A 57671-nucleotide genomic window follows, 5' to 3' on the forward strand; every position below is an offset into this window, starting at 1 on the left:
GCACATCGCTAAGAATCTCTTTCTTATCTATCTGTGAAGGTGTGTTTTTGGCGAAATTCATTAGATCAGATAGGGCGATGTGCGTCTACTCATTGTTTTGAAAGGAAATTATGAGGGGATTCGTAAGACCCACGCGTTAGCGTAAGCAGAGAATATAATGAGCACTTTTGTCCTTATCCTGACCCTGGTTTCGGCAGCGATGCACGCTGGCTGGAACACCTACAGCAAGTCTCAGCAGAGTCAAAGCCAGCCACCTGGCTTCAGCTATTTTTTCCTTGCTAACTTAACCGTGATGTTAGTTTTACTGCCTGTGGCACTGTATGTGGGATATGTTCCCGGTCAGTCGATACTGCTTTACTGTGGCCTGACCGGCTTATTTAACCTGCTTTATCTTTATGGTCTGTGCAGAGCTTATGAGAAAGGGGATGTCAGCATGGCATACCCTCTGGCAAGGGCATTGCCGGTGGTTATGGTTGCTGTTTTCTCGCTGGCAATGGGAGAAGAGCTGGCGGTACTAAGCTGGGTTGGTGGTGGACTGATTGTGTTTGGCAGCCTGATGATTACTCAGAAGAGCTTTTCTGGCTGGCGTATTGCTCAGTATTTCACGCCAGCCTGTTTGTTTGCAGTTGTCGCTGCAGTCGGCACTGCGGGGTATTCGATAGTTGACAGCGTTGCCATGAGCCTGCTCAGGGGGGAGGTGCCGCCTGAGACGTCCGGTTTGTGGCTTGCTCTTTGGTATGTCTGGATGCAGGCATGCAGTTCATTGCTTCTGTCTTTGCCTGGCCTGATGAACAGGGAGTTCCGCCGGGCGGTGATGGGTACAGCCAGACGTTATGGGATGCGTGTAGTCACTACAGGAATGATGATGGCCGCAACCTATATGTTGATTTTGTTTGCATACAGTCTGGATGCAAAGGTGAGTTATGTTGTTGCTTTGCGTCAGTTAAGTATTCCAATTGGGGTAATTCTGGGGGTGGTTATTTTGAGGGAGCCCCGTTTTATCCCTAAGTTACTGGGAACCGGTATTGTCTTTTTTGGCCTGGTTGTGGTGGGATTTTCCTAATAATGTCTATAATGTATACAAACACTTAGGAGAGTTTTTGTTTTTCAGGGTAATTCCCGGATCTTTACTTAATAATGCTTTATAAAGAGGGTATGGCTGTATGTCAGAAGTTGCTTCTGTCTTCTGGATGTATAGAGCAGTATTGATAAGTGTTAGCTTTGATAATGAGCAGTGAGCGTTATGAAGTCATTTAAATGGGATACCAACTTTGAAACCGGCCTGGCTGATGTTGATGAACAGCACCAGTATCTGGTGGGTTTTATTAACAAATATGGGGCGCTTATTGCAGATAATTCCATAGGTGTTCAGGATATGAGGCAGGCACTGGGTGAGCTGTCTGATTACGCTGAATATCATTTCCAGGAAGAAGAAGCGCTGATGAAAAGCTATGCGTTGGATGCCCGTCATATTGTTCCGCACTTTCAGTTACATCGTAACTTTATGAATGACATCCGTTCCATGCTCGCTTTGCTGGATCTTGAAAACAGTCACTCTTCTGAACAGTTGCTGGAGTTTTTAATCCATTGGCTTGCTTACCATATTCTTGGTTCTGATCAAAACATGGCCCGTCAGATTGAAGCGATTGAGAAAGGCAGGAGCCCTGAACAGGCCTATGAGGATGAAGAGCGCGAAAGAGACAAGGCAACCGAGCCCCTGCTGATCGCGTTAAACGGTCTGTTTGAACAGGTATCTGCCCGCAATAAACTGCTGGTGGCGCTCAATCATTCGCTGGAAGAAAAAGTGGCAGCACGTACGCAGGAACTGTCAGATGCCAATACCCGTCTTGAAGAGCTTTCACTGACAGATTCTCTTACTCAGTTGCCGAACCGGCGCTGCGCTATCAGGCACATGCAGGAGCAGTGGCGCATGAGTAAGCCGCTGGTTTGTATCATGATTGATGCGGATGAGTTTAAGCAGATCAATGACACTTATGGCCATGATGCAGGAGATAATGTGTTACGGGAGCTGGCGGTAACACTCAAGCATGCGTTTCGTAATGACGATATTGTTTGTCGTCTTGGTGGTGATGAGTTTCTGACAATTTGTCCTGATACAACGCTCAGTGGTGGCCTTTATATTGCGGAAGTGATCCATCAAAAAGTACAGAACCTGAAAGTAGAAACCGGCTCCGGGTTCTGGAAAGGCAGCATCAGTGTGGGCGTGGCGGTAAAAACGGAAGATATGACTGGCTATGAAGACCTGATCAAGGCTGCGGATCGCTCCGTTTATCAGGCCAAAATGGAAGGCCGTAACCGGATTGCCTGCCTGCAGAGCGAAGAAGAAATCTATAATTAATTCACTTTTCCCCAAAATGTGGGTAATACGTCCGTTTTTACCCACTTATCTTCCTGTTTCACGCCCTGTGCGCCTCTCTTTTAACCAATAAACTCCTTACGGCACAATTCGATTTGGCTTTAGTGGCTGGTTTGATTACTATGTACAGCTATTCGAAAAAATACCGAAAATCCCTTCTGGGAACCTGAAAGGGAACCCTTACGGACACTACCAAAAGGTAGATGAGGAAACGATGCAACATCTAGAAGAGATCATTGCTAACGCGGGCGCGGCGATTGACGCTGCAGACTCGCTTGTCGCACTTGATGAAGTGCGTGTTCAGTACCTGGGCAAAAAAGGTGAGCTGACCGCTCAGCTTCAGAGCCTGGGTAAACTTCCGCCGGAAGAGCGCCGCAGCGCCGGCCAGGAAATCAACAAAGCCAAAGGTGTGGTTCAGCAGGCCATCGCTGCGCGTAAAGACGCGCTGCAACGTGCAGAGCTGGAAGCCAAGCTGGCTGCAGAAACCATCGACGTAACCCTGCCGGGCCGTCGCATTGAAAACGGTGGTCTGCACCCGGTAACCCGTACCGTTGAGCGTATTGAGCAGTTCTTTGGTGAGCTGGGCTTTAACGTTGAGTCTGGTCCGGAAATCGAAGATGCATTCCACAACTTTGATGCACTGAACATCGCAGAAGATCACCCTGCGCGTACTGATCACGATACCTTCTTCTTTAACCCGGATCTGATGTTGCGTACTCACACCTCTGGTGTGCAGATCCGTACTATGGAAAACGGCAAACCACCGTTCCGCTTTATCGCTCCGGGCCGTGTTTACCGTAATGACTACGACCAGACTCATACCCCAATGTTCCACCAGGTGGAAGGTATGCTGGTAGATGAGAAAGTAAACTTCGCTCAGCTGAAAGGCATCCTGCATGACTTCCTGTGTAACTTCTTTGAAGAAGAAGTGGAAGTGCGTTTCCGTCCGTCTTACTTCCCGTTCACCGAGCCTTCAGCTGAAGTTGATGTTAAAGGCAAAAACGGTAAGTGGCTGGAAGTACTGGGCTGTGGCATGGTTCACCCGAACGTACTGCGCAGCGTAGGTATCGACCCTGAGAAATACTCTGGTTTTGCATTCGGTATGGGCGTTGAGCGTCTGACCATGCTGCGTTACGGCGTAAACGACCTGCGTGCGTTCTTCGAGAACGATCTGCGCTTCCTGAAACAGTTCAAGTAATCCAGAGGTTTAAACACGATGAAATTCAGCGAATCATGGCTTCGTGAGTGGGTTAATCCTGCGATTACCACTGACGAACTAACACACCAAATCACTATGGCTGGCCTGGAAGTGGATGACGTACTTCCTGTAGCCGGCAGCTTCAACGGCGTTAAAGTTGGTCAGGTTGTCGAGTGCGGCCAGCACCCGGATGCAGACAAACTGCGCGTGACCAAAGTAGATGTCGGCGAAGAAGAATTGCTTGATATCGTCTGTGGCGCGCCAAACTGCCGCCAGGGCCTGAAAGTCGCAGTAGCAACCGTTGGTGCGGTTCTGCCAGGTGATTTTAAAATCAAGAAAGCAAAACTGCGTGGCCAGCCATCACACGGCATGCTGTGTTCATTCACAGAGCTGGGCATCGACGTAGAATCTGACGGCATCATGGAGCTGGCAGAAGACGCAGTAATCGGTACCGATTTCCGTGACTTCCTGGGCCTGGATGACGTAACTGTAGACGTTGACCTGACGGCTAACCGCGCTGACTGTTTCAGCATCCGCGGTATGGCGCGTGAAGTAGGCGTTCTGAACCGTGCTGACGTAACCGAGCCTGCTGTTGAAGCGGTTGCTGCGTCAATCGAAGACACCGTATCTATCGACGTTAAAGCACCTGCAGCGTGTCCGCGTTACCTTGGCCGTGTGGTTAAGAACGTAAACGTGAAAGCAGAAACTCCGCTGTGGATGCAGGAAAAACTGCGTCGTTGTGGTATCCGCTCTATCGATCCGGTAGTTGATATCACTAACTTCGTACTGCTTGAGCAGGGCCAGCCAATGCACGCATTTGACCTTGCAAAGGTTGAAGGTGGCATCGTAGTTCGTATGGCAGAGCAGGGCGAGAAGCTGACTCTGCTGGACGGCACCGAAGCTGAGCTGAACGCAGATACCCTGGTTGTGGCTGATCACAACAAAGCACTGGCTATCGCAGGTATCTTCGGTGGCGAAGAGTCTGGCGTAACCGCTGAGACTCAAGACGTGCTGCTGGAGTGTGCCTTCTTCGCACCGGATCATATCCGCGGCCGCGCACGCAGCTACGGTCTGCACACTGATTCTTCAATGCGTTTTGAGCGCGGTGTGGATTACGCACTGCAGCACAGCGCTATGGAGCGTGCAACACAGCTGCTGGTTGAGATCTGTGGTGGTGAAGTTGCCCCTGTCGTTGCTTCAGAATCTGATGCAGACCAGCCAAAAGCAAACACAGTAGCACTGCGCCGCACCAAGCTGGACGATCTGCTGGGTCACCACATCGCATCTGACGACGTGGTTGAGATCCTGGAGCGTCTGGGTATGAGCGTGGAAACCACTGAAGCTGGCTGGAGTGCGAAAGCACCGACCTGGCGTTTCGATATCGCTATCGAGCAGGACCTGATCGAAGAAGTTGGCCGTATCTACGGTTACAACAACATTCCTAACCAGTCTCCTGCGGCAGCGCTGAAGATGCACGACCACGTCGAAGCGAAACAGCCGATGAAGCGCGTTCGTGATCTGCTGGTTGACCGCGGTTACCACGAAGCGATCACTTACAGCTTCGTTGAGCCAGAGCAGCAGAAGCTGATCGTACCGGATGTTGAGCCACTGATCCTGCCAAACCCGATTTCAGCGGATATGTCAGCGATGCGTCTTGGTCTGATCCAGGGCCTGCTGAACACCGTTGTTCACAACCAGAAGCGTCAGCAGCCACGCGTTCGTCTGTTCGAACAGGGCCTGCGCTTTATTCCTTGCGAATCTGCTGAAAACGGCATGCGTCAGGAAACGATGCTGGCTGGTGTTATCGCTGGTGCACGCAGCGAGGAGCACTGGGACATCGAAACCAACACCGTTGATTTCTTTGACCTGAAAGGTGATCTGGAAGCGGTACTTGAGCTGACTGCGAACGAAAAAGCATACGGCTTTGCAGCGACTAAGCATCCGGCACTGCATCCTGGCCAGGCAGCAGCTATCGTTGTTGACGGCAAAGAAGTGGGCGTTATTGGTACCGTTCACCCTGAGCTTGAGCGCAAGTTTGGCCTGAACGGCCGCACTATCGTATTCGAAATCGAATGGTCTGCGATCAACACCCGTGTGATCCCTGAAGCGGTTGCTCTGTCTAAGTTCCCTGCGAACCGTCGTGACATCGCGGTTGTTGCAGATGAAGCAGTTGCTTCTGGCGACATCGTTGATGCATGTCTGGAAGCGGGCGGCGAGTTCCTGACTGACGCTAAACTGTTTGACGTTTACGTGGGTAAAGGCGTTGAAGAAGGTAAGAAGAGCCTGGCAATTGCCCTGACTCTGCAGTCTCTTGAGCGTACTCTGGAAGATGCTGACATCGCTGGCGCGGTAGACGCTATCGTTGCGCACGTTTCTGAGAAGTTTGGCGCGACCCTGCGTGACTAATCAGAGATTCTGATTAATGAAACGGGCTCCGGTTGGAGCCCGTTTTTTTTTGCCTGTCATTCGCGAGGATGGATTGGTGGTCCGGTTTACTGAAGATAAATGGGCTTAATTGATGCGTTGGCCGGGCTGGTGATCAGCTTGGCGACCAGCTCATTTTGCCGGGTAGTGTTGGTTTTCTTCATCGCCCGCTTGATATAGGTTCTCACCGTTTCGTAGGAGAGAAAGTGAAGCTCGGCGATTTCGGCCGGTGAACGGCCCTGGGCCAGTTCAAGGCAGACTACGCCCTCTTTTTCTGTCAGGCCGAACAGCTTACACAGGGTAGGGAGGTCAATATCCAGGATGCTTTCCGGGTTGTAAACAAAGACCGCCGCCCCTTTCTGCTCACAGCCAACAAGCGGTGCAATGGTATATGAGTAGCGGCTTTCATCCTGCGATGGTGATACAACTTCGGCGTTACCATGTTCGATACAGGAGGTAATGGCTTCATTCAGTTTGCGGTTGATGCGTGGATTACTGATGTGCAGATGGCCATTGACGTGGTGTAACTCACGACTTTTTTCGAACAGGGACTGTGCCTGCTGGTTCAGGTGGCATACCTTGCCGTAATCATCGAGAAGAATAACAGGAAGCTGGATCTGATCGAACAGCAGTTCACAGAGCATTTTCTGTTTGTCCTGGTTCTGCTTAATATGGAACAGCTGCATCGCGTGCTGAATATGGGGCAGAAGCTGACGGATCAGTTTGCACTCATCCGGAGAAAAGGCGCCCTGATTACGGCTTCGGTGGAAATAGAGTTGGCTGCTCCAGACTCCATCATTGGAAAGCACCGTACCGATGGCGTAGTAAATATCCAAATCGGCATTCAGTTCACTGAAAAACTCCGGGTGCTTGGCCAGCATCTTATTGGCTTCGTCATCACCCATCACAACCAGCTCACCCACATCGGTAAAGCGCAACTGCTTCATCAGTGGATCCCTTTCAACATTGCTGTCGAGAAACAGGTTGGCAGAGTCGATATCCAGCCCTTCAATCCATATCAGATTGGCTTTCTGGTGCTGCTCATCGAGCATCACAATGCCACCGGAAAGCAGCTTCAGCTGAGTTACCAGATTATGTAAGAAACCACTGAATCCCCGTTTGTCTACCAGGGAAGAATAGAGAGCCTGGATCAGGCGGTCGAGTTCACTCATCCGTATGATACTCCTTTCGCTGATATAGTACTAATTTAGCATTTTGGCTTATACAGGAGTCTGATATGTCGGGCACCGTTGATCCAGGTCATGCTCCGTTTATGGGGCAAACTGAAAACTGGTGCAGACATCACGATATGTGCATCGCATTTTCAGGGCATTTCAGAGAGGTGTACCCATATGGGGATGGAGGGTTATTCGCACAGCTTATAGAACTGCTAACAGACGAAGTAGAAGTGCTGGCATATATTATAAGGAGCAAGCCATGCGACTAACCCCCCTCTCAATGGCGATAGGTGCCATTATACTCCCTCTTGCTGGCTGCGGCGGCGGAAGCAGCGACTCGTCCGCTCCCTCACCGGTTGTTCAGACAACGTATCAGGTCAAGGCTATTGATGGCTATTTGCGTAACGCCATCGTCTGGTTCGATGAGAACAAAAACTTTGTATACGACAACAATGAAGTCATGGTCCGCAGTGGCACTGGTGGTGTGGCGGAATTTGATATCAGCCAGCTGCCAGCGGACTACCTGACCATTCCGGTGGTCGTTCAGGCCATTGCCGGTCAAACCATTGATGAAGAGATCGGTAAGCCGGTTTCATCAGGTTACATGATGTCTGCTCCGGCGGGAGAAAGTGCGGTTACGCCACTTTCAAGCCTGGTGGATATTCAGCTGCGAAACGGTAAAACCCTCGATGAAGCCAAACAGCAACTGGCTGCGCAACTGGGCATCGAAGAAGAGCAGCTTCTTGGTGACTATGTGGAAGCCAAACAGGATGCGGTGCTGGCAAAAGCCGCTGCGTTGGTTGAAATGGAACTGCTGCCAAAAACCTCAGCCGAGTTTGACGGTATTGCCGGCAATGATGACGGCAGTGCAAACGCAGGGCTTGATGCATTTGAGCAGGCAATCGCAGCCGAAGAAGCCACGCTGAAAGCGCTGACCGAAGACCAGAGAATTGTTAAAAACGAAAATGGTGAGAACACCACGGTTGATGTGAAAGCTGACAGTGACGGTGATGGTGTCCCGGACGCGTTGGATGCGTTCAAAGATGATGCGACAGAGTGGCTGGACACAGATAAAGACGGTACCGGCGACAACGCGGACCTGGATGATGATGGAGATGGTGTAAACGATGATGTGGACCTATTCCCTTATGACAAGACAGAGACGCTGGATACTGATGGCGACAAGATAGGTAATAATGCTGACCCGGATGATGATGGTGATGGTTACCTAGATGCTGATGATGATCTGCCTCTCGATAACACCGAGTGGCTGGATACCGATGACGACAAGACAGGCAACAATGCTGACGATGACGATGATGGTGACGGTCATCTGGATGGCGATGATAAGTTCCCGCTTGATGAAACTGAATGGGCTGACTTTGACGGCGATAAGATTGGTGATAATGCCGACCCGGACGACGACAATGACGGGTATGAAGATTCAGATGATGCGTTCCCGGAAGATCCAACGGAATGGTCTGATACTGACAAGGACGGTAAAGGAAACAATATTGATACCGATGATGACGGAGATGGTTACCCGGATATCGAAGATACCGAGCCACTTGTCCCATTGGTTCAGCCTGACAATTTACAGGCCTGCCTGGACAGTCTGCCAGATGCAGATTATACAGACACTGCTGGTGATACCATTACCTATCAGACTCAGCGTTCTGTCGCATGGGTGAATGATGGGGCGTTGACCGCTTACAATGAAGCGTTTACCTACCTTGGTGCGAACTATTCCTGGATGCAGACGATTGCCGATAAGCAACTGACAGAAGCACCGGCCTGGCTTGCTTCGGCTCAGGGCAACCTTGAAGCAACCAAATGGTATCAGTACAACCTGGATGGTGTGCTTCAGGCGAATGAAATGAGCTATGAGTGGCAGGATAATTATCTTGGTAACGAAGGGGTGAATCCCGACGGAAGTTACGCGGGCTGGGGTGCAATGCGTCATACCATTCCTGAAATTCTGAGCCGTGAAAAGCTTCTTAAAGGTCAACCTGAAACTTATTTTGCCGATAATGTCGCTCTCAAGCTAGTGTATGGTGCGTACCCAGGTAGCTCGTTTGATCTTTTGCCACTGACACAGCTGAAAGCGATACGTGAGTATCAGGGTAAGGATATTGTAAGAGTCCCTGCCGGGCTGTTTGATGCCTGTAAGGTGACTGAGCAGGTTTTCGTCAAACAGGAAGATGGCAACTGGAGTGAGGTGCCGGACGTAAACACAGCTTGGCACATTAACCGTGGCTTCATCAAACAGGCACAGGTTAATCCATCCTGGGCTCCAATTTATAACCGTCAGGCTACCAAAGTACCGTCACTGACCATTGATGAAAACGATGTTGCGGCAGAGAAGCAAAAAATACTTGCTCTGTTTACATCGGTCACAGATCTGTTTGCCGGTCAGGTGCCAACGGTTGAACAGCTGGGTCCGTTCTTTGCTGATTCCTTCATTTTTGAGGGGCTGAACAAGACTCAGATGCTGGATAGCATAGTGCAAAACACCGCAGCGGGTACGACCTTCATCAATGCTACTGTGCTGGCTTACCACCACGACAATGGCGTGGCAAAAGTCAGCTTTGAGATAGATTTGTCTGATGCACCAGACAATCTGCTCAGAACCTGGTATGCGGTTAAAAATGCAGAAGGTGTCTGGCAGCTAAATGGGCAGGTAGCACCAGACTACCCACTCTGAATCTCCATAAAACAACAATAACCTTCGCTTGCTTTTTTTGAGGGCTCTCCGGGGCCCTCTTTTTTTGTGACCCCGCATCCGCTTCCTATCTCATATCTGAGCTAATCTGTTATTTATTAATGAATTCTTAATCTGGTTATCTTGTGTGCGTATTATGGCGGGGGATAATGGTTCTGGGTTCTGGGTTCTGGGTTCTGGGTTCTGGGTTCTGGGTTCTGGGTTCTGGGTTCTGGGTTCTGGGTTCTCGGTTCTCGGTTCTGGGTTCTCGGTTCTCGGTTCTCGGTTTCGTCATTGCTTCAACAGAGAGGCTCCAATGCTAAAAAAACTATTACTCACCCTCACGCTCGTCGCCCCCTTGTCCTGGGCCAACATGAGCGCAACAGAAATAGTCGAACGCTCTGATGAGCAGATGCGGGGAGACTCCAGTTACAGCGTTGCGACGATGAACATTATCCGCCCGGACTGGAACCGCTCTATGAGCATGAAAAGCTGGACCAAAGGTCAGGATCTCTCAATGGTGCTGGTGACGGCTCCGGCCAAAGACAAGGGCACTGCGTCACTCAAGCGCTACCACGAAATGTGGAACTGGATCCCGGGTATTGAGCGGGTGATCAAGATTGCGCCTTCTATGCTGGGGCAGTCATGGATGGGTTCGGATTTCACCAATGATGACCTGATTAACCAGTCCTCTATCGTGGTCGATTACCAGCACACCCTGCTGGGAGAAGAAGAGTTCGACGGCGAGGTGACCTATGTGATTGATGCCATCGCCAAACCGGACGCTCCGGTGGTGTGGAGCAAAGTAAAGCTGTGGATCTCGAAGACACACTATCTGCAGCGCAAGGCTGAGTTTTATGATGAGTTTGATGAACTGGTGAACACGCTCAGTACTTACGATCTTAAAGAGCTGGGCGGGCGAATGCTGGCGACCCGGATGGAGATGGTTCCGGCGGACAAGCCTGGCAACAAAACCGAATTTATTACTCATCAGGCACAATTTGATTTTGAAATTGGGGATGAGTTTTTCTCTCAGGCTCAGATGAAAGCCCTGCGCGATTAAGGAGCGCCTATGCTGCTCAAACTGGCCTGGCGCAATTTGTGGCGCCAGAAACGCCGAACCCTGCTTACTTCTGCCGCACTGGCGCTCGCGCTGGTGCTCTCTCTTGCGATGCGTTCACTCCAGGAGGGCACCTATTCAGCCAATATCGAAAACAGTGCCCGTTTCTATACCGGGCTGATTCAGCTTCAGCATCCCGAGTTTGGAGAGAGTCTGAGTATTGATGATCTGCTGCCCGGAAAACGTGGCTTTATTGAAGCCGCACGGAGCATTCCTGCAATTGAAACCGCGATTCCCCGTATTGAGTCCTTTGCCCTGGCAGCTGCAGGTGATAAGTCCAAAGGGGTAATGGTACTGGGTATTGACCCGGATATGGAAAATGCCTATTCGGGCCTGAGTGACAAAGTCATTGCCGGGAGCTATCTGGCTCCGGGAGATAACCAGGTGCTGGTTGGGGAAAGTCTGGCCCGCTTTATGAAGCTGGAGGTTGGTGATGAACTGGTTCTGTATGGACAGGGTTATCGTGGCCAGACGGCAGCCGGACTCTATCTGGTCAAAGGTATTGTGAGTTTTCCCATGCCTCAGCTGGAAAGCCAGCTTGTTTACCTGCCAATAAAAGCTGCCCAGACCATGTATTCAACCGGCGACCAGGTTACAAGCTGGGTGTTGCACACCCGCAAACTGGATCTGCTGGATAGTGCGATGGGAGCGCTTAACTCGCTCTATTCCGGTGAAGTGAACGTACGTGACTGGCAGGATCTGTCACCGGAAACGGCGCAGCAAATTCAAATGGACAGAGTGGGCGGGATCTTCCTTATGTACATCCTCTATGGTGTGGTCGGTTTTGGCCTGTTTGCCACCATTCTGATGATGACTTTAGAGCGCCGGCGTGAGTTTGGTGTCATGCTGGCGACAGGTATGCTGCGCACCCGCCTTCTGGCGCTGGTGACCATAGAATCGGTATTGATTGCTGCGCTGGGAATGGTCCTTGGTGTGGTGGTTGTGACACCGTTGCTGATTTACTTCCTGCACAACCCGATAGAGCTGACCGGTGATACCGCCAAAATGATGATTGAAGCGGGTTTTGAGCCGGTGATGCCCGTGGTGCTTGACCCGCGGCTTTATCTTAATCAGATGCTTATTGTCAGTGCCATGCTGCTGGTTTGTCTGATTTACCCTATGTTGCGTATCTATCGTCTCAACCTGGTCAGTGCGCTTAAAGGAGGTGACGATGCTGATTAAACTTGCGTGGCGAAATCTGTGGCGTAACCGGCTGCGTACCGGAATTATGCTCGGTGCCATTGTGTTTGGTCTGATGGGCGTGGTCAGCATGATCGCCTTTATGACCGGGTTGATGGACAGCATGCTTAAAAACGCCATTGCGTGGCAGACCAGTCATATTCAGGTGCACAACCGGCTCTATATCGATAATCCGGATATCAAGGATTTGATTGCCGACCCGGATGCGCTGATCAAACAGCTCGAGGCGGATTCCAACGTCTCCGCATACTCCGCCCGGTTTCTTGCCAATGGCATGATAGCTTCTGCCCGCAGCACCCGGGGTATCCGGATCAACGGAATTGATATCGAACAGGAAGCCAGGGTGACGCCATTGGCTGAGAACATTACCCAGGGGGAGTGGTTGACTGAGCAGGGCCGTAACCCGGTACTTGTCTCTGAGAAAACTGCGCAGCGGCTTAAGCTGAGAGTGGGCTCAAAAGTCGTGCTGACTTTTTCAGATATGGAAGGGGAAGTGGCCGGGGCTGCGTTTCGGGTCCGGGGGCTGTTTAAAACCCCTTCAACTTCGTTTGATGACGGCAATGTTTACGTGCGTAAAGGTGATTTGATCAAGCTTGCCGGGGTCAGTGGTATTCACGAGCTGGCGATTGTGGTTAATGATGAGAACCAACTCGGCCAGACGCAGGCCGCTCTCAGCCAGTACACAGATCCACAGAACCTGGTACGGGACTGGAAAACCGTTCAGCCGATGCTGGCCTCAATGACCGGCTCGATGAAAACCAGTAACGCCATCATGCTGGGTATTTTTATGGTTGCGATGGGATTCGGTATCGTCAATATCATGCTGATGTCGGTGTTTGAGCGCACCCGTGAGTTTGGCGTGCTGATGGCGGTGGGCATGCAAAAACACAGGATCTTTACCCTGATCCTGCTCGAATCCGGCCTGCTTGGGGTATGTGGCGGCATACTGGGTATCGCAGCCTGTATCGCACTGGTGGCTATATTTCAGCATACCGGGATCTCACTGGGCGCACTGGCCGAAGGGCTGGGCACCTATGGAATTGATACGGTTCTTTATCCTTATGTTGAAGCCTCAGACTACCAGATGATTTTTGTCACTATCATTCTGGCCAGTACCCTGGCGGCACTTTATCCGGCTGCGCAGATTTTAAAACATCGTCCGGCAGAGGCGATGGCGGAGAAACACTGATTATGACCATTCATATCAAAGCATTGAGCAAAGTCTATAACCCGGACTCCGATTTTCCGGTCCACGCGGTACGCGATCTGGACCTGACTATAGAGCAGGGCGAGTTTGTGGCCATCATGGGGCCGTCTGGTTCAGGTAAAACTACGCTGCTGAACATGCTGGGCGGGATAGATAAGCCAACCGGAGGTGAAGTGCATATAGATGGCACCGACATCTGTGAACTCACCGAGAAACAGCTGATTGCTTTTCGCCGTGACCATATCGGTTTTATCTTCCAGGACTACAGCCTGCTGCCGGTGCTGACAGCGCTGGAAAACGTGGAATTTGTCATGCAGCTGCAGGGGCATAAGGAGTCAGAGTGTCGCAGGCGGGCAACCGATCTGCTGGTGCAGGTTGGCCTGAGCGCACAGCAGCACAAGATTCCGGGCAAGCTTTCTGGTGGTCAGCAGCAGAGGGTGGCAGTGGCAAGGGCGCTTGCACCTCGTCCGCAGTTTGTGATGGCCGATGAGCCCACCGCTAACCTGGATGCTAAAAGCACCGCAGAGTTGCTGGATATTATGCAGCAGCTGAATGAGAAGGAGGGGACGACTTTTATTTTCTCCACTCATGACCCAAGGGTGATAACCCGCGCGCGCCGGGTGATCGTGTTTGAAGATGGCCAGCTCAAAGAAGACCGTATCCAGGCACCGGAAATGGACGCGCTGGTATGAAGCGGATTTTTTGCTGTCTGCTGGGTCCGTCAATCTGCGTGGCTCAGGTTCCGGGGCTGACACCGGAGAAAAACTATGACCTCGGCGGCTATGTGAAATACATGGCCACGGCCAACCTGCCGGATGAGATGACCAACAGTGTTGATCACCTTATTCACCAGCGCTTTAATTTTGAATACCGCTTCAATCCGGAGTTTCGGGTGAATTTAGGTATGCGAAACCGCCTGTTGTGGGGCGATACGGTGGATACTCCCGGTTATGGCTCGTTGGTCGGTCATGACTTTGGCTACTGGGATATGACCACTAACTGGTATGACGATAATGGCGTCGTGGGTACGACTACTTTTGACCGGGCTTACCTGCAATGGAAGCATCAGGACTGGCAGCTCCGCGCAGGACGCTCCCGGGTCAACTGGGCCATGACGACTATCTGGAATCCTAACGACATTTTTAATTCGTACTCTGTCTATGACTTTGATTACGAAGAGCGCAGCGGTACAGACAGCATCAGCGTGGCGAAAAAGCTGGGATTTGCCAGCAGCGCTGAGCTCGTGTTCAGCCCCTCAGAGGACAGTGAGCTGAACAGTTACGCCGGACGTTATCTCTTCAACCAGCAGGGCTGGGATATGCAGCTTATGCTGGGTAAATCGGGACTGGATCGGGTAGTGGGGGCCGGTATTGCAGGAGATATCAAAGGAGCCGGCCTGCGCGCAGAAGTCAGCTTCTTTGATCCGACGCGTGAGAAATGGCAGGGCAATGAACTGAAACGCAGCACCGTTGCCAGCGTTGAAGCCGATTACAGTTTCGGTGGCAGGCGCAACTGGTTGGGCCGCGTTGCGTATCTCCATATTACAGAACCGGAACAGATGGACTCTGCGCTGGTGTTCGTCAATATGCCCATGACCGCAAGAACGCTCAGCTTTACCAATCACACCTTCTATGCCGACCTCGGCTTTGACATCAGCCCCCTGTGGCGGCTGACGGGCTCAGTAATCAGCTATCAGGATAACTCCTGGTATTTCTCGGCTAATACCAGTTACTCTCTAAGTGACAACCTCCAGCTAAATGGTGTGCTGCAGCGTTTTGACGGGGGTGGTGACAGCCTGTTTGGGAAGACGCCCGCAACGCTGATTTTTGCCCAAATCAAGTGGAGCTTCTGAACCGGTTTCAGCAGATCTGCCGTGTTCAGAGCGAGATGGACAGCACCGGCCGAGCCTGGCCAGACGAAACGCTAACTTATTGATATGCAATGCATGGATATGAATGCCAATTGCTGTGCGGTAAATCAGCGATTTTCTCTTCAACGTCATGATAAATATAAGAAAAAGATCAAAAATTCGCAGAAAATTTACTTTGGATTATTATGTTGCTCCATGCCTTGTATGTGGTTATATATGCTAAATTAGTGGAGTTGTTTAGCCATTACTTATGATAAACCTCTCTGGTAATGATTAAATTGTCAGCATTGTCAAATGTGCCCTGCGGATAATTTGCGAAAAAAATTAGCCAAAATCATGAGCTTGGCTTACACTTTTGATCATAAAGTCAATGAAGATGTAATTTGGCTTTTGACATTGCTTTGGCGCTGCTGATAAAGCAGCAAGGTTTAACACAGCTTTGAGGGAAGTTTTATGGCGCTCACTAAAGCCGATTTGGCCGAGAACCTGTTTGAGAAGCTTGGGTACAGTAAACGGGATGCCAAGGAAACGGTAGAAGCCTTTTTCGAAGAAGTTCGTAAGGCTCTCGAAAGCGGCGAGCAGGTAAAACTGTCTGGTTTCGGTAACTTTGATCTTCGTGATAAGAACGAAAGACCGGGCCGTAACCCGAAAACGGGTGAAGACATTCCAATCACCGCTCGACGCGTTGTGACATTCCGTCCCGGGCAAAAGTTGAAAGCCCGCGTAGAGAATATCGAGACCGACAAGTAAGCCTGTAAAAAAGACCACCTGTGTGGTCTTTTTTGTTTTTCAGACACCACACTATCTGGCCGGAAACCCGGAGCCGGAGTGTGGTGTTTTTGCTTGTGGGTAAGTTTGGCTAACACTCACAGACAGCCAGAGGTATCAGTGGATACAAAAAAGCCGCCACGTCATAAGACAAGGCGGCTTTTCTTATTAGCGGGATTATGCCGCTGTAGCCTGCGGGGAAATATAGGGTTGCCACGCAGTGTGATACAGGTTTTTTGCTTTAGAACGAAGCTGGCTGATACGGGTAGTTTCCAGTTCGCTCATTGGCCTTGCCTGGGCAATCGCATTACGTTCAATTTTCTGGATCTCTTCGTAAATCGCGTGCTCCGGGCCACTTTTCACATCTGCAATCGCACGCAGGTGAAGCTGAACTTCTGCCAGTACTTTTGTTTTTGGCAACTCGACAACCAGGTTCAGGTCACGGTAGCCGGACTCGGTTGGATTTTTAAAACGGTTTTTGGTTTTTACGATGGTGGTGGTTTTGGCCAGCGCTTCATACGCGGTCATCAGGCCTTCCACATCGTCTGCGATAAGAGTCGCACGCGCCAGGTCAGTGATTTGACTTGCGTCGCCGTCCAGTTCAAGTGCGACTTTCTGCTTTGCACGCTGCTCAGATTTTACGCCGGAGAAAAAGGCGTGGGTATCACTCAGCAGGGCAGTGCTTTTACACAGGGATTCCAGTTCGGCCTGTGCCTGGTGAGCTTTGGAATACAGCACGGTGAAATCGTCGTGAGGCTGTTTAGGATCGTTGTTGAAGGATTCAATCGCGTAAAGACCACTCAGGCTGTGGCGAAACGCACGGGAACTGATTTGGTTTTGGCTGCTTGATGAAGTACGGCTCTCGACAAGTCCTGCTACGGCCGGAACTGCGGCGGCCGCCAGTGGGGCACGGCTGAGCAGTAAAAGCATCAGGGCTGTCGTTCTGAGAAACAGGTTCATTCACACTCCTTAAAAGGCCCGGTCAAACGGTGAAATAAAAGGATTACTCAAGCCATTCAAGTGCGTACAACAACTATATGGGGTCTGAGAATCCAAATACAAGGCCGGATACGTGATTAAGACCCCACTTTTATCTCAATAATTCACTCACTTAATTTCAATTGACCCAATCTTTACATTTCGGACGCTCAGCTAACAAAGTAAAGTACATTCTTTACTAATTGGTGCGTTTTCACTAAGCTGAGCTAAACAGCTGATAAAAGGACAAAACCGATGCAAAACCACGAGCTCTGGCATCACAAATGGGCATCTAACCAGATTGGTTTTCATTTAGAAGACGTTAACCCGCTCTTGATAAAGTACTGGGATAAACTCGCACCTGCGCGGGAAGAGGGGGTGCTGGTGCCATTGTGTGGCAAAAGCGAAGATCTGGTTTGGCTGGCGCAGCGCCATAATGAAGTTCAGGGCGCTGAGCTGAGTGACATTGCGGTGCGGGCCTTTTTTGCTGAGCATTTTTACACTCCGCTGGTGGTGCCGGTCGACAGTAACCACTCTCTGTATCAGTTTGATGAGTTATCGATTTACACCGGCGATTTCTTTACTGCACCATTGCAGCCAATGGAACTGGTTTATGACCGCGCTGCCCTGATCGCTCTGCCGGAAACCGTGAGAGCAGAGTATGCTGCACGTCTGCGCTCGTTGCTCAAGCCGGGTGGCCGCCTGTTATTGGTGACACTGGATTACGATCAGCAGGAAATGGCAGGCCCTCCGTTCAGTGTACCAGCTCAGGAAGTACATCAGCTGTTTGAGGGGATGAAAATCACCCATCTGGAGCGTGATGATGCCGATGAGACTCACCCGAGGATCAAAAAAGGATTGTCGCGCTTTGCTGAAGAGGTCTGGCTGATTGAGGCCTGACTGAAGCGCCGCGGAAATGAAAACGCTCCACCGAAAGGGGAGCGTTTCTTTTTATTTATTTGCGATTACCTTTGACGTGATCAGCGGTTAGTAAATCACTTTCACTTTACCGGCGCTTTCTACCGCATCTTCAATGGCCGTTTCCATTGACTGGCGGCGGGTCAGGGCAACACCCAGACGGCGGCGGCCATCAATATCCGGTTTACCAAACAGGCGCAGTTGCGTCTGTGGTTTTGCCAGTGCATCGCTCATGCCTTCAAAGCGGATATTGTCTGAGGTACCCTGACCCAGGATAACGGCAGAGGCAGAAGGGCCGTACTGCGTGATTTGGCCTACAGGCATACCGGTGAAGGCGCACACGTGCAGAGCGAACTCAGACAGTTCCTGAGAGATAAGGGTCACCAGACCGGTATCGTGCGGGCGGGGGGAGACTTCGTTGAAGATCACCTGGTTGCCTTTAACAAACAGTTCAACGCCGAAAATACCGTAACCACCCAGTGCATTCACGACTTTACCGGCGATGTGCTCAGCCAGTTCAAGTGCTTTAGGTGTCATCAGCTGTGGCTGCCATGATTCACGGTAGTCGCCATCTTCCTGGCGGTGGCCGATTGGCGCGCAGAAGTGAGTACCATCAACGGCGCGTACTGTCAGCAGGGTGATTTCATAATCGAAGTCGACAAAACCTTCCACAATCACGCGGCCGGCACCGGTACGTCCGCCATCCTGAGCGTAGTCCCATGCTTTTTGAATATCGTCAGCAGACTTAATCACGCTCTGGCCTTTACCTGATGAACTCATCACCGGCTTAACCACGCAAGGCGCACCTACGAACTCAACCGCTGCTGCAAACTCCTCGAAAGTATCGGCAAAGCGGTAGCGCGAAGTTGGCAGCTCCAGCTCTTCAGCGGCCAGGCGGCGGATACCCTCACGGTTCATGGTCAGTTTGGTCGCGTTTGCGGTCGGGACAACATTCAGGCCCTGAGCTTCCAGCTCAACCAGCTTATCAGTCGCGATCGCTTCAATCTCTGGTACCACGTAGTGTGGTTTTTCTTTGGCAATCAGCTCTGCCAGTGCATCACCGTCAAGCATATCAATCGCATAGCTGCGATGGGCAACGTGCATTGCCGGCGCGTTCAGATAACGGTCAACAGCGATAACCTCAAGACCAAGACGCTGACACTCAATAGCCACCTCTTTACCCAGCTCACCAGAGCCAAGCAGCATCACACGGGTAGCATCATTTGCAGTAGCAGTACCAAACATATTTAAAAACCTTTTATGTAGTTGAGCTGCGGCGGATCATACCGTTTTTTTGGAAAGACGCAAACGTTTGCCTTTAATTTGTTCAAACATGAAAAAAAGTGGAGAAAGAGGAGGCGCGGATAACAAAAAGGCCCCTGAAAAGGGGCCCTCTTAAACTCACATCACAACAGATTACAAAGAAACGTATTCCACAGTCACATCCGGATTAATCGCTTCCATCGTGCCCTGGGTGTCGATCAGGTGGCTCATTTTGCTGCTGCTGGTCTCTGCCAGTGCAACCGCTTCGATATCTTCAAATGCCTGACCTGCGATGCGCGCCTGAACCAGTGCTACCTGAAGTGGTGGCAGGCTCGGGTTAAATGCCGCATTTTCAGCGTATGCGCCTTTGAAGATGGTGCCGTCTTTCATGCGAAGGGCAACGCCGCTTGGGTTTTTGGTGTAAGGAGAGTGGCTGATGTTCAGCGCTTCTACTGCCTTGCTGACCAGTTCATTGCCGCCTTCATACTGGTTCTGAAGATCTTTTTTGCTCATCAGGCCTTCGGTGATACCAAGATCTGCCGGGCCGAATGAGTCTGGCAGGTACTCCTGCAGGCTCTTTTCATCGCGTTCAGGCAACTGGATCATCAGTTCTTTGGCGGTGGTCAGTTCATTCATGAACTGGCGGCAGTGGCCACAAGGGCTGAAGTTAACGGTAACGTCTTTCAGGCCCTGTTCGCCTTTCATCCAGGCGTGGCTGATTGCAGACTGCTCTGCGTGCACTGTCTGGCCAAGCTGAACGCCTTCAAGCTCTACGTTGGCACCGAAGTAGATGCGGCCAGAAAGGCCACGCGCCAGTGCGCCGACATAGAAATCAGACAGCGGGACATAAGCGTAACCAGCGGCAACAGGAAGCAGCGCAACGCGCAGCTCTTCATCACACAGACCGGAGATCTCCAGCAGTTCACTGAACTGTTCAGGTGAGATGGTAGAGTCAAAACTGTCAGCGGTGATGATCTCACGCAGCTTTGCTGCTACAGCTTCAGGCATTTCTTGCAGGGCCAGCTCGATTTTGTTGTTCATTATGAATCCTTGTAATCATTGCCCTGCGATTATTGACTGTTCTGCAGGGTTTTTCCTCTATTCTAGGAATATTGCGCATTCGGACAGTGATCATGATCACGAATTTGAATGTAACGAAATTGCATTTTGCATTACAGGAGAGATCTCACACATGTAATTGATTACATGCGGAGAAAGTGTGAAGTGTGTCGTGTCCGGCGTCCCTGCCGGAATGATCAGCCGTTGATCATCACATTGAGTACTTCTGCCAGCATATAGGCCAGCGGGGCAAGAATGGAGGTGATAACACCGCAGATTACCAGAGCGAGAGAGCTGAACGCTGCATCGCGCGGGTTCTTCTCGATACAGGTTGCTGTGCCCAGGGCGTGAGAAATGGTACCCATAGTCAGGCCACGTGCCAGTGGGTGTTTAATCCCAATCAGGTTGTAAATCGGGTAGGCCAGTACGGCGCCAAATACCCCGACCAGTACCACCAGTATCGCGGCGATTGCCGGCTCACCGCCAAGGTGGCTGGCGACTTCCATCGCGATCGGGGTTGTTACTGATTTACCCATCAGGCCGGCGACCAGGGTCATGTCCGTTCCCAGGGATACCGCAATAACGGCAGACGTAACCATAGACATAATACTGCCGACACCACAGGCCAGCAGGATCACCCGCCACTTGGCGCGGATTTCCGGCAGTTGCTCATAGAGCGGGTAGGCCAGCGCTACAACCGCAGGCTGCAGCAGGTAACTCAGGCTGTCGCTCTGAGCGTAGTAGGTGTCAAAGTCGACCCCGGTTATCAGCAGCAAACAGATGATTGCAGAAACCGCAATAATCAGCGGGTTGGCAAGCGGGTTATTCAGCTTTTGGGAAACAAAGCGGGCTGCAAAAAAAACAGCAACAGTAATAAGCAGCCACATTATTGTTTATCTCCTTCAAGCAGTTTATCCAGACCTTTTGCCAGGATGACCAGCACAATCGCACTGCCGCCAATGGCACTGGCCAGAATAGGCAGGGCGTTATCAAGCAGCAGCTGATAATGGTTCATCAGCCCAACACTGATCGGTACGAACAGCAGGATCATATAGCGGATAAACAGCGAAGCAGTGGGTTTAACCCACTCAACAGGGGCAAGGCCAGAGGCCAGCAAAGCAAACAAAATAAGCATCCCGAGAATACTACCGGGAACAGAAATCGCCAGTGCACTCTGGATCGCGATACCTGCGTACAGGCAGCCCATAATAATGGCCAGAGACACGGCGTAGCCAGCGAGGCGTTTTAGCATAGTTGTACCTTAAGATACGAGTTTTTCTACATAACGATAGACAGATTTTAAAATCGCGATTTTCCTTTCGTCTCCCTCGTGCTCATGCACCAGGTTTTCCAGATTCAGCATATAGTCCGGCAGGCGGGACTCAAAATAGTCACGGCAGTGCGCCGCCCAGCGCAGCTCTTCTTCTGCGCTCAGCGTCCACGGGAAGTGGCGCGCACGGTAGCGGAACAGCAGTGGCTTAATACGTTCATCCGCAAAGCTGATATCCAGCACGGAAAGCTGCTCCGGGCTGGACTGGCGGATAATATCCATCGCCGCCTTATCAGATGGAGAGAAGAAGCCATTGTAGAGCTGAGTATCCACATCTGGGTTCACTTCAAACTCACGTTCATTGGTATAAAGCGCAACCAGTTTTTCACGGATCTCCGGGTGTTGCTTGATCAGTGCAAGATTGCGCAGACACTGTTCACGGTCAATCCCCAGGTTCGCCGCGTTTTCAGCGGTCAGGGTTTTGGCCGGAGCCAGAATCGGACACTTATTGAGATGTACCAGTTTGACCGGAACCGGCAGTTCGTCTTCGCCCAGTTCATCACGGCGGGTATACAGACGTTCACGCAGGCTGTCAGCATCCAGCTCCAGCAGCGGGGCAGGGTCCTGTGCCAGGTTAACCATTACTACCGCATTCTGATTGGTCGGGTGCCAGGCCAGTGGAACCATCCAGCTTGTGTAGCCACACTCAGAGCCCAGCATGCCGGAAACATGCACCAGTGGCGTCATGTTCACAATATCAACCAGCTCGTTGAGTTTACGCTTGGTGCGCATGCTGTACAGGTAGTCGAACATTTTCGGCTGCGCCTGCTTAACCTTTTTCGCCAGTTCGATGGTAGCGATTACGTCCGCCATCGCATCGTGCGCGTTCTCGTGTTCGATGCCGTTAGCTACAGACAGGTGTTCCAGTTTAAAGCTCGGGAAGCCATCTTCACGTTCTGGCCACTCAATCCCTTCCGGGCGCAGCGCATGTACCGCGCGCATCACATCCAGCAGATCCCAGCGCGAGTTGCCGTTCTGCCAGCTCCAGGCGTATGGGTCAAAGAAATTGCGGTAAAGGGTGTAGCGGGTGACTTCGTCATCGAAGCGGATGCTGTTGTAACCAAGGCTGGTGGTATTTGGCACTGAGAGCGCATCGTGGATCTGGCGGATAAACTCAGGCTCAGGCAGCCCTTTGCTTACCGCGGTCTGCGGCGTAATTCCGGTGATCAGCGCCGCTTCCGGAGCGGGAAGGTAATCCCCCGGAGGCTGACAATAGATAACCAGCGGCTCACCAATAATATTGAGGTCCATATCGGTACGCACCCCGGCAAACTGACTTGGCCGGTCTTTCGCAGGGCTGGTTCCCCAGGTCTCATAATCAAAGAAGAAATAGGTAGGCTGATGGTCGTGTGGCATCGAAGGCACCGGATAGCAAAGAACGAAGCCAATATTAGACCACTGCTCGGGTGGCATATCAATGAGGGAAGAGGGTTTTATTGGGCGAATGGATTGGGTTGGCGGGAAATTGGGCAGGGCAGGTGCAGTTCTTTGGCTGCTGTTCAGAATGCCTTGATTTAGCTCTGCTCCAACTCTGTGCGCAAAGCAGTTTCCTCCCCTTAAGGCCCAGCCTGATTGTATGCTCCGGATTATCGGCCAGGGTGAGGTCTGGGGGACTAATGCACATAAACTATAAGAAACACGCATTACATAACTAACATTTAGAAAAGCGAAGGTTATTTATAAATGATTCGATTCAGCTCTCATTTTGGGGCATTTCACGAATAGAGTTTAACGATATACTAATTCCACATTGGCTAGTGTATTGATGAATATTAATGACAAAGAAGACATCAGTATTTCATATAAAACCCCACGATTTTTTCAAAGTCTATAATTCCCTTCCGCCCACGTTCACTAACGATGAATTTATAAACAAGGCTAAGGAACTCCTCTCGCTCGAACCGGGCCGCCAGCAGGTACAGGGTTACCTGCAGACTCTTGGCTTCAGGTCTGCTGGCACCAGGGAAGAGCTGCACAGGAAAGCCGCCGTTCTGTGCCGGAACTCAGAGCGCTGTTTCTTAAGGAGAAAGTCCAGGCGAGCTAAGATCGAATAGGTTCTTCTGGAGCCTACATGCCTGCAAACGCTGCCACACCCCGCGAAATGAAAAATTATTGAGGCATATGGCTACCACTACAGTGTGTCTGGTTGCTTAATGCATAACTTCTGAATATGGATCACGTTATTCGTAATAGTGGTGTTGATATGATCCAGCCAACAAAGTTTTACGGGTTTGTTGTAAATGCCTACCTTAGGAGCAGCAGTGACAGGTTTAAATACAATATATCGAGAACGTAGGAAATTTATGATTTTGGGTTTGACTGGTCGAACAGGCTCAGGTTGTACAGCATTATCAAATCTTCTTACTAAAGAGTCATTTTGCGACTTCAATCCACCTAGGCCGAAGACAAGTGTGTTTGAAAATGATGAAGAGCGGAAATACAGAGTAGTATACGATTATTTGAAACACCATTGGATAAAGTTTTATCATATTCGAATGAGTGATATTTTGACTACTTTTATTCTAGATCTTTCATTTGAAGAGTTTGATGATTTATATAAAAAGGTTCTACAGATTGAAATCGGTTTAAATGATCCTAAGTTAGATGATAAGTTGCGAGAACAATACAATGAATGTAGGCTATTACGGAATAAAGTTAGAGCTTACGCAGAAAGTCACCAAGAAAACTTATATAGCAAAGAAACCTACGGCTTTTATTTTGAACAAGTTCCGAAATTAACAAGTAAGCTTAAAAGGTTACTTAATAAGATTGAAAGTGGCTCATATACTAAGTTGTATCAACTTGCAGGTAATAATGTAAGAAAATCCGGTTGTGCGAATGATGAAAAGTACAACCAAGACAAGGTGTACATGTTTGCTCAAAGGGCAAATAAACTAATAAAAATACTCAGGCATAAGTCAAAAACAAATCCTGATGAAAATGTTTGCGTCGTTCTTGATGCGATAAGAAATCCATACGAGGCTTTTTTCTTTAGAGAAAGATATTCTGCATTCTATTTGCTATCAGTATCAACAGAATATCAAACACGAGTTAATCGACTTCTAAGTTCTCCTGGTGTGTCAAAGGAAGAAGTCAATAAAGTCGATAAAAGAGAAAACCCAAGTTCACTTAGTGGTGAAGATAGGTTCTGGTCTTTGGACATAAAGAGGTGTATCGAGATAGCAGATATACACCTATATAATCCTGATGATGATGGAAAGCTTAAGCCTTTAAAAGTACAATTAGTAAAGTACCTCGCGTTAATTATGCAGCCAGGCATCATCACCCCATCTCAAGATGAAAGGTGCATGCACATCGCGTTTAACGCGAAGCTAAATTCTGGTTGTTTATCAAGGCAGGTTGGTGCTGTAGTGACAGATTCTGATTTTTCGATTAAAGCTGTTGGTTGGAATAATGTCGCCCAAGGGCAAACCCCATGTAACTTGAGACGTGTTGAGGACCTTTTGGCTAATGAAGATGAAGCTGCATTTAGCTTGTTTGAAAAAACGAACTCTGTTTTTTTGAAAAAACTAGGGAATATATATTCTATCGGAGTTGTTATAAATTCTGACTTTGTGGGGAAACCAATACCCTACTGTTTTAAAGATGTTAAAAACTCTATAGATGGTGAAAAAAATCAAGTGCACACTAGGGCATTGCACGCAGAAGAGAATGCTTTTCTTCAAATATCAAAATACGGTGGAGTATCTATAAAGGGTGGGCGGCTTTACTCGACTGCTAGCCCTTGTGAGCTATGTTCAAAAAAAGCATATCAGTTGGGTATTGATACGGTCGTTTTTATAGATCCTTACCCTGGAATTGCAAATGACCATATTTTAGATTGTGGTGTGAAAGTTCCTAACTTACAGTTGTTTTATGGAGCAATAGGGCGTGCATATCAACAGATATTTGAGCCGATAATTCCATACAAAGATGAATTGGAAATAGGATTGGGATTGAATATTCCAAATAACAAGAAGATTTTGATTAAAGAAAATGATGAGCTGAGGGAAAGAAATAAAGCATTGGAAGAAGAGATAGTAAAGCTTAGGTCGCAGTTCACAAGTAAGGAAGTTGAAAGTGAAAAAGGGGATTAGAATAGCTTGATATTATTTTAATAAGGCGCCATTCGGCGCCTTTCTCATATCACCGATATCCAATCCGACTCTGCAACAACTCCGCCAACCTCTGATTGGCCGTCTGCGCAATATCCGCCAAATCACTCACAGAAAATAAGCCAGGTTCCTGCAGCAGTTCCGGGATCTGCGAGCGCTCAAACACCATTGCATCATCACCAACCGGCATACATGATACAACGCGGCCGTTTTCGAGAGTCATAAGGAGTCGGGTGGTTACGCGCTGTGGCGTAGGGGTGGGTAGGGTGTTGTTGTTCCAGTATTGCCAGAGGACGTCAGCAGTCTAAAATAACAGTCCCTTTACTCCGAGTTCTCCGATAGTTCATGACCCGGCGAAATATGCGCACAATTCCGCCCCGTTCGCTTGGCCTCATACATCGCCTGGTCGGCTCTCTTGGTGAAGCTGAAACTGCTTTCATTTTTGTCGGTCAGAATCGCTATTCCGATACTTAATCCAAGGTTTCGCTGGTGTCCGAAAAGGTCAAATGGTGGCTCAAAACAGCTTAATATCCGCTCCGCGATATGGGTTAAGTCGTCTGTATTGCCGGGCTTTGGTAATAGTGCGGCAAACTCATCTCCCCCAATGCGGGCGACAATATCGCAATCTCTTAAGTGGTTTTTTAAGCGCAGTGCGGTTTCTTTCAGTGCTTCGTCACCGGCATCATGGCCAAGGTCATCATTGACCGTTTTGAAATGGTCCAAATCGAAGTACATCAGCGCCAGACCGCTTTCATCTCTTTTGGCGCGTGCCAGTTCCTGCTCCATTTTCTCACTGAACAGACGGCGGTTGCATAACCCGGTAAGGTGATCGTGAAAGGCCAGGCGCTGAACTTTATCCTGGTAATGACGCCGGTGAATTAGCGATCGCCCTAAAAGAAAGACAGCAAACCCCACCAGAGAGGAGACACTGATGAAGAGCACGATCATTAAGTGTTTGGTAGCGGTCAGCCGGGACTCAATCTCACTGTCTGGCAACAGGCTGATGAGTTTCCAGGCCGGGCTTTGCGTTGAAGCGGAACTGCGAAAGTCATCAGGGAGCCGGGTACCTGAGGGGATCCGGATAGTTTGAAAGCTGATAGTTTGGTTTTGTGTTTCAATATTCCCCTGTTCCTGTTGTTGTATCCTGCTCCAAATGTCAGGGTTCCGGGCAGAGAAAGAGTGGTTACTTTTCTCACTAAACATAAATGCCCAGTTGTCTGGCCCACCGCCAAACAACCAGTATCCCTGAGAGTTGACGAGCATGACTTTACCGGCCGTATCGGAACTGAAGTCCCGTAACTGATTGAGCAGAAAGTCCCCGTGAAGGTTGATAATGGCAATACCTTTTTTCTCACCTTCCGGTGAAAACACCTGAGTGGCGAGCCGGATCACAGGTTTAAAGGGGATTTCGACCGCGCCTTTTTCAACATTAAGATCTAATGGTGAGACAAATACGTCTCCCGGGCTAAGTTCATTAGTACGCCGGAAGTAGTAACGCTGGCTTTTGTCCTGCAGTTCGTCATTCTTGCGGATTTTAATCGCATTCACTTTTCGCTCTACGCGAACTTCCTCATAACCTGTTTTGTTCAGGATACGTATCTGCTCGAAGTATGGTTTGAATTCAATAATATTAGAGTAGTGTTGCTGAAGGCGCGTGAGCTGGCCTTTGTTACCACTCATAAATTCTTTCAGGTCAGGGTGGTTGGCAATAGTGAGCAGATCCCGTGAGGAGCTTTGAACCTGGGCCAGAACAGAGTGTTTGGTCTGCTTTAACTCACTGAGGTTATGCGTTATCAGTTGCTGCTTCTGCCTGGCAGAAATCTGAGAGTAGGTGGTAAGCAGTACCATTAGAAACAGAATCGTAAAGCATGAAAAACCAAGCAAACTGCTGATGAAAATTGGCTCGAAGGAGTCAGGGGGATTGTCGGTATCTTCGGTTGCTACTGATGGTTTCAGTATAAAGAAGTAGATCAGTCCGGAAGACAGTATGCTCAGTGCCAGGGTATCAGCCACGGCTAACTGCCAAAAAGAGAGTTTCACAGGCAGAAGATCAGCCAGCAACATAATGACTGCCTCAACGCTGAACACAATGATCCCGATTTCCAGCGCAATCCACTCGGAGCGGTGGCTGTGCTTTAACACGATATTGTGGTGTTTAAACTGGTAACTGACAACGGCAATGGCGACGAGAGAGAGCAAACTGGCATCGAAGAAAGCGGGGAGCCATGAGCTGTGATGGGACACAAAAAACAGGTCCAGCATCACCATAACGATAATCTCAGCGATGGCCAGGGACAGAAACAGGGTGATAAGTGGCTTATTTAATATCTTCATCATTACTCAGTACGAACTAAATACAGGTAAGGTGATAATCGTCACCAATGAAAATTTGCCAGCAGACCAGATAATTATGTTTTTCTTTAACTATAGGTGAAATCCTGCCGACAGCACTGAAGCCGGGTCGGGTCTGCTGCTGATGCCGGGTTTCTTTTGTATGGCGGTGACAGGACAGAGTCTGAACGGGCAGAAATCCAAACTGTTTCAGCGCCGGTTCCTGCCTATACTTCAAAAAGCACTTCTAAATAACCCGACAGTTACTAATGAGAAAACTTCTCTTTTACTCCCATGACAGCTACGGCCTCGGTAATATCCGGCGCATGGTGGCGATTGCAGAGTATCTGGCAGAGCAGGACCCGGATGTGTATATCCTGCTTATCACCGGCTCGCCAATGCTGCATGCGTTCCGTACTCACCCGCAAATTGATTTCGTCAAACTGCCGTGTCTGTTTCGTTCTCAGGACGGGCAGTACAGCGCCAGGCTGCAGTGTTTTGAGCCGGAGTCCCTGCTGGGTTTGAGAGAAGCACTGATTAAAAGCGTGGTGGAATCATTTGAGCCGGATCTGTTTCTGGTTGATAAGAAACCTGCCGGCCTTGGCGGAGAGCTGCACGCAGCGCTTGCTCACATACGTGAGACTCAATCTCAGGTGAAGAGCGTATTGTTGCTGCGCGACATTTTAGACAGCCCGGAGGTTACCCGGGGCATCTGGCAGAAAAACGGCTATTTTGACCTGATAGAGCGCCACTTTGACCAGGTGATAGTGGTGGGCGAGAGAGCTGTGTTTGACCTGCCGGATGAGTATGGCTTCCCGGCTGACATTGAACAAAAAACCGTATTTTGTGGGTACCTTGAGCGAACCGGTGGCAGAGTGAATCCGGCCCGGATGCATACGGACCTGGCACCTGGCGGAGAAAAAGTAGTCGTGGTTGCGGCTGGTGGCGGTGATGATGGCAGGCAGGTGCTGGAGACCTGGCTTAGGGGCCTGTATCAGGTGCCCTGGCACGACCAGGTACAGACGGTGATGTTTTACGGTCCAGAGATGCGGGAAACTGACTATACTGAGCTAAAGGCGTTGGCGTCAGGGATGGAGAAGGTTCAGTTAAGCGAGTTTTCAGATGACTTTATGAGTTATCTTTCCGCGGCTGATCTGGTGGTGTCGATGGGCGGGTACAACACGGTGTGTGAGATTTTATCACTGAATAAGCCCGCCATTTTGATCCCAAGGATAAAGCCGGTCGTGGAGCAACTGCTCCGTGCCCGGTGTCTGTGTCAGTCGGGGTGTATGGATTACATTCACCCGGCGGAGCTGTCTGCAGAGACTCTGATGACCAAAGCCGAAGATCAGTTGTTTAGCAGGACCGGGGCAGAGAGCCCGGCAACGGCCAGGCCAGCATTGACCGGAATGGCGTGTCTGCGTAAGCAACTGCTTAAATAATAAAATGATTTGATTTCAATTTTCAGGCGGACATACAAACGAGACATAACTCGGGGAGAGGTTATGCGTGTCGCCTATGTAGTAAAAAGATACCCACGTTATTCAGAGACGTTCATCGTTAACGAGATCCTGGCTCATGAGCGGGCGGGGCTCGATATCCAAATCTATGCTCTTCTGCCTCCGCAGGACAGCCACTTTCAGGACATTATCTCCAGGGTCAGAGCCCCGGTCATCTATCTTTCGCCCAAGGCCGAGCGCGCCAGTGCGTTTTGGGAGAAAGTCAAACAGGTTGCGCAGATTTATCCTGATGCGCTTCAGGTTCTGGGGCGCTTTCCGAGGGTCAGCGCCCGCGAGGTGCTTCAGGCTCTGGAACTGGCCGCATACATTGACCGTTTTCATATCGACCATCTTCACGCCCACTTTGCCACCACATCAACCACGGTTGCCCAGCTCGCTTCTGCGATAACCGGTACCCCGTTCACTTTTACCGCGCATGCCAAAGATATTTTTCATGAGGACAACGACTTTGCCGCGCTGGGGCAAAAATTTGTTCAGGCATCGTGTGCGGTGACGGTCAGTAATTACAACGTCACTTATCTGGTTAACCAGCTCGGTGTCGCCAAAACCCAACTGGAGCGAATCTATAACGGTCTCGAACTTTCTGACTTTCCGTTTCACTCGCCTGCGGAGCGGGCGCCGGTTATCTGCGCGGTCGGGCGTTTGGTTGAGAAGAAAGGCTTTAATGACCTGGTGGATGCCTGCCAGCTGCTCAGGGAGAAAGGCATCGCCTTTGAGTGTGAAATCATAGGGGAAGGTGAGCTCAAGCGCAGCCTCAAACAGCAGATTTCAGAGCTCGGTCTGCAGGATGTGGTGAAAATGTACGGCTCCCTGCCGCAGGCTGAAGTGAAAAAGCATCTGTGCCGGGCTGCGGTGTTTGCTGCGCCCTGTGTGGTGGGCGAAGATGGCAACCGGGATGGACTGCCTACGGTACTGCTTGAGTCGATGGCACTGGGTACGCCGTGTGTTTCTACCACGGTAACCGGCATTCCTGAAGTGGTCATCGATGGTGAAACCGGTCTGATAGCTGCCCAGCATGATGCTCAATCACTGGCGGCCGCGATAAGCCGGCTGCTGGCCGATGGGGCACTGAGAGAAAAACTGGCGCTTAACGCCCGGGCGCTGATGGAATCAGAATTTGATATCGACCGCAACAGCGCCAGGATCCGGCGGCTGTTTGAGCGGTCACGTAACTGGGCCGGCAGGGAGAGCGCATGATGCGGGGAGCATACGTCTGTTCAGACAGGGGAGTGCCGGTTTTTGGCACCAAGGGCTGTTCGCTTCACGTTCAGGAGGTCGCCCGGGCATTCGGGCAGCGCGGAATAGACATCAGCATGTTTGCCGCCGCGTTGGGCGGTGATTGCCCGGCAGACCTGAAGAGGGTGGAGCGTCATCGTATCCGGCATGCAAAGCTGACCGACAGAGGATTGCGGGAACAGTCGGATATCAGCGATAACAGTAAAACCATCAAAAAGCTTGGCCGGTGTCAGCCGTTTGATTTTGTCTACGAGCGTTACTCGTTGTGGAGTCATGCGGGGATGACCTTTGCCCGGCAGCAGAACATTCCCGCTATTCTGGAAGTCAATGCGCCGCTTATTGAAGAGCAAAAACAGTACCGGGGGCTGATTGATGAGCGGGGTGCGCAGGAGATCACCCGGCAATGTTTCGCTGATGCAAGTGTGATCCTCGCGGTCTCTGATCAGGTTGCAGATTATGTGAACCGGTTTGAGCAGGCCCGGGGAAAAGTACATGTGCTGCCTAATGGGGTGAATTGCGGGCGGTTTGCCGGACTGGCGCGTTCTGATCATCAGCATGAACAGGTGTATACAGTAGGTTTTGTTGGCACCCTTAAACCCTGGCACGGGGTTGAAGGATTGATCGAGGCCTTTGCCCGGCTGAATCGGGGCTACCCGCACAGCCGGTTACTGATCGTCGGGGATGGTCCGCAAAGGGGGGTAATTGAGAGCCGGATTGCCGCTCTGGGCCTGGATGACGTGGTGGAGATGACCGGAGCGGTACTGCCCGAACAACTGGCGGCGTATTATCAGCGAATGGATATTGGTGTGGCGCCCTATCCGGGGGGCATCGAGTTCTACTTCTCCCCGTTGAAGATCTATGAGTACATGGCGGCGGGTCTTCCGGTTGTGGCCAGCGATGTCGGCCAGATAAACGCTCTGGTTGAGCATCAGAATACCGGGCTTCTTTACCGGCCGGACGACATTGCCGGGCTGACCGGGGCAATGGAAGATTTGCTTGTGCATCCGTTCAAATCTGAGCAGTTTGGGCTGCGGGCAAAACGCATAGCGGTGCAAAAGCACAGCTGGCAACACCGGGTCAGTCAGGTGCTTGACTGGGCAGGCATTGAAGCCGCAGAGAGGGGCCGGGCACAGTAATGGCAAAAGCAAAAGGACTAAAGCAGAGTCTGCCGGCGCTGTTCCGGTTTTTAAAATACCTTGGGCCTTATATCAAAGGGCGCAGGTGGCTTATTGCAGCAGCCTTTGCCGGGCTGCTTGGTCAGATTTTGCTGCGGCTGCTTGAGCCCTGGCCGCTCAAGTACATCATCGATCGTCTGGTGCAGCCGGATCCTTCGGCTGGTGAACATCTTCAACTGCTGGCCTCGCTGGATAGCTCTTATTATTTTGCCATCCTGGCGATAGCCCTGGTGGCCATCACCGGTATTCGTGCATTTATGACTTATGCGACCACAGTGAGCATGGCGCTTGCCGGGAATCACGTCATCATTGCCCTGCGGGGCAAGCTGTTTTCTCACCTGCAGGGGCTCTCTTCGGTATTTCACCAACAGCAGCGGGGCGGCGATCTGGTGGTGCGTATCATCAGTGATATGGGGCTGATTAAAGAAGTCGCCATAACGGCGGCGGTTCCCCTTCTCGGGAACGGCTTTATCTTTGTCAGCATAGTGGCGGTGATGCTGTGGCTGAACTGGCAACTGGCACTGCTCTCTCTGTGTACTCTGCCACTGCTGTGGCTGATCACCCTGAAAAAGAGCCGGCGTATTCATACGGTGGCGAAGAAAAACCGTCAGCGGGAAGGGGTCATGGCGGCCACGGCTTCAGAGTCGATCAACTCGATTAAAGCGGTTCAGGCACTCAGGCTCGAAGAGCGCTTTTCAACCATCTTCAGTGATGCCAACAACAAAAGCCTCAAAGAAGGTGTGCAGGGCAAGCGCCTTGCGGCAAGCCTGCAGCGCAGTGTGGAGATCCTGATCGCGCTTTCGACCGCTCTGGTACTCTGGTATGGCGCGCTGCAGGTGACGCAGGGGCGGCTCAGCCCGGGTGAGCTGCTGGTGTTTATCTACTATCTGCGCCGGGTGTTCAGGCCAATCCGTGATTTCACCAAATACACCGCCCGGCTTGCAAAAGCCTCCGCTGCCGGAGAGCGGGTGCTTGAGCTTCTGGAGCAGGAACTGGATGTGAAAGAACGGCCCGATGCTAAAACGGCTCCGGCCTTTAAAGGTGAACTGACTTTTGAGCAGGTCGGTTTTTCTTACCTCAGCGAAAATAAGCAGGTGCTGTACGACGTGGACTTTACCGTCGGACCGGGACAAAAAGCGGCGCTGGTAGGGCCATCCGGCAGCGGCAAATCAACGGTGATTGCACTTCTGATGCGGTTGTATGAGCCCTCTTCAGGCCGGGTACTGATCGACGGGCAGGACATTCGCCACTATACCCTGGACAGTATGCGCAGCCAGATTTCGGTGGTGATGCAGGATACGGTACTGTTTGCGACCTCGATTGCCGGGAACATCGCCATCGGGCAGCAGGATGTCAGCGACGAAGCGATCATCCGTGCAGCCAGACTGGCCGATATTCATGACTTTATTGTGTCACTTCCTGAGGGCTATCAGACCGAAGTCGGGGAGCGGGGCGTAACGCTTTCGGTTGGTCAGCGTCAGCGCATCGCGATTGCCAGGGCGGCGATACGAAATGCGCCTATCCTTGTTCTGGATGAAGCCACAACCGGGCTGGATCCGGTCACTGAGAAGTCGGTCAATCAGGCGCTAAACCGTCTTGCAGAGGGGAGGACTACCCTGGTGGTGACGCACCGCAAAGAGATCGCCAGGCAGTGCGGACTGATCATTTACCTGCGTGACGGCAAAGTCGCCGAACAGGGCTCCCATCAGAGCCTGACCAACAACGGTGGTCTGTATGCCAGTCACTTTGACCACAGTGATGAGTCCGGGGAGGCTGGCTGAAGATGCTAAGTGAAGACAAAGCGCTGGTGGCCCGGGAACGGGAACTGCCGGCACTGGAAACCGTGTTATGCGCACCTCAAATGCTGGCTGCTTTGAAAAACCTGCTTCCTGACGAGGCGCTGAAATCCGCGTCGAAGCGTTATATCCGTTATAAGCCGGGCACCAACTGCATTGTGAAGTACGACCTTACGGGTAAAAACGGAGCGTTTGCTGTTTATGTCAAAGCCTGGCACAGGCATGACAACGCTAAGATGGTGAAAGCACGTCAGCGGCAGAGTGAGCACCCAGGAAGCTGTAACATTGTCATTGATGCCAGCCAGCACCTGGTTTGTTACCGCTTTCCCGCAGATGAAAAACTCAAGCTTATGCCAAGGCTGTTTGATCCAAAGAAGAGGGACGAACTGCTTGAGCGGGTGCTTTATGAGCCGCAGGCATTTCGCGGTTGCAGGGCAGAAGTGATGCAGTACAAACCCGAACGGCGTTTGGTGCTCAAACTGATCGCTCCTGATGGCCGCAAGGCGGTGCTGAAACTGTATACCCGTGAGCGCTATCAGATGGCGGTTAACACAGTTCGCCAGCGGATGGACGGGGAGCGGATACTGTCGATAGCGGGAAGAAGTGATAAGCACAGAATCCTGGTCTATGACTGGATAGACGGCCGCTGTCTGACCGATGAATACCAGAGCACGCGTTTTCATCATCAAAATCTGGAGCAGGTCGGCGCGTACCTGGCAAAGTTTCATGACTACAGGCGCATTCGTCGCCTTGCAAAACGCGATACCGGGGATTTCGTCCACTCACTGGAGCAGCTTGTCTCAGGAGCAGCCAGGCTGCGCCATGAAGAATCGGGTGAAGTTGAACGCCGGATAAAGATACTGGGTCGTAAGCTTTGTAAAGCTGTGGCAGGCCTTAAGTCCAGGAAATCCCGTATTCATGGCGATTTCTATGCCAAGCAGGTTCTGTATACCGGGGAAGGTATACACCTGATTGATTTTGATGATGTGTGTCACTGGTACCCGGCATACGATCTGGGTCTGTTCATTGCTCACCTTATTCGTGATTGTCTGGCAGAACGTCTGCCGGCGTCGTTTGCGCTCGCTTATGAACAGGCATTGCTGAAAGGGTATGGATCGGTTGCAGGCTATCGGACAGAGGACGTTCAGCTCTTTACCGCCGTGGGGCTGATGCAGCTCATTCATCATCCATTTCGTAATGCCGAATCGCGCTGGCCTCAGCAGATGGATGCGATTTTGTGCCAGTGTGAGCACCGTTTTGAGCAGTATCAGCGCCTGCGGGAAGAAGACAAGAGTTTGGTCGTGAATGAAGCGGACAAGCACGAAAACAGGGGGCTGTTTTTAGCGGAGCTGCTGGATAAACCGAGCATCAACCCGGTACTTAAACGCGCTCTCGCTGAGGCCCTGCCGGAGGCAGAAGGAGAGCTGCGCAGCGCAGAGCTGGTACGCCTTAAACCCGGTAAACGGGCACTGATTGAATATACGTTCCGCGGTGCTGACCTGTCTTCTCCGGTAACAGTGATTGGTAAAGTCCGGGCCAAAGGGGCAGACAGCCGTACATACTGCCTTAACAGGTCCCTGTTTCAGTCCGGGTTTAGTCCCGGGGCCGCTGATAACATTCAGGTTCCTGAGCCGCTTGGGATTGTTCCTGATTATCATATCTGGTTTCAGCGCAAAGTGGCCGGCATCAACGGGTTTGATGCCATGAGTGAAGATGCGGAGGGCAGGGTCGCCCCTTTGATTGCCCGGGGGATTGCCAAGTTGCACTGCAGTGATCTCATTCCGGAAAGACAGCATACCCTGGTGGACGAGCTGGCTATTTTGCACAAGGGATTGTGCCTGGTCAGTCAGCAACATCTGGAGTGGGCAAACCGGCTGGAAGCTTTGTTTGAACGGTGTCAGCAGCTGGCTGAGAAACTGCCGGAAGTAAAAAGTCGCCCGGTTCACCGCGATTTCTATCATGATCAGCTGCTGCTTGATGATGGCAGGGTGTATCTCCTGGATCTTGATCTGATGAGCATGGGAGATCCCGCGCTGGATGTTGGCAATTTTGTTGCCCACATTCAGGAAAAGTGCCTGAGGAAGTCCGGTGACCTCCATCAAATGGACGACAAACTGGCGTCATTTGTGGCGGCTTATCGCAGTCTTTTGCCTGAGGTGAGTGAAGACGCTGTTCAGATTTATGCGCTGCTTTCCTGGGCGAGGCATATTTATATCAGTCAGAGAATTGTTGAGCGAAACCCTTTTACTGAGCAAATTATGTCACACTGCGATGTACTTATTGAACAGCTGCTTAAGAATTAACGAATAGCCGGTTAGTCGCAGCCAAAGATATCCCGGGTATAGACTTTATTTTTAATATCAGACAGCTCACTGCTCATTCGGTTTGTGATTACAAGGTCGGTAATTAATTTAAATTCATCCAGATGAGGAATAACAGGGTGACCCTGAAAGCTGGCCTGCTTTAATTCAGGTTCATAAATAACAACAGGAATATTATTTTTAGTAAGTTGCTCAATAATATCCAGTATGGATGATGAGCGGAAATTATCTGAATTGGCTTTCATTATCAACCGGTAAACCCCCACAACCCGGGGTGAACGCCTGATGATGGACTGAGTGATGTGCTCTTTTCTGACCGTGTTGGCCTCCACCACAGCGGCAACCAACCGGTTTGGAATATGACAGAAGTTCGCCCTGAGTTGTTTGGTATCTTTCGGCAGGCAATATCCGCCATAACCAAAAGAGGGATTGTTGTAGTGGTTGCCGATCCGGTCATCGCTGCAGATCCCTTCAATGAGTTCAGCCGGGTCGAGCTTATACAGCTCGGCAAAGGTATCCACTTCATTAAAGAAAGCGACCCGCATGGCAAGAAAAGTGTTAGAAAACAGCTTGATGGACTCAGCCTCTTTAGCTCCGGTAAAGGTCACTGAAATGCTGCTCTTTTCAGCTCCCTGTTCCAGCAGTTGAGCCAGTGCTCTGGCTTTCTCAGAGCGGGAACCGATAACTATCCGGGAGGGGTTCAGGCTGTCATACAGTGCACGGCCTTCCCGAAGGAACTCAGGTGAGAAGATGATATCTGCTTTTGGCAACTGTTGCTGAATGGAATCGGTGAAGCCCACAGGAACAGTACTTTTAATAACGATCGTGGCTGAAGGATTTATCCCGGAGGCCTGGCGGATCACCGTCTCAACAACAGAGGTGTCAAACTTGTTGTTAGTTTCATCAAAGTCGGTAGGGGTTGCTACAATGATATAATCCGCATTTGAATATGCCTCTGATAATTCTGTGGTTGCAGATATATTCAACGGCCTGGTTTGCAGGTAGTTAATGATTTCAGGATCGTCAAGCGGAGATTTATGACAGTTTATCATATCCACTTTTTGCTGATTTATGTCCAGCATAATCACGTCGTTATGTTGAGCCAGTAATATGGCATTAGCCAAACCTACATAACCTATTCCTGCCACAGCAATTTTCATAATCAGACCACCTCGAATGAACTTAATTGGCTTAATTGATGTTGTAATGGGGAATTAAGTCCGTTATTTGAGTATAGTGTGCTCAGAGATTGTTATGACAAATTTATCAATACGATTTTCCGGCTGAATCGCCAGCATCAGGTTTGTGTCACCCGTTGTGGAAGAAGCCTTTCAGTTCATTGGCAAAACCCACACCGGCCTCTGAATAGATGTTAAAGGTGTAATCCACCCCGATCGCTTTGAGCTCCTGCTCTTCATCCGGGTATTTGGCGGTAGAAGCAATATTGCCTGTATAACCCTGAGTTCTGAGGTGTTCGGCGGCCATCAGGTTGGCCTTGTGAGTAGGCAGGGTGAGCAGTACCCAGTCCAGGCCATACATGAGTTTAGGTGCCCGGTCCCAGAAATCCGGGTTGATCGCATCACCGGCCAGCACGTTGCGCCCGGCTTCGGTGTGTTTTTGCACTTTTTCCAGGTCCAGATCCACGCCAAGCAGTTCGCCTTCGAGTTTTGGCCCAATCGCATCGTAAGCTGCGGTGCCCATTCTGCCCATACCAAACACTACTACGCTGATATGCTCCAGCTCCAGGTTTTCATCCCCCGCCAGGCGGCGCTTGCGCTGAAACGACCTAAGTTCCAGGCGCAGGACCTGGTACAGGTCATCACTTAAAGCCAGCAGCGGCGCGGCGAGCACAAATGAGAGCGATACGGCAAAGGCCAGGATCACCAGCCACTGTTCGGTTAACCATCCAACTGAGCTGGCGATAGCGGCGATAATAAGACCAAACTCACTGTAGTTAGCGAGGTTGAGCGATGCCCGCCATGAGGTACTGGCTCTCAGGCAGAACAGGTTAAACAGCCCGTAGTAAAGGGTGGTTTTAAACGGCAGGAACAACAGCAGAAGCAGGCCGATACCAAACTCCAGCAGGCCGGGTGTGGTTGCCATTCCAACGCTTAAGAAGAAGCCGAGCAGGAAGAAGTCCTTGAACCCCATCAGGGAGTCAGAAATCTCACGGGCTTTGGCGTGTCCGGCCAGCACAAGGCCAAAAAACAGCGCTCCTACATCTGATTTTATGCCGAGCAGTTCAAAAACATCAGCGCCAAGCAGTGCAATAGTGACCCCAAACAGCACCAGCAACTCACCGTGTCCGACCTTATCGAGAACCCGGTACAGGAGCTTACGCATAGGAAGCATCAGCACAAGCAGTGCCATTGCCCAGGCCGAGGGAACCTGCTCAACGGAAGCGGCGATGAAGGCTACGGCGGCAATATCCTGAATAACCAGCACGCCGATGGCGACCTGACCGTACCTCGCGCCGGAGGAACCAAGCTCATCAATGGCTTTGGCGGCAAACACGGTACTGGAGAAGGAGAGAGCAAAACCAATTAGCAATGCGCTTTGCAGGGTCAGGTTGTTGGTCAGCTCCAGGTCGAACACGGTCAACAGCATCACCAGACCAGCTGCAATCCCGGTGATCATCAGCATGTGAAGAGAGGCTACACCCCAGACTTCCGGCCGCGCCAGCACCCCGCGCCGGAGATTAAGGCCGATGGTAAACAGCAGCAGGGTGATACCAAGGTCGGCCATTGCTCCAAGCAGTAAACCACCCTCAGCACCGAGCAGATTAAGGATAAATCCGGCCACCAAATAACCCACGAGTGGGGGCAGTCCCGCCATTTTTGAGGCGAAACCACAAAGAAAAGCTATCGCGATCCAGATGGGATCTTTGTAATGAATGGAGAGTAACTGTAAATCCACGTTCAGTTCACCGCCACGCAGCCTGCCCGATTTAAGTATAGGAATAATTGGCAGTTACAGCCGCAGTCTGGAATGAGTAATTTTGTGGTGCAAACGGTTACTTATGACATTATGCTGACATTTCTCATCATCAGGTTGGGGTAGGATTCCCGCCCTTTTTTTGAACAGCAGAGGTCAGAGCATGAAATCGGAAATGTATACCACCCACGCGGAGCGTTACGATGCGGCGGCCCGCAGCAATATCTACAACGCTTATCTGGAGCGTCCTTCACTTCTTGCCCTGATGGATGATGTGAAAGGTTGTGAACTGCTCGACCTGGGCTGTGGCAGCGGTATTTATGCAGAGCACTTTATTGAAAGTGGTGTAAAGGCCATCACCTGTATTGACCTGTCTGAAGAAATGATCGCCCTGGTGCGTGGCAAACTCGGTGACAAGGTAACGGCGTATGCGCAAAGCCTGGCAGAAGGTCTGCCACGTGAAAAAGACAACAGTTTTGACGTAGTGGTGTGTCCGCTGGTACTGCACTACATCGAAGATCTGAAGCCTGTATTTGCAGAAATTCAGCGCGTACTGAAACCGGGCGGTTACCTGGTGTTTTCTACTCACCATCCGTTTGTGGATTTTGAAGTCTCTGTGAGCGGTAACTACTTTGACCGCGAACTGATCCATGAAGAGTGGAACACTATTGGTGAGCCGGTCTCAGTCAGCTTTTACCGCCGTTCACTGACGGAGTTCATGGAAGCGATCACAGCATCTGGCCTGGTGGTTAGCGGCCTTTCTGAAGGAAAGGTGAGCGATGAAGCCAAAGCGCTGTGTGAAGAGACCTGGCTGCGCCTTAAGACCAATCCAAACTTTATCTTTATCCGCGCTCAGAAGTACTGAATTTGCGCCCGGGCACGTATCGGGCCAGTTCAAAATGATACGCTGGCATTCTTCCTTTATAACAACCAGTTATTTACGAGAATGCCGATGAACGCCTTTGATAAAATCCACAGTCAGCAAGTCTATTTCTGCGATGACGAATCCCTTGCCCGCGAGCAGCTGAAATGTCTCGACAAGCTTTACGATTTTAACCAGACCCGGCCCTCAGAAATGGACAAGCGCCAGCAACTGCTGGGCGAGTTGATGGCGGAAGTGGGAAAGGATTGCTATATCGAGCCACCACTGCACGCGAACTGGGGTCGCCATACCCATCTCGGTGACTGCGTGTACGCCAATTTCAACCTGACTCTCGTTGATGACACCCATATCTATATCGGCAGTCATGTGATGATCGGTCCGAACGTGACCATTGCAACGGCCGGTCACCCGATAGAGCCGGAGCTGCGCAGAAAAATAGCGCAGTTCAATATTCCGGTAACTATAGGCGAGAACGTCTGGATTGGGGCTAACTCTGTGGTGTTACCCGGGATCACAATCGGTGAAAACACTGTGATTGGCGCGGGTAGTGTGGTGACCAAAGATATTCCGGCCAATGTGGTGGCGGTGGGTAATCCGTGCCGGGTGCTGAGACCCATTGGCGAACACGACAAAGAGTTTTATTTCAAAGACCGGCGGTTTGAGTGTGTTCTGCCTGCATAAATAACAACGCCCCGCAGTATGCTGCGGGGCGTTTTGTATCTGAAGGTCTATTTTTTCCGGTGAGCCCGTCCTTCGCCCGCCATTTTTCTGAGAATGTTTTCTGCTTCCAGCAGGTTAAGCGCCGGGGTGACATATCGCCAGCCGCTGCCGGTATTGTTGGCACTGGTTACCTGTATGTTTTTACTGGTTACAGTGTAGTGACCTGTGTAAGTGTGTCCGTCCACAATGACTTTTATCCGGTGTTCCATAACTGATCCTCCGTGATCATCTGTCTTTCGCACCGGGCGTGCCCTCTGGCCGCCAGTTCAGTATTGACCGGCAGCTTCAGGCATACATTCTGCCCGCAGCGGGGAGTGTTTTGCTTTCCCGCGGTGAACAGTTAAGCAATATACAGCCGGTTTGTAAACATTTATTGCATATTTGGTGAGTATTTATGCATTATGTTTGCTCCTGGCTCAGGGGGCAAATGGTCACCAGCTCCACGCCATGGCCGGGCAGGCGGGCGGTAAGGGGAAGTTCACCTCCGGGATGCTCCAGGACGGTGATTGTGCGCTCAGGCCATGCCTTACGCTTTAGCTCAGCAATGTCTTCTTCAGTGAGCGGCGCTGGTGCCCCCATTGCCTGCCAGTGGTCATAAGCACTGCCTTGTTCCCGGTTCAGCTGGTAGCGGGTGAGCCGGTAGCGTCCCGGTGGCAGCCCGAAGCTGAAGGAAAAGTGCTTTTCAGGATGAGGATTGAAGGCACTGTAAGGGTCGATTATCTCAAGTGCTGAGACATCCCCGCTGGCATACAGATCATCAAAGTGGACGTAGTTGACCATCAGCAGACGGATACTGTGCTGCTTGCGGGTGACCAGGTAATCATCACTTCGGGCAAGCAACTCATCGCCGAGCCGGTTGAGCAGTGAGAGGGCATGATAACCGGGCTTGGGAATGCCCTCGCGGGTCAGAAGGCCAAACCCACCGTGGAAAGTTTCTGTTGCAGGGCCGCGTTCATCAAACAGATCGCTGAATGTCCAGACAGCGAGAGAGTCCACCTTGTCATACAGGCTGATGGCGTTATGCACGATAAAGCTGCCCGGATAGGCGGTATCGAGCAGTTTATTTCCCCATACCGCTGAGATATTCCATTCAGTAATGTGCAGCTCAGGGATGTTCAGCGGTGCGAGCTTACGGCGGGCCATCTCTGTCATTTCATGGCACCCGGACGGACCAAGTGCCCGGCGTGAAACCTGGTCACTGTTCTCCAGCGAATCAAATGAACCATACTCTTCCGGATAGATATGGCAGGAGAAGAAGTCCGGCTCCAGCCCTTCCTGTTCACAGAAGTGGACAAAGTTATCCAGCCAGCCGGTCTGGCTGAAGGCCATGTGACTGACCGACGGGCCGCCCAGTTTTATACAGGGGCTGACCGCGCGAACAGCCCGGACGGTTGCCAGGTAGTGCTGGTGGTAAGCTTTCTGGTCCTCTGCCCAGAAAATGCCTTTAAGGTCCGGTTCATTCCATGCTTCAAAATACCAGCTGGCGACCTGCTCCTCTCCATAACGGGCGATAATGTGGCAGAAAAACTGAGTCAGCAGATCCTGCCACCAGCACATTTCTTTTGGTGGGGTTATGTTGCCTTTCCAGCGTGCGACGGTTTTATCACCACTGGCAAACAGGTCTGGCGTATAGCCCAGGCATACAAAAGGCTTCAGGCCGACGGAGAGCAGAAAATCAAACAGCTCATCGACATAGCTCCAGTTGTACTGGCCCGGCGCGGCGACGATCTGCATCTGCTCGACAAAGATCCCCTGAAAGCGGGCGTACTTAAAGCCTATCTCCGATTGAACCTGGCGCATCTGAGCCTGAACGCCGGGCTTGAGTGCTTCATAGGCACAGCCAAAAGTCATGATTTCTGACCAGACAGGTTTGACGGTGTCATTGCTCTCTGCCGCCGAAATACTGATTCCCCGGTTGTCACCAACCGGGCGCGGGCTGGGCGCTTTGACCGGCTGCAGATATTTAAACAGTGGCTTATAGAGATCTTTTTCACTGACCGTCATATAGCTCGCCGGTTGAGTGCCGTTTTCAGCCGCGCCCCGTTGTTTTCGGAGCTCCGCCGGGGTCAGCTGATATTTGGCTTTGAACTTTTTATAGAAGAGCTTGGGATCATTAAAGCCGCACTCGTACGCGATATCTGAAATCTTATCCTTGCTGGCCGCGATGCGGTTGGCGGCCTGATACAGGCGGTAATCAAACAGGTACTCCTGAAAGGCAATCCCCATGCGTTCCTTGAAAAAGCGCGAAAGGTGATGAACCGTGACACACTCCTGCGCCGCCAGATCCTGAAGCTGGATTCGCTCGCCAAAGTTCTGCTCGACATAAGTGACGATCCGGGTCAGGCGTTCAAGCTCCCGTTCCCTTAACTGGTGGCGGCTCTCTTCTGCAAGGCGAAAAGGGAAGCAGGTCAGCAGGGTTTCAAACAGGGCCATCAGCTCCTGTTCAACGGTAAATTTAAACCACGGCTTTTTCTTACTGAATGACCAGATGATCCTGGCCAGATGGGTTCGCAACCGGTCAAAACCACTCTGATCGGTTTGTCTGGTGCTGTTGCAGTCAAATATGGCATCGCCCAGTTCAGGGTAAAAGTGGCTGAGCATATCCGGGGTAAACTGGATCGCAAGCAGGGCGTTCTCTTCTGCGGTTGCTTTTATTGAGTGCAGTTCATTGCGGTTTATCAGCAGAACATCGTCACGGCTCATCACAAAATGTTGGTTCTCACGCCGGATTTCGACGCTGCCCTTGAGCACCATTAACAGTTCCATTTCATGGTGCCAGTGGGCGGTCACATCCAGAACCGAGTGGACGTATATTTTTGTGTTCAGCCCCTCTTCAGGACGGACAAGCTCGTGACGATACTGCATTTAACTCTCCTGTAGTCCGGTTCATTATAAGTGATTAACCCGGCCGAAGCCGGGTGATTTATTCTGCCCGGATCACAGCCAGCTCCTGTTGCATCTGCTCGCCAACCTGTTTGTCGATAGGGTACAGGGTCAGTACCGCTGCATTGGCCAGGAAACCAACCGCAGGCAGCAGGCTCATCATGATCAGGATGCCGTGCAGGGTTTCAGGGTTTTGCACTTCACCGGCCTGGTAACCAAATACAGACAATACCGCGCCGGATACCACACCACTGATCCCCATGCCAAATTTATGCGAGAACGTGACTGAGCTGGTGGTCAGGCCGATCACGCGTTTGCCCTGTTTCCATTCGCAGTAGTCTGCCGCATCAGCCACCATAGACCACATGATTGGTACGCTTATGCCCTGGGCAACCATTACCAGGAAGAACACGCCACAAATCCAGACCACTTCCGTTGCAGGCATCCAGTAGAGACAGGAGATAAGCAGTGCAGCGGCAAGCTGAGCGTAAATCATCATTTGTTTCTTACACGCGCGTTTGGCCAGGAGTGCGGTGATCACTACGCCAACCAGCATGCCGATGTTGCCTGAGATAAAGAAGCCGGTAGCAAGGTCAGTACTGCCTACGTTGTAACGGAAATAGTACATACCAACGCCAAACGGCAGCATGGTAAAGCTGAAGCAGAGTACACCGACAGAAAGCAGCACCCACCAGGCGCGGTTGCGGATAACAACGCTGAGATCCTGTTTCAGTGATGCCGGTTTACCGACCGGTTTAACCCGCTCTTTGGTCAGAAAGAACGTCGCCAGGAACAGGATGACAGCCAGGGTTGCGAACAGCGTCATCGCCAGCTGAAAGCCCTGCTGCTGATTGCCGTCACCAAGATAGTTGACCAGAGGAAGCGTGGCGCCGGAGATGATCAGCATGGCAAAGAAACCGCAAAACATACGGAAGCTGGCCAGCTGGGTGCGTACTTTAGGGTCAGGGCTCATGATCGTCGGCAGGGACGAGTAGGGGATGTTGACCACTGTGTAGCAGACCATCAGCAAAATATAGGTGACATAAGCCCAGGCGAGTTTAGCGCCGGGTGCCAGGTCCGGAGTGGTGAATGTCGCGACAGCCAGAATACCCAGCGGCAGCGCACCAAACAGAATATAAGGACGGAACTTACCCCAGCGGGTTTCTGTCCGGTCAGCGATGGCCCCCATCAAAGGGTCGCTGACCGCATCAATCATCCTTGCGACAAAGAACAGGGTACCGACTGCAGCGGCAGAAAGTCCGTACACGTCGGTGTAGAAGTACATCAAAAACGTGGTCACGGTGGCAAAAACCAGGGTACTGGCCAAATCGCCAAAACCGTAGCCGAGTTTCTCTTTCAGATTGATTGTTTCCATAACAGTTGTCCATTTAGTAGTTTCCCCCATTGTTGGATTTTTCACCGGATCACATAAGGCACCTGTTTGATGAGGCTTATGGGTGATCTTTGTGGTCGCATGTAAAGTGTGAATCCGGTCAATAATACGGCTCTCTGTCAGGTTTTGCTGTTAAGTGTTTGTATGTTAGAGGTTTTTTGAAATGTTAGCTTCATGAGGAAGAGTTGGAAGGAGGAAAAATACCCGCAGGAGTTTGACCTGCACAGATCACACTTTTTACCCGAGCACAAAGATCGCCCATACAACTGGTTAAAACCCTGCGAAGTTTGATACCGGCGCGGCCCATAGACTGAATGCAAACCGAAAGAGGAGCAAAAACTATGGATTTACGTGCTAACCCTTTTTATCTGACTGAAAAGGACATTGAATGGGTAGAGCAGACCCTGGCTGACATGACGCTGAATGAGAAAATTGGTCACCTGTTCTGTCCTATCGGTCTTAGTTCAGAAGAAGCGGACCTTGCGGCTCTGCTGGAAGAGTACAAACCGGCCGGCATCATGTTCCGTCCGGGCGAAGCGAAAGAAGTACAGAGCGTTCACCGTTACCTTCAGCAGCACAGTAAAGTACCGATGCTGATCGCAGCTAATCTTGAAAGCGGCGGTAATGGTTCCGTTATCGAGGGCACCGAATTTGGCAGCCAGATGCAGGTAGGGGCGACCGCTGATGTGCAGATGGCGTCAAACCTGGGCCAGGTTGTTGCCGAAGAGGGCCGCGCAGCAGGCTGTAACTGGGCATTCGCACCGGTTATCGACCTGGACTACAACCCGCATAACCCGATCACCAATACCCGCACCTACGGCAGCGATCCGGAACTGGTTGGCGCGATGGGTAAAGCGTATGTAGAAGCAGTTCAGGCGCGTGGTATGGCGACGTCTATCAAACACTTCCCGGGAGATGGCGTGGATTATCGCGACCAGCACCTGGTGCTTTCCGTTAATACCATGCAGCCGGATGAGTGGGACAACACCTTTGGCAAGGTTTACCGCCAGTCTATTGAAGCAGGCGCATTGACCGTGATGGCCGGGCACATTGCAATGCCTGAGTACTCCAAAAAACTGAATCCGCAGCTAAGCGATCAGGAAATCATGCCAGCCTCGCTTGCACCGGAACTGCTTAATGATCTGCTGCGCGATGAGCTTGGCTTCAACGGCATGATCGTTTCAGATGCCACCAGCATGGTGGGCTTTACCGTCGCGATGAAGCGTGAGCTGGCAGTGCCGATGACCATCGCAGCAGGTTGTGACCTGTTCCTGTTTAACAAAGATCTTAAAGAAGACTTTGGTTACATGCGCAAAGGCATCGAAAGCGGCCTGCTGCCAATGGCACGTGTGGATGAAGCCATTACCCGTACGCTGGCAACCAAAGCGGCGCTGGGTCTGCATAAGCGTGACCTGCTGGCAGAGCTGGATGCATCAGTGATTGGTTGTGAACAGCACAAACAGATGGCTGCAGAGTGTGCTGATAAGTCGATTACCCTGGTGAAAGATCTTAATCAGACCCTGCCGCTGAACCTTGAGCAGCACAGCCGCGTACTGCTGATTGGTCTGGGTGATGAGCCGGATATGTTTGGTTTTGAGTCCGGCACCACAGATGCGTTTAAAAACCAGCTGGAAGCGAATGGGTTCAGTGTCAGCGTGTACGACACCTCAAAGTTCACTATGCGTGACATGATGCTGCCGGTGGAAGAGTTTATTGCTGATTACGATGTGGTGATTTACGCCGCCAGGTTTAAAACCGCGAGTAACAAGACAACCCTGCGCATCAACTGGGCCCGTCCAATGGGGATTGATGCGCCATGGTTCAGTCAGGAAATTCCGACCGTGTTTGTCTCATTTGGCAGCCCGTATCATCTGATGGACGTACCAAGAGTACCAACCTACATCAATGCCTATACCGCCAACCAGCCGACCATCGAGGCTGTGGTCAACAAGCTGACCGGACGCTCTGGTTTTACCGGTCTCAGCCCGGTCGATGCGTTTGTTGGTCAGTGGGATACCCGTCTGTAATCAGTTAACTGCAGCGGGCAGTGCCCGCTGCAAGGAGTCATTATGCAGTTACCAAATGCCGTCATTTTTGACCTGGATGGCGTACTTGTTGATACCGCCCGTTTTCATTATCTGGCTTGGAAAAAAATCGCAGATGAACTGGGGCTTGAGTTTTCTGAGCAGGATAACGAAAAGCTTAAAGGCGTCAGCCGGGATCGTTCACTGGAAATAATTCTTGAGCTTAATAATAAGTCAGATTCAGAAACAGACAGAAAATATTGGCTGGAACGAAAGAATGATATTTATCTGGGATATATCGAAACACTGTCCCCGGAAGATATATTGCCAGGTGCGTTAAATGTCATTCAGTTGCTGAAGCAGGAGCAAAGGAAAATTGCACTGGGTTCTGCGAGCAAGAATGCAGTAAAAATACTCAGGGCAACCGGTATTCATGGTTATTTTGATGCCATAGTGGATGGCACCTGTGTAACTAAAGCCAAACCGGATCCGGAAGTGTTTCTGGAGGCCGCTGCGCGTTTGCAGGCCGAGCCTGGCGAGTGTCTGGTCTTTGAAGACGCAGCCGCAGGCGTTGACGCAGCACTGGCTGCAGGTATGGCAGTCGTCGGGATCGGCGACAATGCTCAGTTGGAGCATGCGGACCGTGTAGTAGCTGATCTGCAGCAATATCTGACCGGGATCACTAATTAGCGCCCAGCACAAAAATACCCTACAGATAATCAAAAATAACCCCCATGGAATGCGGTGATAAAAATAATAATATCGTTTTGGGAGTTAAATAAAACACAAAGGAAAGTTATGAAATACTTATCTCGTACCATACAATTAATTTGCTTGTCCGGTTTGGTTTCCTCTCAGGCTGTATTAGCAGAAGGTTTATTTGAAGACAGTAAACTGAGTCTTTCTACCCGAAATATCGCCATGTATCTGGACCAGGATACCAACGATGACAAAGATCAGTTTGCCTGGGCTCAGGGCGTGGCGATTGATTACCAGTCCGGCCACTATGCAGATGTCATCGGTTTTGATGCGAGTTATGCCGGAGCCATCAAACTGGGAGCGAATGACCACTTCCAGGGCCGTAACCTGTTAAGGGATAACAACGGTGATGCGGAAGGCTTTAACAAAATCAGCCAGATCTACGCCAAAGCCAAGGTGGGCGACGACGAAACGTATGTCCGTGGCTATGTGGGCTGGCGTCAGTTACACAAACTGGGCTCAATTACAGTTTCGCGCAGCCGTGCGGTTGCCAGCAGTTACCAGAGTGTAAGTGGCGAAATCGGTTATAAAGGCCTGAGGCTTCGCGGCGCCTACACCGACCGTTTCTCTGACCGCGATACCCCTTTGAAAGAACGCTTTGCCACCATGAGCGGTGAGAAAATCGACCACATTATTACGGGTGATCTGACCTACAGCTGGGGTAAGAAGAACTCTGTGTTGCTGTTCAGCGGCCAGAGTCAGGACTACCTGCGCCGTAATGGCCTGGAAGCCAAATGGCGCACCAAAGCCGGTGAAAAAGGGATGCTGGCGCTGAGTGGCTACGTCTATCAGAACCAGGGGCTGGATAACTGGGAAGGTATTCCATTCGATGAGACCGCTTATCACTACAACCTGAACCTGGATTACATGTTCTCCGGCTGGGTACTTGGGGGCAGCTATGCCTACACGGATGCTGAACGCAGTCACGGACTCGGAATGTTTTACTGGGACATGGGCAAAAACACCGACGGCAACTTCAACAGCCGCGCAGACGGTACCGGTATCGATTTTACCAAGCACGGCGAGCACATGCTGGCAGCACAGGCGATGTACGACATGACGCAGGCCGGTGTGCCAGGACTGAAACTGGGTGGCCGCCTGAGCTACGGCTTTGGAATGGAGTACAAGGGTCAGAACATCGATGAAGGGGCGCTGGATCTGCTGGCGATGTACCAGTTCCAGGATATCAAAGGCCTGAGCATGATGATCGGCGTTGGCCCTGGTTATTCCTATGCAATGGACGGTGCGATGAATCCGGTGATTGAAAACGGCAGCTGGAAGAAAGCGCCGACCATCGGTGGCACCTTTATGATCGACTACAAATTCGACCTGCTTTAAAGAACAAGGATACTGCTATGAAATACTCAACACTGTTTACCCTGATGGCCTGTACTCTGGCACCGGCCCTGACATCAACTTCAGCAATGGCAACCCCTGCAGAGCCAATGCGAATTCTTTTGGTCAGTGATGACGGATGCAAAAGTGAAGGCAGCCAGGCGTTGTTTGAAGCGCTGAAAAAACAGGGCTATGACGTCTGGCTATCCGGTCCGCTTAATAACCAGAGTGGTATGGGTACCGCGGTGACGTTTAAAGTTGGCAAGGAGCTGAAGTTTGAACAGATCGGCGAGCAGGAATACTGCTTTGACGGCACGCCGGTTGACTCCGTTCTGTTTGGTTTGACGGCCCTGATGGCCGACAAAAAGCCCGATCTGGTGATCTCCGGTGTAAACGATGGTCCGAACGTTGGCGTTAACCAGTTTAACTCGGGTACGGTTTCCGCGGCGGCGCGTGCCGTTCGTCATGGCATTCCGGCGATTGCAGTTTCGATGGGCTTCCGTCTTGAAGAAGCCAAAACCGGCTTCCCGAGTTCATTTGAATACATTCCTGCAGGGGTAGAACATACCGTCGATGTGGTTGCCAAGCTGGACAAGCAGCGTGCAAGCGGCAAGCCTTTACTTCCAAAAGGAACGGGCCTGAGCATCAACTACCCGCCGTATCCGAAAGCAGAAATCCTGGGGGTGGAGTATGTCGCTAACGAAATTGAGCCGGACTACAACTACTTCTTTAAGCTGACTGGTGAGGGCAAAACCGTTCAGGAGCTGAACTTCGAACCGTTTAAGCAGGCATCGGACGTCACTGTAGTGAATGACACCACGCAGCTGATGCGCAAATACATCACCTATACCGTTTTCCAGGCGCACTGGAATGCGCCTCAGTGGGAAGCGGAGTACAAAGGGATTCTGAAATAGACGCAACCTAAGCAGGCTGAAAACGGCAGGGGAGTGCCATTTTCAGGGCTTTCCTGCCAGGGATGGCAGGTCGGAGCTGCGGGGACGTATTAATGCGTCCCTGCAATACTGTGCCGCCCTGACGCAGTGCAAGGGAAGCCACTGAGAGAAAAAGACTTTTCCTGATACCAAGAAACCGGCGCTTATCGCCGGTTTCTTGGTTCAGAGAGTGGAAGGGGAGATCTTAAGCCTGTTCAACCGGCTGTGGTTCCTGCCCGCTTTTATCTTTCATCAGGCGGCTGGTAATGGTACCGGCCGTCATCGCACCGGATACGTTCAGTGCGGTACGCGCCATATCGATCAGCGGCTCAATGGAGATAAGCAGAGCTGCGATAGTGACCGGCAGTCCCATAGCTGGCAGGACAATCAGGGCGGCAAAAGTCGCGCCGCCGCCCACACCGGCGATGCCAAACGAGCTGATGGTGATAATGGCAACCAGAGACAGAATGAAGTTGATGTCCATCGGGTTGATACCCACAGTTGGCGCTACCATCACCGCCAGCATGGCAGGGTAGATACCGGCACAGCCGTTCTGGCCGATAGTGGCACCAAAGGAAGCTGACAGGTTAGCGATCGCTGGTGGCACGTTCAGTTTGGTGATCTGTGCTTCTACGTTCAGCGGGATAGATGCTGCTGAGCTGCGTGAGGTGAACGCGAACGTCAGAACCGGCCAGATCTTCTTGAAGTACTCTTTCGGGCTCACGCCAACAAGCGACACCAGAATACCGTGTACCACAAACATCAGGATAATGGCCACGTAAGAAGCGACGATAAAGCCCAGCAGGTTCAGGATGTCAGAGGCGCTTGAGGTGGCAACCACTTTTGCCATCAGAGCCGCGATACCGTAAGGCGTCAGGGCCATGATCATCTTCACCAGACGCATCACGATTGACTGGGCCGCTTCCACGAACGTACGGATTGGCGATTCCAGCTCTTCCTTTTCAATCATCACTTTACGGGCAGCAACGCCGGTCAGGATACCGAAGATAACCACGGCGATGATCGAGGTTGAACGTGCACCGGTCAGATCTGCGAATGGGTTGGTTGGAATGAAGCTCACCAGCATTTGAGGAACAGTCAGGTCGCTGACACGGTCAATACGGCTTTCCAGCGCTGCAATACGGGCAGTTTCACGTGCGCCTTCGGTCAGGCCTTCGGCTGACAGACCAAATGTGTGAGTGACAGCGATACCAATCAGTGCTGAGATCATGGTGGTGACCAGCAGGACAGAAATAGTCAGGCCACTGATTTTGCCAAGCGAGCCGGATTTTTCCAGCTTTACCACCGCGGCAATCATGGATACCAGTACCAGCGGCATGATGATCATCTTCAGCAGACCAACATAACCACGGCCAACGACGTTGATCCACTCCAGGCTGGCTGAAATGGCAGCGTTGCCTTCACTATAGATCAGCTGAAGCGCAAGTCCAAACAGGCTACCAAAAACAAGGCCAATCAAAACCTGGCGGGAAAGGGTGGCACCTTTTCTTTGCTGCAAGCTCAAAAAGAAAAGCAGCGCTGCGAACACGGCTAAGTTCGCGACAACGGCTACAGACATAACGGATTCCTTAAAACTGACTTTATAAATTGTGTTAAATGAGGGAATTCACAGAATGAAGTTCTGGGGAGATACGTTAATGGCAGCGACAAAGATCACAAAGACAGCTTTGCTCTTATATATAATCTTTGGTTATACAATTGGTTGAAGTTTGCGCGGTTGATTATTTGTTTTACGAATACTGGTCAATCAGCCGCCACATTGCACGGGAATCCAGGATACGGGTGGCAGAAGTGTACTCTTCATCCTGCTGATAGAGAGCATACAGCATGGCTTTTGCCACATCTTCAGCGTTAATCAGGCGGTAGTTGGCCAGTTTGCCTGCCATCAGGGGGGAGAGCACTTTCAGCAGCGGAGCGGTCAGCTCTTCATTGAGTCGTTTCTCCTGGCGGTGACCACCGAGCGGGCCCGGGCGCACGATCACCAGTCGCTCAAAGCCCATGCCCTGCAGTGCCTGCTCCATTTTCCCCTTACAGCGCAGGTAGTGAGAAAACGAGTTGGGATCCGCGCCGATACTGGAAACCACCGCCAGCCTTTTGACGCCCAGCAGTTTCATTGTGTTGGCTACCTGACATACCAGTTCATAGTCCACTTTGGCCAGTGCCTCTTTGCTGCCGGCTTTTTTCAGGGTAGTGCCGAGGCAGATAAAGCCACAATCCGGCGCAGGCTGAGATTCATCCCAGTCGGTGATAGCAAGGGTGGGGTGGGGATGGCAAACCATCTTAGGGTCTGGTTGTTCAGGGATACGGCGGCAAAGCAGGTGGAGTTTCTCCAGTCCGGAATGCAGGCAAAGCTGCCTGGTCAGTTCACTGCCAATCAGGCCACTGTTACCGGCAACAATCACACTGCGACATTCTGAAAGCAACATAGCTGACCTCTGAGATTCTGTATTTTTATAAATGATAACAGATACTTGAATAGGTTGGTGATGGTATGGTTAATTTGTGAGCTTTGGCTCTTATCTCATCAGCGCTTAGCAGGAGCTAAGCAGCTGATGATCGGCTATGGCGCAGATGCGCCTCAGGTGAGTGACATTGGAACCCGGCGTTTGCGCGGGCGGCGTCCATGTGGAGTTTTATTGGTATTTTTTACCGGTTTTTTAGGTTTACGAATAGGCAACATAACACCCTCCTTTTCGTACAATTACAGGAAAATGCTCCGGTTTTTTGGCTCCTCCTGCTTTTAATATTAGGCCACTTTTCGCTGTTCATCCAAAGCGTGGGCCAGTTCTCCCGGCAGTTCACCGCGTGACTGATAGGCCCAGAAGCGTCCGCTGGCCAGTTCGCGTTCGGCCCACTGGTGGGCAAGCGAGCCAGGCTGATTATCCCAGCGGCAGGCAATGGCTTCTTCAATACTGTGTTTAGCGCTGAGCGGATAGAGAACTTTGCTTGCGCGGCTCAGACAGTTGCCGACCTGTTTTGACCAACTGACAGGGCCGGACAATACCTGAATAAGTTCAAAGCGCAGAATGGTACGCATGAAGTAGATGGCATGGTCCACAGCCGGGCTGGTCGTTGCGATCACGGTATGAACCGGGCCGGAACACAGTACGCACCAAAGCACCATGACACACTGATATAACTGACTTAAGAGCAGCCCGCTGCGTCCTGGCAGCTGGATCCCTGCAAACCCGGGTTTAAGTCTGAAGATCGTTGTGTTGGGCAGGTCCTGCCATACTGCAGGGTTGAGCGTACAGACGCTGACAACCGTGTTCTGTGACTGCATGGATGAAAGCGCATCATGGGCCATTTTCTTGCTGTTACTGGCAAAAGGCACTGGGTCAAACAGCATTACATGTCGCATCGTTTTCATGGTGACCTCCCGGATAGTCCCGGACATAAAGAGAAAAACGGGTCACTTTTTTTGATGCATACTTGGTGCCAATACTTGTCCTTCACGCAACTCTCTGATTTTGATTACATTCGCTAAGACCCTGTGTCTGGTTGCATTTTGATTCTGATTTGACTTGCAAAATGCAGTGACCGGTTTTGAAATTGCGAACTTATTGATACAAATCTTATTATCCTGAGATCCGGCGCCGGTTTAAGGCGGCGGACATTTGACACCTGGAGGTTGGCGAATCATAACTTTATAAAGGCCCGGATATTTTGGGGGAACTATGTGGCGGACTGTAATTGGCATATTGATGGCTGTAGTCAGCGCATTTGCCTGTCAGGCGCAAACCCTGCTGGCGATGCAGGATGAGTGGCCTCCTTATGTGATGAAAGGAGACCGGCGGGGTCTTGCCGTAGAGATTGTCGCTCATGCTTATGCTTCTCAGGGCTATGATATTGACCTGAAGTTTGTTCCCTGGTCCCGGGTGCTGTTTGAAGCCAGACGCAATAAGCTCGATATCATCATAGGTGCCTGGCATTCTGATGAGCGGGCACAATACCTCATGTTTAGTGATCCTTACTTTACTAATTCCCTGATTTTCTTTAAACGCAAAGGCGATCCCTATGAGTTTGACGGCCTCACCAGTCTGGCGGGCAAGAAAGTGGGGACGATGCGGGGATATACTTATACCAGGGACTTCGAACTGGCCAGATACTTCACTCGTGAACCGGTCGGTAATATGGCCAGTAATCTGTATAAACTGCTTGCCGGGCGGATAGATCTGATCGTGGGGGACCCGGTCGTGATTGACTACACCGCGCATCAGTATGCGATTGATATGAAGCTGCTGGACTGGTCTGAAAAGGCGCTCAGGAAAACCGACCTCTATGTGGCGGTCAGCAAAGAGAATCCAAATGCCAGGGAATTACTGGCGGTATTTAACCGGGGGCTTGCTGCCATCAAAGAGAACGGTACCTACGACAGAGTGCTCGAAGATTACCATGCGACCCGGTATTCGGTTGCTGGTCAGTCCTACTATCTTGGTGCATTGCTGATGAGCTGGCTGCGGATCTGAGAGCAGGCTGTCTGACCTGTAATTAATTGATGGCATTGGTATTGTCATTGCCGTTAGAATTGCTGGATGTCACTTTTAAGGATATCCATGTGAATATTGACCTCGCCACCCTGAGCGGCGCTCAGATCTATCATTTGATGACCCAAACCATCATTCCCCGCCCGGTCGCCTGGGTGCTGACAGAATCGGGCCCGGATGCCCTGAATCTGGCTCCTTTTTCTTACTTTACTGCGGTTTCAAGTCGTCCGCCGATCATGATGTTTTCCGTCGGGAAAAAGCCCGATGGCGGCCTGAAAGATACCGTCGCCAATATTAAAAACGGCAGCAAAATGGTGATTCATATTGCCTCTGCCGACCTTGCGCAGGCCGTAACAGACAGCTCGGCAGCGCTGGATCACGGTGAGTCTGAAATCAGCAAATTGGATCTGGATACCACTGACTGGCCGGAATTTGGCCTGCCACGACTGAGTGACTGTAAAGTGGCCTTTGGTTGTGTGCTGCATGAACTGCAGACTATGGGCGAAGTCCCGCAGCATCTGGTATTTGCCCGGATCGAGCAGGTTTTTATCGATGAATCGGTGATCACGCCGGATGACAGCCGCCTGATCGTTGAGGCAGAAAGACTCAATCCGCTTGCCCGCCTTGGCGGAACCCAGTACGCCACCCTGACAACCCCATTTTCAATTGCGAGACCAGAATAATGACCAACACAGAACTGCGCGGTGCAATCCAGGCCCGTATCGACAACAAGACCAAACCACCTGGCTCGCTTGGCCAGCTTGAAGCGCTGGCGCTGCAACTGGCAGAAATCCAGAGTGACGGCCACGTGTGCGAAGCTATTTCACTGGAGAAACCACTGGCGCTGGTGTTTGCCGGTGATCACGGTATTGCCCGCCAGGGCATCAGTATTGCTCCGAGTGAAGTGACCCAGCAGATGGTGATGAATTTTCTTTCCGGTGGTGCGGCGATCAACTGTTTCTGCCGCAGCGCAGGTATTGGCATTAAAGTGATTGATTGCGGCATGATTGCACCGCTGACAGAGCCTGAATCACTGCCCCTGTATGAAGATTATGTCGAACAGCGCCTTGGTAATGGAACCGGGGATATTTCATCCCAGCCTGCCATGAGTATTGAACAGGTTGCACTGGGGCTGGATTTTGGCGCTAAGGTTGTCTCGCAGGCCGTGGCACAGGGTAGTCAGGTTCTGATGCAGGGTGAAATGGGCATTGGCAATACATCCAGCTCGGCAGCGCTGCTGGCTGCATTCACCGGCGCGCCGGTTGAGTCGTGTGTCGGGCGCGGTACCGGCATTGACTCTGAACAGCTGAGAAAGAAAACAGACCTTATCAGCCGCGCAGTGCGAAGAGTGGGTGAGCAAAGTGACCCCAAAGCCCTGCTGGCTGAGCTGGGCGGCTTTGAGATCGTTCAGATGACAGGCGCCTACCTTGAAGCGGGCCGTCAGAATACTCCGATTCTTGTGGACGGCTTTATCGCGACAGTGGCTGCGCTGTCAGCGGTCCGGATTGAGCCTGAGTGCCGCCGGGTAATGATCTTTGCGCATCGCTCGCACGAGTCAGGCCATAAGCTGGCGCTGGAAGCCCTTCAGGCGGAGCCGTTGTTAGACCTTGGTCTGCGTCTCGGTGAGGGCACCGGCGCAGCGCTGGCGTTCCCGCTGCTCAAAGCTGCAGCTGAGTTTTACAACAACATGGCGACCTTTGACAGTGCCGGAGTGACGGTGTGAGTCAGCTGCGTTATCAGTGGGAGTTGTTCTGTCTGGCTCTGGGCTTTTTCTCCCGTCTTCCGGTACCGGCTTCCACACCATACTCTGAGGAGCGGATGAACCGTGCAGGGCGCTACTTTGCCCTGGTTGGCCTGCTTCTTGGCGGGCTCTGTGCACTGGTGTTCTTTGTGGCAGAGCTGCTGTTTCCTTCCTCCGTCGCGGTGCTGCTGACCATGGTGTTCAGCCTGCTTCTCACCGGTGCGTTCCATGAAGACGGGCTGGCCGATATGGCGGATGGGATTGGTGGTGGTATGACGCTGGAAAAACGCCTCGCCATTATGAAAGACAGTCGCATTGGTACCTACGGTGCGGTGACTCTGGTAATGGCACTGCTGGCTAAGTTCACCCTGCTGACTGAGCTGGCGCTGCAAACATCACTGGTCCCGGTGTTGATCTCTGCTTATGTGGTCAGCCGCGCTGTTGCAGCGACGCTGATTGGCAGCATGCCGTATGTGTCAGAAACCAGTACCAGTAAAAGCAAGCCGCTGGCGCAGTCACAGACCCCAGGAGAGCAGGCTTTTTTGCTCGCCTGTGGCACGCTGGCGCTGTTGCCTTTTTCTCCGGTGATGGCAGTGAGTATTGCCATTTTGGTTCTGGGCTTTCGCTGGCTGTTTAAACGCTGGCTGATGGCACGCATCGGCGGTTTTACCGGTGACTGCCTGGGCGCGGCCCAGCAGCTGGCTGAACTGCTTATTTATCTGATTGTTTTGGCAGGAGTATCGATGTGATTCATCTTGTATTGGGCGGCGCGCGCAGCGGTAAGTCTTCCTTTTCGGAACGGTGGGTAAAAAGCCTGCCCGGCAGCTCGCTTCATTATGTGGCAACCGCCATTGCGTTCGACAACGAGATGGAAAGCCGAATCGCCATGCACCAGGCTCAGCGGGGCGAAGGCTGGATATTGCATGAATGCCCGGAACAGTTGCCGGAGTTACTGGGCGAGTTTCAGCACGGCGATGTGGTGCTGGTGGATTGTCTGACCCTGTGGCTGAACAATGTGATATTTGCCGGCGGAGAGCAGGCCACACCGGAGACCATCAGTCGCCGGGTCACAGACCTGGTGGAAGCGCTGGAAGCTTCCTCCGCCGATATCACCCTGGTCTCCAATGAGGTTGGTCTTGGCGTGGTGCCGCTGGGAGAAGTCTCCCGGCTGTTTGTCGACCATGCAGGCTGGATGAATCAGAAAATAGCAGCAGTGGCTGATCGGGTCACCTTTGTGGCGGCCGGACTGCCGATGACCTTAAAAGGGCATGACAGTGAAAGCGCGTAGAATCATTCTCATCCGTCATGAAAAGACCGAAGGCCCGGCAGCGCTTAATGGTCATACTGATGCTCCTGTTTTGGCCCGGCGTCAGCAGGCGCGCGCAGAAAAGCTGCTTAAACGTTATCCGGACATCGACAGGGTGGTGACTTCGCCACTCAGCCGTTGTCATGGGCTTGCAGAGCAGATGGCGGT

General features: G+C 51.4%; 46 protein-coding genes (1 of these 46 running past the window's edge). 30 read left to right on the forward strand and 16 right to left on the reverse strand.

The window, feature by feature from the left end:
* Positions 1-157 precede the first annotated feature (157 nt).
* The 4 genes from ACVB80_RS15970 (at position 158) to pheT (ending at position 5981) form a co-directional block, all read left to right on the forward strand.
* Complete coding sequence (locus tag ACVB80_RS15970) at positions 158-1063, forward strand: EamA family transporter (RefSeq protein ID WP_481082276.1); 906 nt, start codon at positions 158-160, stop codon at positions 1061-1063.
* A 180-nt stretch (positions 1064-1243) separates the two neighbouring features.
* On the forward strand, positions 1244-2359 hold the full coding sequence (locus tag ACVB80_RS15975; RefSeq protein ID WP_481082277.1) for a diguanylate cyclase: 1116 nt from the start codon (positions 1244-1246) through the stop codon (positions 2357-2359).
* Positions 2360-2591: 232 nt separating this feature from the next.
* Positions 2592-3575, forward strand: coding sequence for a phenylalanine--tRNA ligase subunit alpha (gene pheS / locus ACVB80_RS15980; RefSeq protein ID WP_481082278.1), 984 nt, complete (start codon positions 2592-2594; stop codon positions 3573-3575).
* Between the two features lie 18 nt (positions 3576-3593).
* On the forward strand, positions 3594-5981 hold the full coding sequence (gene pheT, locus ACVB80_RS15985; protein ID WP_481082279.1) for a phenylalanine--tRNA ligase subunit beta: 2388 nt from the start codon (positions 3594-3596) through the stop codon (positions 5979-5981).
* A gap of 86 nt (positions 5982-6067) precedes the next feature.
* Here pheT and ACVB80_RS15990 read toward each other — a convergent pair whose 3' ends face one another.
* Positions 6068-7171, reverse strand: a complete 1104-nt coding sequence (locus ACVB80_RS15990; RefSeq protein WP_481082280.1) for a helix-turn-helix transcriptional regulator — start codon at positions 7169-7171, stop codon at positions 6068-6070.
* A gap of 265 nt (positions 7172-7436) precedes the next feature.
* On the opposite strand from ACVB80_RS15990, the gene ACVB80_RS15995 reads away from it, so the two are divergent.
* The 7 genes from ACVB80_RS15995 to ihfA all read left to right on the forward strand — a co-directional run bounded on the left by ACVB80_RS15995 (position 7437) and on the right by ihfA (position 16025).
* Positions 7437-9881, forward strand: a complete 2445-nt coding sequence (locus ACVB80_RS15995; protein WP_481082281.1) for a thrombospondin type 3 repeat-containing protein — start codon at positions 7437-7439, stop codon at positions 9879-9881.
* 313 nt (positions 9882-10194) lie between these two features.
* Complete coding sequence (locus ACVB80_RS16000) at positions 10195-10941, forward strand: outer membrane lipoprotein-sorting protein (RefSeq protein ID WP_481082282.1); 747 nt, start codon at positions 10195-10197, stop codon at positions 10939-10941.
* Between the two features lie 9 nt (positions 10942-10950).
* On the forward strand, positions 10951-12180 hold the full coding sequence (locus tag ACVB80_RS16005) for an ABC transporter permease (RefSeq protein ID WP_481082283.1): 1230 nt from the start codon (positions 10951-10953) through the stop codon (positions 12178-12180).
* Positions 12170-13387 (forward strand): ABC transporter permease, encoded by a 1218-nt coding sequence (locus tag ACVB80_RS16010; RefSeq protein WP_481082284.1) that lies wholly within the window; start codon positions 12170-12172, stop codon positions 13385-13387. The genes ACVB80_RS16005 and ACVB80_RS16010 overlap by 11 nt, the downstream gene beginning before the upstream one ends.
* 2 nt (positions 13388-13389) lie before the next feature.
* Positions 13390-14097 (forward strand): ABC transporter ATP-binding protein, encoded by a 708-nt coding sequence (locus ACVB80_RS16015; protein ID WP_481082285.1) that lies wholly within the window; start codon positions 13390-13392, stop codon positions 14095-14097.
* Positions 14094-15257: a hypothetical protein gene (locus ACVB80_RS16020; protein ID WP_481082286.1), complete on the forward strand. Its 1164-nt coding sequence runs from the start codon at positions 14094-14096 to the stop codon at positions 15255-15257. The genes ACVB80_RS16015 and ACVB80_RS16020 overlap by 4 nt, the downstream gene beginning before the upstream one ends.
* Positions 15258-15728: 471 nt before the next feature.
* The gene (gene ihfA, locus ACVB80_RS16025) at positions 15729-16025 is read left to right on the forward strand and encodes an integration host factor subunit alpha (RefSeq protein WP_481082287.1); all 297 of its coding nucleotides are present in this window, start codon (positions 15729-15731) and stop codon (positions 16023-16025) included.
* Between the two features lie 195 nt (positions 16026-16220).
* Here the strand turns inward: ihfA and ACVB80_RS16030 are convergent, their stop codons facing one another.
* Complete coding sequence (locus ACVB80_RS16030) at positions 16221-17003, reverse strand: RelA/SpoT domain-containing protein (protein WP_481082288.1); 783 nt, start codon at positions 17001-17003, stop codon at positions 16221-16223.
* A gap of 273 nt (positions 17004-17276) precedes the next feature.
* On the opposite strand from ACVB80_RS16030, the gene ACVB80_RS16035 reads away from it, so the two are divergent.
* A complete protein-coding gene (locus tag ACVB80_RS16035) occupies positions 17277-17921 on the forward strand; it encodes a thiopurine S-methyltransferase (RefSeq protein ID WP_481082289.1) in 645 nt (214 codons plus the stop codon).
* An 87-nt stretch (positions 17922-18008) separates the two neighbouring features.
* Here the strand turns inward: ACVB80_RS16035 and purT are convergent, their stop codons facing one another.
* From purT to sbcB, 5 genes are all read right to left on the reverse strand, one after another.
* Positions 18009-19184 (reverse strand): formate-dependent phosphoribosylglycinamide formyltransferase, encoded by a 1176-nt coding sequence (gene purT / locus ACVB80_RS16040; RefSeq protein WP_481082290.1) that lies wholly within the window; start codon positions 19182-19184, stop codon positions 18009-18011.
* Between the two features lie 171 nt (positions 19185-19355).
* The gene (gene cdd / locus ACVB80_RS16045) at positions 19356-20243 is read right to left on the reverse strand and encodes a cytidine deaminase (RefSeq protein WP_481082291.1); all 888 of its coding nucleotides are present in this window, start codon (positions 20241-20243) and stop codon (positions 19356-19358) included.
* A gap of 215 nt (positions 20244-20458) precedes the next feature.
* The gene (locus ACVB80_RS16050; protein ID WP_481082292.1) at positions 20459-21148 is read right to left on the reverse strand and encodes an LrgB family protein; all 690 of its coding nucleotides are present in this window, start codon (positions 21146-21148) and stop codon (positions 20459-20461) included.
* On the reverse strand, positions 21148-21513 hold the full coding sequence (locus ACVB80_RS16055; protein WP_481082293.1) for a CidA/LrgA family protein: 366 nt from the start codon (positions 21511-21513) through the stop codon (positions 21148-21150). Before ACVB80_RS16055 ends, ACVB80_RS16050 begins: the two co-directional genes overlap by 1 nt.
* A 9-nt stretch (positions 21514-21522) precedes the next feature.
* The gene (gene sbcB, locus ACVB80_RS16060; RefSeq protein WP_481082294.1) at positions 21523-22947 is read right to left on the reverse strand and encodes an exodeoxyribonuclease I; all 1425 of its coding nucleotides are present in this window, start codon (positions 22945-22947) and stop codon (positions 21523-21525) included.
* 884 nt (positions 22948-23831) lie between these two features.
* On the opposite strand from sbcB, the gene ACVB80_RS16065 reads away from it, so the two are divergent.
* Positions 23832-25688 carry an anti-phage dCTP deaminase gene (locus ACVB80_RS16065; protein ID WP_481082295.1) on the forward strand — a complete coding sequence of 619 codons (1857 nt, stop codon included), beginning with the start codon at positions 23832-23834 and terminating at the stop codon, positions 25686-25688.
* A 339-nt stretch (positions 25689-26027) separates the two neighbouring features.
* On the opposite strand, the gene ACVB80_RS16070 is transcribed toward ACVB80_RS16065, so the two are convergent.
* Entirely contained in the window at positions 26028-28040 is a 2013-nt protein-coding gene (locus ACVB80_RS16070) for a diguanylate cyclase domain-containing protein (RefSeq protein WP_481082296.1), read from the reverse strand.
* A gap of 266 nt (positions 28041-28306) precedes the next feature.
* Here ACVB80_RS16070 and ACVB80_RS16075 point away from each other — a divergent pair, with 266 nt between their 5' ends.
* From ACVB80_RS16075 to ACVB80_RS16095, 5 genes are all read left to right on the forward strand, one after another.
* Positions 28307-29479, forward strand: a complete 1173-nt coding sequence (locus ACVB80_RS16075; protein ID WP_481082297.1) for a glycosyltransferase family protein — start codon at positions 28307-28309, stop codon at positions 29477-29479.
* A gap of 63 nt (positions 29480-29542) precedes the next feature.
* Positions 29543-30754: a glycosyltransferase gene (locus ACVB80_RS16080; RefSeq protein WP_481082298.1), complete on the forward strand. Its 1212-nt coding sequence runs from the start codon at positions 29543-29545 to the stop codon at positions 30752-30754.
* Complete coding sequence (locus ACVB80_RS16085; protein WP_481082299.1) at positions 30751-31929, forward strand: glycosyltransferase family 4 protein; 1179 nt, start codon at positions 30751-30753, stop codon at positions 31927-31929. The genes ACVB80_RS16080 and ACVB80_RS16085 overlap by 4 nt, the downstream gene beginning before the upstream one ends.
* Positions 31929-33749 (forward strand): ABC transporter ATP-binding protein, encoded by a 1821-nt coding sequence (locus tag ACVB80_RS16090; RefSeq protein WP_481082300.1) that lies wholly within the window; start codon positions 31929-31931, stop codon positions 33747-33749. The genes ACVB80_RS16085 and ACVB80_RS16090 overlap by 1 nt, the downstream gene beginning before the upstream one ends.
* A gap of 2 nt (positions 33750-33751) precedes the next feature.
* Positions 33752-36067 (forward strand): phosphotransferase, encoded by a 2316-nt coding sequence (locus tag ACVB80_RS16095; protein WP_481082301.1) that lies wholly within the window; start codon positions 33752-33754, stop codon positions 36065-36067.
* An 11-nt stretch (positions 36068-36078) separates the two neighbouring features.
* Here ACVB80_RS16095 and ACVB80_RS16100 read toward each other — a convergent pair whose 3' ends face one another.
* Both ACVB80_RS16100 and ACVB80_RS16105 read right to left on the reverse strand, forming a co-directional pair.
* On the reverse strand, positions 36079-37245 hold the full coding sequence (locus ACVB80_RS16100) for a nucleotide sugar dehydrogenase (protein WP_481082302.1): 1167 nt from the start codon (positions 37243-37245) through the stop codon (positions 36079-36081).
* A gap of 148 nt (positions 37246-37393) precedes the next feature.
* The gene (locus ACVB80_RS16105; RefSeq protein ID WP_481082303.1) at positions 37394-39001 is read right to left on the reverse strand and encodes a cation:proton antiporter domain-containing protein; all 1608 of its coding nucleotides are present in this window, start codon (positions 38999-39001) and stop codon (positions 37394-37396) included.
* A gap of 181 nt (positions 39002-39182) precedes the next feature.
* Between ACVB80_RS16105 and ACVB80_RS16110 the strand changes: the two genes are divergently transcribed.
* Entirely contained in the window at positions 39183-39884 is a 702-nt protein-coding gene (locus ACVB80_RS16110; RefSeq protein ID WP_481082304.1) for a class I SAM-dependent methyltransferase, read from the forward strand.
* Positions 39885-39971: 87 nt separating this feature from the next.
* Positions 39972-40583, forward strand: a complete 612-nt coding sequence (locus tag ACVB80_RS16115) for a sugar O-acetyltransferase (RefSeq protein WP_481082305.1) — start codon at positions 39972-39974, stop codon at positions 40581-40583.
* A gap of 47 nt (positions 40584-40630) precedes the next feature.
* Here the strand turns inward: ACVB80_RS16115 and ACVB80_RS16120 are convergent, their stop codons facing one another.
* The 3 genes from ACVB80_RS16120 to ACVB80_RS16130 all read right to left on the reverse strand — a co-directional run bounded on the left by ACVB80_RS16120 (position 40631) and on the right by ACVB80_RS16130 (position 44880).
* A complete protein-coding gene (locus tag ACVB80_RS16120; protein WP_481082306.1) occupies positions 40631-40831 on the reverse strand; it encodes a hypothetical protein in 201 nt (66 codons plus the stop codon).
* Positions 40832-41021: 190 nt separating this feature from the next.
* Positions 41022-43487, reverse strand: coding sequence for a GH39 family glycosyl hydrolase (locus ACVB80_RS16125; RefSeq protein ID WP_481082307.1), 2466 nt, complete (start codon positions 43485-43487; stop codon positions 41022-41024).
* Positions 43488-43545: 58 nt separating this feature from the next.
* Positions 43546-44880 carry an MFS transporter gene (locus ACVB80_RS16130; protein WP_481082308.1) on the reverse strand — a complete coding sequence of 445 codons (1335 nt, stop codon included), beginning with the start codon at positions 44878-44880 and terminating at the stop codon, positions 43546-43548.
* Positions 44881-45239: 359 nt separating this feature from the next.
* Here ACVB80_RS16130 and ACVB80_RS16135 point away from each other — a divergent pair, with 359 nt between their 5' ends.
* From ACVB80_RS16135 to surE, 4 genes are all read left to right on the forward strand, one after another.
* On the forward strand, positions 45240-46925 hold the full coding sequence (locus tag ACVB80_RS16135; protein ID WP_481082309.1) for a glycoside hydrolase family 3 protein: 1686 nt from the start codon (positions 45240-45242) through the stop codon (positions 46923-46925).
* 42 nt (positions 46926-46967) lie between these two features.
* The gene (gene pgmB / locus ACVB80_RS16140; RefSeq protein ID WP_481082310.1) at positions 46968-47612 is read left to right on the forward strand and encodes a beta-phosphoglucomutase; all 645 of its coding nucleotides are present in this window, start codon (positions 46968-46970) and stop codon (positions 47610-47612) included.
* Between the two features lie 108 nt (positions 47613-47720).
* Positions 47721-49019 carry an OprD family outer membrane porin gene (locus ACVB80_RS16145; protein WP_481082311.1) on the forward strand — a complete coding sequence of 433 codons (1299 nt, stop codon included), beginning with the start codon at positions 47721-47723 and terminating at the stop codon, positions 49017-49019.
* A 17-nt stretch (positions 49020-49036) separates the two neighbouring features.
* Positions 49037-49930: a 5'/3'-nucleotidase SurE gene (gene surE / locus ACVB80_RS16150; protein WP_481082312.1), complete on the forward strand. Its 894-nt coding sequence runs from the start codon at positions 49037-49039 to the stop codon at positions 49928-49930.
* 223 nt (positions 49931-50153) lie between these two features.
* Here the strand turns inward: surE and ACVB80_RS16155 are convergent, their stop codons facing one another.
* The 3 genes from ACVB80_RS16155 to ACVB80_RS16165 form a co-directional block, all read right to left on the reverse strand.
* Positions 50154-51527 carry an L-cystine transporter gene (locus tag ACVB80_RS16155; protein WP_481082313.1) on the reverse strand — a complete coding sequence of 458 codons (1374 nt, stop codon included), beginning with the start codon at positions 51525-51527 and terminating at the stop codon, positions 50154-50156.
* A gap of 172 nt (positions 51528-51699) precedes the next feature.
* Positions 51700-52395: an NAD(P)H-binding protein gene (locus ACVB80_RS16160; protein ID WP_481082314.1), complete on the reverse strand. Its 696-nt coding sequence runs from the start codon at positions 52393-52395 to the stop codon at positions 51700-51702.
* 320 nt (positions 52396-52715) lie between these two features.
* Complete coding sequence (locus tag ACVB80_RS16165) at positions 52716-53339, reverse strand: hypothetical protein (RefSeq protein WP_481082315.1); 624 nt, start codon at positions 53337-53339, stop codon at positions 52716-52718.
* A gap of 307 nt (positions 53340-53646) precedes the next feature.
* On the opposite strand from ACVB80_RS16165, the gene ACVB80_RS16170 reads away from it, so the two are divergent.
* The 6 genes from ACVB80_RS16170 to ACVB80_RS16195 form a co-directional block, all read left to right on the forward strand.
* Positions 53647-54438, forward strand: coding sequence for a substrate-binding periplasmic protein (locus ACVB80_RS16170; RefSeq protein WP_481082316.1), 792 nt, complete (start codon positions 53647-53649; stop codon positions 54436-54438).
* Between the two features lie 89 nt (positions 54439-54527).
* Entirely contained in the window at positions 54528-55139 is a 612-nt protein-coding gene (locus tag ACVB80_RS16175) for a flavin reductase family protein (RefSeq protein ID WP_481082317.1), read from the forward strand.
* Entirely contained in the window at positions 55139-56179 is a 1041-nt protein-coding gene (gene cobT, locus ACVB80_RS16180; RefSeq protein ID WP_481082318.1) for a nicotinate-nucleotide--dimethylbenzimidazole phosphoribosyltransferase, read from the forward strand. The genes ACVB80_RS16175 and cobT overlap by 1 nt, the downstream gene beginning before the upstream one ends.
* Positions 56176-56946, forward strand: coding sequence for an adenosylcobinamide-GDP ribazoletransferase (locus ACVB80_RS16185; RefSeq protein ID WP_481082319.1), 771 nt, complete (start codon positions 56176-56178; stop codon positions 56944-56946). The genes cobT and ACVB80_RS16185 overlap by 4 nt, the downstream gene beginning before the upstream one ends.
* Positions 56943-57485, forward strand: a complete 543-nt coding sequence (gene cobU / locus ACVB80_RS16190; RefSeq protein ID WP_481082320.1) for a bifunctional adenosylcobinamide kinase/adenosylcobinamide-phosphate guanylyltransferase — start codon at positions 56943-56945, stop codon at positions 57483-57485. The genes ACVB80_RS16185 and cobU overlap by 4 nt, the downstream gene beginning before the upstream one ends.
* Positions 57472-57671: the 5' end (the start) of a histidine phosphatase family protein gene (locus tag ACVB80_RS16195; protein ID WP_481082321.1), read on the forward strand. Its footprint extends 409 nt past the window's final position; the window shows 200 of its 609 coding nt (coding positions 1-200); it begins with the start codon at positions 57472-57474; its stop codon lies off the right edge, out of view. The genes cobU and ACVB80_RS16195 overlap by 14 nt, the downstream gene beginning before the upstream one ends.

This window comes from Vibrio sp. 9-16B-A1 (genome assembly GCF_056726165.1).

What these genes read in the sequence shown, in the direction of transcription:
- ACVB80_RS15970 (WP_481082276.1), top strand. Translation starts at nt 158, where the DNA reads ATGAGCACTTTTGTCCTTATCCTGACCCTGGTTTCGGCAGCGATGCAC.
- ACVB80_RS15975 (WP_481082277.1), top strand. Translation starts at nt 1,244, where the DNA reads ATGAAGTCATTTAAATGGGATACCAACTTTGAAACCGGCCTGGCTGAT.
- pheS (WP_481082278.1), top strand. Translation starts at nt 2,592, where the DNA reads ATGCAACATCTAGAAGAGATCATTGCTAACGCGGGCGCGGCGATTGAC.
- pheT (WP_481082279.1), top strand. Translation starts at nt 3,594, where the DNA reads ATGAAATTCAGCGAATCATGGCTTCGTGAGTGGGTTAATCCTGCGATT.
- ACVB80_RS15990 (WP_481082280.1), bottom strand. Translation starts at nt 7,171, where the DNA reads ATGAGTGAACTCGACCGCCTGATCCAGGCTCTCTATTCTTCCCTGGTA.
- ACVB80_RS15995 (WP_481082281.1), top strand. Translation starts at nt 7,437, where the DNA reads ATGCGACTAACCCCCCTCTCAATGGCGATAGGTGCCATTATACTCCCT.
- ACVB80_RS16000 (WP_481082282.1), top strand. Translation starts at nt 10,195, where the DNA reads ATGCTAAAAAAACTATTACTCACCCTCACGCTCGTCGCCCCCTTGTCC.
- ACVB80_RS16005 (WP_481082283.1), top strand. Translation starts at nt 10,951, where the DNA reads ATGCTGCTCAAACTGGCCTGGCGCAATTTGTGGCGCCAGAAACGCCGA.
- ACVB80_RS16010 (WP_481082284.1), top strand. Translation starts at nt 12,170, where the DNA reads ATGCTGATTAAACTTGCGTGGCGAAATCTGTGGCGTAACCGGCTGCGT.
- ACVB80_RS16015 (WP_481082285.1), top strand. Translation starts at nt 13,390, where the DNA reads ATGACCATTCATATCAAAGCATTGAGCAAAGTCTATAACCCGGACTCC.
- ACVB80_RS16020 (WP_481082286.1), top strand. Translation starts at nt 14,094, where the DNA reads ATGAAGCGGATTTTTTGCTGTCTGCTGGGTCCGTCAATCTGCGTGGCT.
- ihfA (WP_481082287.1), top strand. Translation starts at nt 15,729, where the DNA reads ATGGCGCTCACTAAAGCCGATTTGGCCGAGAACCTGTTTGAGAAGCTT.
- ACVB80_RS16030 (WP_481082288.1), bottom strand. Translation starts at nt 17,003, where the DNA reads ATGAACCTGTTTCTCAGAACGACAGCCCTGATGCTTTTACTGCTCAGC.
- ACVB80_RS16035 (WP_481082289.1), top strand. Translation starts at nt 17,277, where the DNA reads ATGCAAAACCACGAGCTCTGGCATCACAAATGGGCATCTAACCAGATT.
- purT (WP_481082290.1), bottom strand. Translation starts at nt 19,184, where the DNA reads ATGTTTGGTACTGCTACTGCAAATGATGCTACCCGTGTGATGCTGCTT.
- cdd (WP_481082291.1), bottom strand. Translation starts at nt 20,243, where the DNA reads ATGAACAACAAAATCGAGCTGGCCCTGCAAGAAATGCCTGAAGCTGTA.
- ACVB80_RS16050 (WP_481082292.1), bottom strand. Translation starts at nt 21,148, where the DNA reads ATGTGGCTGCTTATTACTGTTGCTGTTTTTTTTGCAGCCCGCTTTGTT.
- ACVB80_RS16055 (WP_481082293.1), bottom strand. Translation starts at nt 21,513, where the DNA reads ATGCTAAAACGCCTCGCTGGCTACGCCGTGTCTCTGGCCATTATTATG.
- sbcB (WP_481082294.1), bottom strand. Translation starts at nt 22,947, where the DNA reads ATGCCACACGACCATCAGCCTACCTATTTCTTCTTTGATTATGAGACC.
- ACVB80_RS16065 (WP_481082295.1), top strand. Translation starts at nt 23,832, where the DNA reads ATGCCTACCTTAGGAGCAGCAGTGACAGGTTTAAATACAATATATCGA.
- ACVB80_RS16070 (WP_481082296.1), bottom strand. Translation starts at nt 28,040, where the DNA reads ATGAAGATATTAAATAAGCCACTTATCACCCTGTTTCTGTCCCTGGCC.
- ACVB80_RS16075 (WP_481082297.1), top strand. Translation starts at nt 28,307, where the DNA reads ATGAGAAAACTTCTCTTTTACTCCCATGACAGCTACGGCCTCGGTAAT.
- ACVB80_RS16080 (WP_481082298.1), top strand. Translation starts at nt 29,543, where the DNA reads ATGCGTGTCGCCTATGTAGTAAAAAGATACCCACGTTATTCAGAGACG.
- ACVB80_RS16085 (WP_481082299.1), top strand. Translation starts at nt 30,751, where the DNA reads ATGATGCGGGGAGCATACGTCTGTTCAGACAGGGGAGTGCCGGTTTTT.
- ACVB80_RS16090 (WP_481082300.1), top strand. Translation starts at nt 31,929, where the DNA reads ATGGCAAAAGCAAAAGGACTAAAGCAGAGTCTGCCGGCGCTGTTCCGG.
- ACVB80_RS16095 (WP_481082301.1), top strand. Translation starts at nt 33,752, where the DNA reads ATGCTAAGTGAAGACAAAGCGCTGGTGGCCCGGGAACGGGAACTGCCG.
- ACVB80_RS16100 (WP_481082302.1), bottom strand. Translation starts at nt 37,245, where the DNA reads ATGAAAATTGCTGTGGCAGGAATAGGTTATGTAGGTTTGGCTAATGCC.
- ACVB80_RS16110 (WP_481082304.1), top strand. Translation starts at nt 39,183, where the DNA reads ATGAAATCGGAAATGTATACCACCCACGCGGAGCGTTACGATGCGGCG.
- ACVB80_RS16115 (WP_481082305.1), top strand. Translation starts at nt 39,972, where the DNA reads ATGAACGCCTTTGATAAAATCCACAGTCAGCAAGTCTATTTCTGCGAT.
- ACVB80_RS16120 (WP_481082306.1), bottom strand. Translation starts at nt 40,831, where the DNA reads ATGGAACACCGGATAAAAGTCATTGTGGACGGACACACTTACACAGGT.
- ACVB80_RS16125 (WP_481082307.1), bottom strand. Translation starts at nt 43,487, where the DNA reads ATGCAGTATCGTCACGAGCTTGTCCGTCCTGAAGAGGGGCTGAACACA.
- ACVB80_RS16130 (WP_481082308.1), bottom strand. Translation starts at nt 44,880, where the DNA reads ATGGAAACAATCAATCTGAAAGAGAAACTCGGCTACGGTTTTGGCGAT.
- ACVB80_RS16135 (WP_481082309.1), top strand. Translation starts at nt 45,240, where the DNA reads ATGGATTTACGTGCTAACCCTTTTTATCTGACTGAAAAGGACATTGAA.
- pgmB (WP_481082310.1), top strand. Translation starts at nt 46,968, where the DNA reads ATGCAGTTACCAAATGCCGTCATTTTTGACCTGGATGGCGTACTTGTT.
- ACVB80_RS16145 (WP_481082311.1), top strand. Translation starts at nt 47,721, where the DNA reads ATGAAATACTTATCTCGTACCATACAATTAATTTGCTTGTCCGGTTTG.
- surE (WP_481082312.1), top strand. Translation starts at nt 49,037, where the DNA reads ATGAAATACTCAACACTGTTTACCCTGATGGCCTGTACTCTGGCACCG.
- ACVB80_RS16155 (WP_481082313.1), bottom strand. Translation starts at nt 51,527, where the DNA reads ATGTCTGTAGCCGTTGTCGCGAACTTAGCCGTGTTCGCAGCGCTGCTT.
- ACVB80_RS16160 (WP_481082314.1), bottom strand. Translation starts at nt 52,395, where the DNA reads ATGTTGCTTTCAGAATGTCGCAGTGTGATTGTTGCCGGTAACAGTGGC.
- ACVB80_RS16165 (WP_481082315.1), bottom strand. Translation starts at nt 53,339, where the DNA reads ATGAAAACGATGCGACATGTAATGCTGTTTGACCCAGTGCCTTTTGCC.
- ACVB80_RS16170 (WP_481082316.1), top strand. Translation starts at nt 53,647, where the DNA reads ATGTGGCGGACTGTAATTGGCATATTGATGGCTGTAGTCAGCGCATTT.
- cobT (WP_481082318.1), top strand. Translation starts at nt 55,139, where the DNA reads ATGACCAACACAGAACTGCGCGGTGCAATCCAGGCCCGTATCGACAAC.